Origin of the sequence: Segatella cerevisiae, from assembly GCF_024054555.1 — a bacterium.
Classification (GTDB): Bacteria; Bacteroidota; Bacteroidia; order Bacteroidales; family Bacteroidaceae; genus Prevotella; species Prevotella cerevisiae.
Genome location: NZ_JAMXLY010000018.1, coordinates 1 through 55554, shown reverse-complemented (window position 1 = coordinate 55554; position 55554 = coordinate 1). Strand labels below are relative to the sequence as shown.

Genomic DNA, 55554 nt, shown 5'->3' with positions numbered 1-55554 from the left:
CTCTTCTTGTAGATGGAATGAATGCTTTCGCCGTTGATACGGAACAGGCACAGTGACAAGATCAGCTGAACCGCCGATATGCCACCTTGTTTCTCCAAAGACAGGCGATGCAGAAGATGCCCCAGACCAAAATGGACAAAATATGTCATGATATCCTCTTCTACGTTATTTTTAACACTCAGAAGTTTGCTCAACTCATGGAAATTGGTTATTTTTGTATGCATAAAAGTTTCTTAATAAAAAGTGTTATTTGTTTGATTGATACTACAAATTTACAACTTTTTTGCGAGAAACTTTTATTTTTACAGTACTGTTTTTAGCCTATTTTATGAGGTGGGAAACTTCAGTAACCAATTATCAATCATCAAGGGAGATGTAAAATCTAATAACACTCCGATCAGTTACGCAAAAGTCTATTTAAAAGACAACACTTCTATATCCACACAAACCGATGACCATGGAAATTTTTCATTGTCCGTAGCTGCGGGTAGTTATACTTTGTGTGTGTCATACGTAGGCCATGCTATTCAAGAAACAAAAATCAAGAACCTAAAAGCCAACGAGACGAGGACCGTCCATGTCAAGTTGAATGATGACGCTTTGAAACTGAAGGATGTCGTCGTTGTCGCCAAATCACCTATCCAGCAAATCAAAGAATCTGCTTACAATGTCATCGCCATTGATACCAAAGCACTTCAGAACTCCACCAAGAACCTCAGCGACGCACTCGCTCAGGCTCCAGGCATCAAACTCCGTGAATCCGGGGGTGTAGGTTCCGACATGCAGTTGATGATGGACGGCTTTGACGGGAAACAGGTCAAGGTCTTCATTGACGGTGTTCCCCAGGAAGGCGTGGGCAGTTCTTTCGGGTTGAACAACATCCCGGTAAACTATGCAGACCGCATAGAAGTTTACAAAGGTGTCGTGCCTGTAGGATTCGGAACGGATGCCCTTGGCGGCGTGATCAATATCATCACCAAGAAGCATCCCGAAAACAACTGGTTTGTCGATGCATCCTATTCCTATGGGTCATTCAACACACATAAGTCCTATATCAACTTCGGGCAGACCTTCAAGAACGGTTTCACCTATGAGATCAATGCCTTCCAGAATTATTCCGACAATGACTACCATGTCGATACCCCCGTCAAGGATTTCTCGACAGGAGCCATCAACAACACTGTCATAGAGCATGTGAAGCGCTTCCATGATACTTACCACAATGAAGCAGTCATCGGGAAGATCGGCTTTGTCAATAAAAGTTGGGCAGACCGATTGATGCTCGGTTTAGCCTATTCGCACATGCATAAAGACATACAGACCGGTGTCAGACAGGAAATTGTGTTCGGCGGGAAATTCCGCAAAGGGTACTCGCTCATGCCGTCCCTGGAATACCAGAAGCACAACCTGTTTACTAAAGGCCTCAACGTCACGCTCACGGCCAACTACAACAAGAATATCACAGAAAATGTCGATACGTCTTCCTATGAATACAACTGGCGGGGAGAGAAACGGCAGATGAGGATGCCCGGAGAACAAGTTTACCAGGATGTACGCTCCAAGAACAACAACTGGAATGGAACGTTCACGGCAAATTACTATCTCGGAAAGGCCAATCTCTTCACATTGAATTATGTGATGGACCATTTCAAGCGGACCAACAAATCTCTCTTGAACGAGACCAATACGGAAGATGCCATCGCCAAAGAGACCCGCAAAGGCATAGGTGGACTCTCCTATCGCCTGATGCCTTCAGATCACTGGAACCTCTCCGTATTCGGCAAATATTACCACCAATATGTTGCCGGTCCTATAGCCACGTCAGCAGCACAAGACAAATATACCCGTACCAGCAAGACGACAAATACCTTCGGGTACGGTGTTGCAGGCACTTACTTCATATTGAAGTCACTGCAGGCTAAGTTGTCCTATGAGAAAGCATACCGTCTCCCGACCAACGAAGAGATGTTCGGAGATGAAGACATGGAGAGCGGGGATGTGAAGATAAAACCAGAGAACAGCAACAACATCAACTTTAATGTTGGCTACAACGGCGTATACGGAAAACACACCTTATACGTAGAAGGCGGATTGATCTTCAGATATACAAAAGATTATATCCAGCGCAAACTGGTTGACCTCAGTGGCGGGAAGTCCGGTGCGACTTACGAAAACCACGGACGGGTGAAGACCAGAGGATACAATGTTTCCGCCCGATATGGATTTGCCAACTGGGTGAGTGTCGGGGGCAATTTCACACAGATGAATGTGTACGACAATGTCAAGACCGTTGCTGAAGGCAGCGGACAGAAGAACCTTACTTACGGCACCCGCATGCCGAATATACCATATAGGTTTGCTAATGCCGACGTCACTTTCTATTGGCGGGATCTATGGAAGAAGAACAATCTGCTGACTGTCACTTACGACAATTTCTATGTACACAACTTCCCACTTTATTCAGAGGCATTGGGCAGCAGTTCAAAATTTGTCGTACCTTCCCAGTTCTCTCACAACATCACAGTTTCCTACAGTATGCACCGTGGCCGCTATAATATTTCATTTGAATGCAGAAACTTCACGAATGAAAAGTTATACGACAATTTCAGTCTTCAGAAAGCCGGCAGAGCATTCTATGGAAAGTTCAGAGTTTATTTCGGTAATTGATAATCATTTATATAACAGTAACCAATAACAATAAGATGAAACAGTATTTCACAAAGAGTTTTTTAACAATGATAACAGCGGGGTGCATGCTCGCATCCTGCAGCAGTGACAACGATAGTTCAGAGCCGGTCAACCCTGTGGGTCCTGGATCAAATGCCAGTTATGTGGTCGTCGCAACTTCATCAGATGCCAATTACCTGTTGAAGGCAGAAGCACTTGACACAGGTTCGGTAACGACCTTGCACAACGGGTTGGTGACAGAAGACGGAACATATTGGATATTCCAACAGAACAAGTATCTGTACCGTCTGGTATACAACCAGGGAAATGCTGGCGTAAGTTCCTCTTACATTCTAAATTCCAAAGGCGATTTGCAGGAGCGTGACATGACCTATGAGATCAAGAGATTCACTTCATACGGTACCTTCAACGACTATATCATCACCACCTCCACAGGAGATCTCGACAAGCAGTATGCCGACGAAAACGGTTACTTGCCTAAGGGATTCCTGGTCTCTTACCTGAACGTGAAGGACCAAACTTACACCGACAATCAGGATGTCATGAAGGCCGAGAATTATCTGGGCAATGGTGAGTTCGTCACCTTGGCAGGCATTCTGCAAGTGAACGACAAGATCTTCTCCGCCCCTATCCCTATGGGCTTAAGCCAGTATGGCGTAAAGGCTGAAGGCGGCAAGTATGTCAAATATCCAGATCTCGTAAAGACAGAATCAGGCGGTGTCGGCAGCAGCACTTATGTCAAAGGGGAATTGCAATGGACACAGTATCCCAACGAAGCATGGATAGCCATTTACAAAGACCAGACTTTGAGCAACCCGAAACTGATCAAGACCGACAAGATCAGTTATGCTTGTGGCCGAAGTCGTTCTCAGTATTATCAGATGATATGGGCTGCCGACAATGGGGACGTGTATGTCTTCTCACCCAGTTATGCCAAGACCATGACCTCTGACGAACAGAAGACTACTCTGCCTGCAGGTGTCGTACGCATCAAATCAGGTACGGAGGAGTTTGACCCGAACTACTACTGCAATATCGAAGCCCTCTCCAACGGCAAATCATTTGTCCGCAGCTGGCACCTCACAAAAGATAATTTCCTTCTGTTGATGTATGACAGACCATTGACAGAGAAAGGATTTACAGCCAATCAACTGGCGGTTTACAATGGTGAAAACAAGACCCTCACTTTTGTAAAGGGCTTGCCTGATGCCAGCGTTATCTCGGGCTTTGGTGATGAACCATATGTCGAGAACGGAATCGCTTATATGCCTATCACTACGACTGACGGCACCCAACCTACAATTTACTGCATTAACCCTGAGACAGGCGAAGCGACCAAAGGACTTACTGTAGGTGCTGAACAGATCAGTGGCGTTGGCAAACTCATTCCGGTAGAATAATATGAAAAAGGAAACATACTTTCTTCTTGAATAGATAGAATGAACAGAAACCTCATTATTCTCTTATTCCTCTTGACTCCTTTATGCTTATGGAGTCAGGAGGATATTTGTATTGGCAAACAGTACACCTTGGATTCAAAAGTCTTGCATGAAAAAAGAAGCTATTGGGTTCATCTGCCTGATAACTATGACAAAAACAGTAAAGAGACCTATCCAGTGATCTATCTGCTTGACGGCGACTCTTTCTTCAAGGCAATGGTGGGCATGACCCATGTCCTCTGTTCGGGAAGAGGGAAAAGAATGCCTGAGCATATCATCGTAGGCGTCCTGAACACGGACCGGACACGTGACCTGACACCCACAGCATCCGCTGCAGGGAGGGACGGGAAGATTTCTCCCGGTGCTGCCGTAGAAGGTGGAGGAAGCAAGAATTTCTCCAAATTCCTTACCGGAGAGCTCCGTCATGCGGTGGACAGTGCTTTCAGAACGAACGGTCACAATGTCCTGATCGGCCATTCCTATGGAGGACTTTTTACGATGTACACCTTCCTCAATCATCCGGAGTTGTTTGACACCTACATCGCCATCGACCCTAGCCTCTGGTGGGATCAGGCCAAGTTAGCCAAGTCTGCAGGAAGCCTGATTGCCGGAAAGGATTTCACCGGGAAGAATCTCTTTGTCGGAACGGCCACAAAGAAGCGGACAGACCGTGTGATCACGCATTTCTATGACGCTGATCATCTGCTGTCTACTACTTTGCCGCAGATCAAGGGACTCCACTATTTTCTGAAAGATTTCCCTGATGATACCCATGGTACAGTAGCCATCCCCGGATTTTACTACGGTCTCATGCAACTCTTCAAATGAGTCAGAATGCACCTGCCTCAGGATTAGAGAAGCGTTCCTGCAAATGAAATCTTCCGCCTTCCGGACAGGCCGTTTTCTCTTTTGACAGGCATCTCTCCAGTCATACTTTCAGAAGGTTGAACTCAGCGAAACCTCTTTTGTCAAGTTTCCCCATCAGTTTCATACCTTCTGAAAGTATTTATTTCAAACACTCTCACCAATAACCTCTATTGTAATAAGCAATCCGATTGTTGCCTATAACTGTAATGAAATTACGGAATTCACCATTGATCCATCATCACTATAAGACGACTTTGGCAATAGGCTTGCTAATGGCAATACAGGTAATGTCTAATAACATACCCCTCCACAAACACACGGAGAATCTTAGTCTCAGTCAGAGACGCGCAATATCTAGACTTGAATTTGTCTTTCATGAATAGGACTTACCAAAATGGTGGATAATGGTACACCATTATCCACCATTTTGGTGCACCATTATCGTGCATATTGGTGGGTGGGAATAGGTATTGATAAGATGGATGTCTCCCTCTATCCCGTAAGTATAGGATGCATATCAATTAACTCACTCAAGCAGATGCAACGCAATAAGTGATAAAAACATCTTTGGACTGAATCTTATCCGTAACCCCAAAAAATAGGGAGATAGGAAGGTCTATAGTATCTGAAGAAGGTCTTATAAATCACCCTCATGATGGGTCGGAACGCAATATAAAAAATTGAAAATCAATAATATATAGGAGAGTTAATCGGAAGACAATAACTAATAAATTATGTATAAACAAGCGAAATAAACGCGATATATAGTTAAATATATTTAAACTACAGCGCATTTTTACAGTTATTACAAACCCATATCAAATAATATATTTAATTTTGCACAACTTTTAAAGAGGAGCTCACAGAGCTATTGAAAATGACCGACTTATGAATTTTTGAAATTAGAAATGAACCTAGGCCCAATACCAAAGTTTTGAACAGGATACCAGATAACAAAATCTTTAGTGAATACGTTTTTTACAAGAGAATGAAAAATTTGCTTTTCAGCTTGACTGCTGCAATTGTCATGAGTTTGTTGTTCAGTGCATGCTCAAGTGATGATGCCAACGGTCTGCTTGACGATACTGCCAGATCAGGGAATACTTCCGGTATTACTACCGTAAGCCTGGATATTACCTCGGGAATTGAGATAAAAGAAGATAGCAGTTCATTCTCCACGAATTCTACCAATAAATTGACGAGAGCTATTACAACCAGTTCCGCCAATTTCGCCCCGGTTATCCCTACCCAGTTCACGGCTTATTTTGTGGCAGCTGAAGGCACCAGCGAATATGCCAAAGGTTCTATTGTGAGAAAAGTCACAGTCAATCAAGGCAGCAACCGTATTTCCGTACCCGCCATCAAGTATCATATTTATGTGACCAATTATGAGCCGACCAACAGTCTGGAGGCTGACCGGACTACTGACAGCGAAAGTGCCGTAGAAGCCTTGGAAGACAATCTGCCGGTGAGCAGTACAACTCTCTATCTGTTTGGCACGGACAGCACCGCAGATTTCAGTTCTACCACGGCTGCAGCCAATGCGACAGTGAATATGGTCAACCATTATGCTGCCGTATGCGTGGCTAACAACGGTCATGTCAAAGGAGTCGTCAATGACAACGACCAGACAGATTATGCGCTTGACGACAATAAAGGATGGTATTACATATATGTCAAGGCACCCACAGACGGCACAACAACTACCAATTTCACAGTCATAGTGGAAAACCTTGAGGGAATACCCGACGGGAAAGCCTACGACTTCCCTAAAAGCATCACAGCTGACAACATCTACCAGTACACCGTGAACGCAAGCGGCGGAATTATCATCACTGTGGACGCATTCCAAGGTTCGACACCGACAACTGTACATTACCATGTAGACTGGAACTCTGATAAACTTATAAAGGATAGCTGATAAAGAATAAGCTATCTATCCCCTCATCAGACGATTTTACGATAATGCGTCATATCTACTCAATGATTTTGGGCAGAAAGACGATCAATATATAGAAGTGAATGTTTAAACAGAAAACACATGAAACGAACGCTCTTAGTGTCTGCTATCCTGACAAATATAGTAGTCATGAGCTCTTGCTCGCATCACTCGGGAGGAGATGATGAGTTGGCAGACGCAAAAGTCCCGAATACATTGGTAACGTTAGGAGCCTTTACCAACATCAAGACAGTTGAAAAAGAACAACCGCTCCAAAGTATAACAACTCGCGCAACGGTAGAGGGCATAGATAGCAATACGGTGGCTGTACCCTCGGAAATCACATCCATGCCGGATTCCCTGACAGCCTATATCGTCGCAGACGAGACACGAGGTCAGTATATCTATGGTGAAATCGTGGATACAACAGTATTGAAGGGCAAGACACAAACGAATGCAGACGGCACCGCCACGACAACTTATACGGCTACGGATTCTGTCCCTGCCATGAAGTGCAGGGTCTACGTGTCCAACTACCACGGCATAAAGGAGACTCTCAACGAGCCGTTTCAGACCTCTATCGCCGATCTTCCAGACGCCTCTCAGACGCTTTACCTCTACGGCGCAAGTGATGACGACATCGATTTCTCGATGACAAAGACCACCAGCATCGACATCAACAATTCCTATTCGGCTGTCTGTATCAGGAACGCTGCCCCCGTGAGCAGCACGGAAGCTCCGGAATATGACGATCTGGATAAAGGGAAACAAAAGGAAACACTCTTCTATTACAAGACGGATGCCACGGGCACCTGGTACTATCTCTATATCCGATGCCCTCAAGACAACGTTTCCTCTATTTCTGCCAAGACGCTGGTCAATCTAGAAGGTGTCGCAAAATTCGCTGGTCAACCCTATGCACTCGAGCAGCCGATCATCGGTAACAATGTATATACGTTCACCTTCCATACAGGGACTGACACAACTGATGCAGGAATCAATATCATTGCTGATCCTTTCCAAAAGACGATCAATGAGGTCATCAATATCTTTTCGGAATAGTCGTGTTATGAGGCAAGACGGGTTCACCGAAATTCAGTATCTGTCGACTAAGGTTGATCACCAGTAATAGGTATCATACTTTTTCCCCAAAAAGGTATATTTCATAGTGAAAAAGAAAACTTTCAGAGACAAACCTCTATATATATAAGGTGTAAGGAGTAATCTGATTAATCGAAAGTTAAATTTAAGGTAATAACAGTTATAGACTATTAAAATAACATTTTTTCAGGCAAGACCGAAATCGTTATCTCACGAAAAATAGATAACTTTATAGGTACGAAATAACCCGTATCCAATGAAGATAACCCCAAAAGGGATAACGATAACATTTTAAAATAGGAGGTCTTATGAGAAAATTCATGTTAACCTTTGTTATACTTCCGATTTTTATCAGTTTTTCCTGCTCCGGCGGAGATGCCGTTCCTGATCAAATAATCAATAACTCAGAAAAAGATGTAACGATACAACTCCGTACAAGTTTGGACATTACGGAACAAACCAGTTCTTTAGCCCGGGTACAAACCTATAAAGGACTCACCCGTGCAGGCAGCGCTTCTTCCGACAGTTCCTTCACCCCAGACCTTCCGGCCGCATTCAAAGCCTATTTTGTTGCAGCAGAAAACAAGGGGCAGTACAAGAGCGGCAAATTGGTCAAAACCGTATCAGTCAACGATGGCACAAATACCATTACAGTACCGGCAATGAAATATAAAGTTTTTGTAAGCAACTATGACAGCAACAAGGTTTGGAGCACTACTGACCCAGCCTCAACTCTTCCCGAAAGTACCACAACCCTCTACTATTATGGTACGCAAGAGAAAGACCTGCTCAGTGACGGTAACACCGTGGACATAACACTATCTACACCCTACGCCGCAGTAGCCATCTACAAGAATAGCTATGTGTCAGGAAAACCGGTTTACAAAGACGGCAATGCTTATGATGAAAAAGGCAACTGGTATTATCTCTATATCCGAAATTCGGAAACAGACACAGAGATTCCAATCAACCTTGACGGAATGGGAAACCAGACCTACACTCTGCAAAAGGATATTGCCGCCAATCAGATTTATCAGTATACTTTAACAGCAACGGAGGCTTCTTTCATCGTAAAAGTGAATGGATTCTCACATACTTACAGTTCTGATATTAATATTTAAGAACGTTGCTTATCAGCAGATGTTAAACAGATATAAAAATGCAATTTGTTTATAACCATTACAAATAAAATACCTACCTTTCCTCTTTCGGATGACTGAAAGAGGAAAGTCAGACATTGAATAGAAAAGAGGTTTTATGACCATAGAATAACGATGAGAACTGAAAATACTAAGAAAACCGGAAGGATGAAAAAAGCTTCATTCTTTCTTGCCATATTGTTTGCAACTTTCTTGTTTGCGGGTTGCTCTGACAATGATAATTCAACAGGACCTGCCTTGGAATATGTGAAAGTCAATCTACAGATTGGAACAGACTCCACTCTTGACCTGTCCGGTAATAGCACACCTTTCATATACAATGCCGGAACCAAGTCACTCGTTAAAGGTAATCCGCTTGCAATAACAAGAAGTTCGGACATTGTAGATTTTGTACCGGTCATACCTACAACATTCACCGCTTATCTGGTGGCTTCCCAAGATCTTTACACGTCAGAAGGTCAAGCCATTATCACGAAAGGGACGGTGCTAAACAGTATAACAGTACATACCGGAAGCAACTATATCTCCGTTCCTAAATATGGCTGTAATATCTACGTCACCAACTATTCCGATGGTACAGAGACGCAGCAGTATTCCTGGATTACATGGAAAGATCCATTGGATCATCTCCCGGCAGGAACTACAAAATTGTATCTCTATGGCAAGAACGAGGCACTGACTGAGGAAGAAAATGACACCTATGGGGAGATCCTTACCGGCGAGGTAAAGATGAGCAATCCCTATGCAGCTGTATGTGTGTATAAGAATGCACAAGTTACAGGATATCCTACAGACTGGAGTGGGACGGTCGGATTAAGTGGAGCATGGTTTTACATCTACAAGAACTGCTCCAAAGGACTGACAAATTTAGGTCTGATCATTCCCCTACAGAACAATCAGCAAACTTATCTATCTGACGAAATCTCTGCCAATCATATTTATCAGTACGTCATTGATGAATAGACTGATCCGGCAGCGGACTATAAACTTGAGGTTATTTAGCAATAATAAAGGATGAATCGACTCGAAAGTTGGATTCATCCTTTCTTCGTACAGAAAGACTTTGAGAGCGCCTTCAATGAGAAACTTATAGAAGTTTTTCCCCTCCCTTTTATACTCCAAATGTCTTGTTCATCATCATTTTGTAACCTTCCTGTTATCCAATCGTAATATTTCTGTTCCACTAATGAAATTTCAGAGCCCTACATTTGCGGTCGAAATCAAACATAGTAAAGGAACAAAATGAAGGGTAACAAGAGCAAACTGATTGGTTCATTATTTATTTTTTTCGTTATTCTATCGGATTTTTGCTGGGGATGTCCTGAGGCTCATGCCCAGTCTGTCTCCGTTTCCGGGAAAGTAGTAGATGCCGAAGAGAATACACCTTTGATCGGGGCAACCATTAGACAGAAAGGTACAAAGTTCATGACCGTCACAGATACTGACGGTAATTTCTCCTTCAAGGTCAATGACATCAAAACGCCTCTTACCGCATCCTATATGGGATACAAGAAGGCGGAATTGCCCATCGATCATATGACTGACCCGACGGCTCTTGTCATCAAGATGCGCCCTGATGGGGTTACCCTGAAAGGTACGGTCATTACTGCCCTTGGCATCAAGCGGGAGACCAAGTCTCTGGGCTATTCCGTCGCACATATCGGTTCTGATGAAATCAATGAGAATCTCTCCGGCAACTGGCTCAACGCGCTCAACGGGAAAGTGGCAGGACTGAGTATGTTGCAGACCGGCAGTGGACCGACATCTTCTGTCCGCGTGACCTTGCGTGGCGACCGCTCCCTGAATTATGGCAACAATGAGGCTCTGTTTGTCGTAGACGGTGTCCCTATCAATTCAGGCGGAACGACAACGGGCAGCGGTTCTTCTTATTCGAACAGTGATGCGCCTGTAGATTTCGGAAATGACATCAGTCAACTGAATCCTGAAGACATCGCCTCTGTAACTGTCTTGAAGGGTGCTTCCGCTGCAGCCCTCTACGGATCACGCGCAGCTAACGGTGTCATTCTTATCACGACAAAAGAGGGGCGGCTCAATAAAGGCCTTGGCATAACACTCAATTCTTCCGTACAATTCGACAAGGCCATCCGCTTCCCTGATTTCCAGACTGAATATGGACCTGGATCTGACAACGGTGCTTCTCCATACAGTTTCTGGACTCTTACCTCCTCGGAAGCACCTGATGGAGTGGCTATCAATGCCCACACTTCTTCTTATGCTTTCGGTGAGAAATATGACGATTCCAAACTGCGCTATCTTTACGCTTCAAAGGACTGGACTACCGGAAAATATACGGCCTTACCTTTTGTCTATCAGAAGGACTGGTATACCGGACTTTTCAAAACTGGTGTAACGTATAATAATACGGTGACTATCGATGGCAACAATGGCAAGGGCACAACTGGACGACTTTCGTTTACAGATTCCAAAAACAACTGGATCATGCCTAATACCGGATACCGGCGGGATGCAGTGGCATGGGCATTGAACAGCAAACTGAATCCTCATATCAGTATCAGTTCACGTATCAACTACATCAGACAGACGACTGACAATACCCCTGCAGGAGGATACGGACAGAACAACCCTTTATATCAGTTGGTCTGGGGAAACCCTACCAGTAGCATCAAGGACTGGAAAAACGAATATGACAACGGCCGCTTCAACTATACGAACTGGTCATCTACGGATAACTCGGGAGGTGCGGCTCTGGTCTCTGGTTACAATCCCTATCGCACATTAAACGAGGAACTGAACGGTTCTGTCGTCAACAGGGTGTATGGCACGGCACAGGTTACAGCCAACCTCTACAAAGGACTGACGCTCAGTATGCGCACGGGAGTAGACTGGAGTGACCAATTCAGAACGATCCAAAAACCGTTCTATACTTCCTACACTCAGGGATTTTATCGTGAACAGAGTATCCGCGAACTGGAGTTCAACTCCGATTTTCTGTTGAGTTATAAGAATGACTCCTGGTTTGACAACAAACTGATGTTCAACGCATCATTCGGAGGCAATGCCCGCTCCAACTATTATTACAACAACAAAATAAGTTTGGAGAAACTCGAGGTTGAAGGGGTATACAACCTGAACAACTACCCCTCAGACGTGGTACCTGATATCTATACCTATCGTTCCAAGAAACTCGTCAACAGTTTTTATGGCCTGGCAGACTTGGGATGGGACAACACCTACTTCCTCGACATCACTGCACGTAACGACTGGTCCAGTACACTCTCCAGCGACAACTGGTCATTCTTCTATCCTTCCGTCAGTGCCAGTGTCTTAGTAGACAAGATGCTGGGTATCAAGACCTCTTGGATCGACATGCTGAAGTTGCGTGCTTCATGGGCCAATGTGGGTAATGACACGAGTCCTTATTCCCTTCAACAATATTACGGCTCTACCAATTTTGCAGGAGGATATGATATGCCGGGCACAGTCTACAGCAAAAACATCAAACCTGAGCGTACCGAGAGTTGGGAAGGCGGAATAGACGCTCTACTGTTCCGGGGACGTGTCAATCTGGACTTCACCCTGTATCGTGAAAACGGATATAACCAGATATTGAGCGTCGACCTTGACCAAGTGACCGGAGCTACCGGAGAGATGATCAATGCCGGAGAAATCCGTAATGAAGGCATCGAAATATCCGCTGGTTTTGTCCCAATCAAGACGAAAGACTGGGGATGGTCTTTCAACCTCAACTGGTCAGCTAACCACAAAAAACTGATCAAACTTCAAGACGGTTGGGATCCTTCCGAACCTCTCCAGGCCAGTATGGGCACAACGATAGGAAGTCGTACTTACGTCTATTCTTATGTCGGACAAGAGATGTACTATATTTACGGTCGAGGCTATCAGCGGGCACCTGAAGGTTCCTACTATCTCGATGACAAAGGGAACAAAGTAGACTGCTCAGGGATGAAACTCGTAGATGCCAAAACCGGAATGCCCAAACTTGACGATTCTCCTACCCGACGCATCGCAAAAGTGAACCCGAACTGGCGGGCAGGCATGTCCCAGAGTCTCCGATACAAGAACTTGACCCTCTCTGCCAGTTTCTCCGCTCAGATGGGCGGGCACTGCTTTTCGGTCACCAATTTCAGTCTCTCTTATCAGGGAAAACTGAAGAACTCTCTTGCCGGACGTGACGACGGTCTGACGGTCAGTGGCGTCAATGCCGTAACAAATTCTGACGGGACAGTGTCATACCAGAAGAACAGCACCGCTGTAAGCAGCATTGTCACCTATTATAATAAGTATGTTTGGGTGCGTGACAATACGGAAGAGAATACTTTCAGCACAGATTTCTTCAAGTGCAAGGAAATCCGTCTTGACTATACGGTCCCAAGGAGCGCACTGAGCAAACTGAAATTCCTGAAGAATGCTCACATCGGAGCATGGGTAACCAACGTATTCTGCATCACCAAGTTCCCTCAGTATGACCCGGAAACGGGAATGCTCAACGGTACGGATATCTACAACGGCATCGAGAGTATGTCTTATCCTATGACCCGCTCTTACGGCATGGATCTGGTCCTCGCCTTTTAATCAACGGAATATTCAAGAATCTTATATCACAAGAAAGATGAAATTGAAAAAACAGTATATTTCCTTATTCGTCATGGCGCTTGTCTCCACCATCACCATTTCCTGTACTTCTGGTTTTGAGGATGCCAACGAGAACCCTAATTCTATCAGTACTGACGTCAATCTCCATGCCTACAACTTCTTTGAACCTATCCTGTATCGTACAGCCAGCCAATGGCTCAACTATACTTGGTACTGGAACGATGAACTCATCCAGTTTACTGCTTTCACAGGCGGTACCACTCGTGAGGAACACCGCTACAAGATTTCTGACCAGGACTGGAAAGGCGTCTGGAATTTTTATTCCGGATATGCCAACGATGACATGCAGATGATCAAACAGGCAGAGAACGACGGAGATGCTTCCCTGCATGCCATCGGCCTCACGCTGAAAGTTCTCCTCATGTCCAATCTGACGGATATGTATGGTGACATTCCCTACTCTCAGGCCTTCAAGATTTCCGAGGGTGTCTCAAAACCAGTATTTGATTCTCAGGAAGAGGTCTACAAGGAAATGTTCGCTGACCTGGACTCTGCCAATACCATCTACAATGCACATCCTATATTCCAGAAAGCCAGCCTTGACGGCATGTACAACGGGGATATGTCCAAATGGCAGAAATTCAACAATTCTCTCTATCTGAGATTGATCTGCCGTATCAGCGGACGCAGTGGGATGGAACCTGCAAAACTCTTTGCCCATATTCTGGACAATCCCGCACAATACCCGATATTCACGTCCAATGACGATAACGCTACCGTCCATTTCAAGAGCACGGACCCCTACAGGAGTTTCTTCGCTGACTACAGTGAAAACGATTTCACTTCAGCAGGACGTAAACTCACTCAGCAGTTGATCAAGATGACGGTAGAATACAATGCCAAAAACACCGAGATCTATGAAGATCCGCGCCTGGCTATCTGGGGAAAGAAAGCCAAGAAATACACCACATGGAAAGGTACCGTCTCCGGTTGTACGTCTGAAGAGCAAAACAAAGTTGATATAGGGACTTCGTGGCTGAACACTGAGGTATTCTGCCGCGATGAGATGCCGGCTGACTATATGGATTATGCTGAGGTGAACTTCATTCTCTGCGAAGCAGCCTATAAAGGGCTCATCTCCGGGGGTGAAGCCAAAGCCAAAACTTACTATGAGGCAGGTATCACCGCTTCCATGCAGAAATGGGGTGCTTTAGGTCAATTCAGTGCGACACCGGTGACGATCACTCAAAGTGATATAGACACCTATCTCGCCTCACCGCTCGGCTCTTGGGACAGCAATCCGAACAAGGAAGAATTGATTGCCAACCAGAAATATCTCGCATTGTTCTTCGTCGGGATGGAAGCTTACCACGAATACCGCCGTACAGGTTATCCGATACTGACCATCGGCGCCGGCACACTCAATGACCATGTCCTTCCTACACGTTTCGCCTACCCTACCGTTACGATGGCAACCAACAGTGACAATGCCAATGCTGCTCTCAAACGAATGGGAGGTGCCAATGACATGAAGACACCTGTCTGGTGGAGCAAACAGGCGATCGAAGCTGACGGAAAATAATCTTTGCAGCGAATGGCAGCGTGGAATGTCGAGTCAAAGACAAACTTCTCCAAACGATTGTCGATAGTTTTGATTAATTTTGTAAGTTCTATTACTATTCATCATGAACAAGAAATTATTGCATATTTTTCTGGGATTAATGGTCGTTCCGTTCTTCTTCGCCTCCGTAGAAGGCATGGAGAAGAATTCCACATCAAGAGACGAGAGTATCCATGTCTCTTCAACGGTCGAGAATGTGAATGTGAAGGGCACAGTTGCCTGTGACGGAAAAGGTGTCCCCGACGTGGAAGTTTCTGACGGCTATGAGGTGACCCTCACTGACACAGAAGGCCGATACGAGTTGCATTCCAAAAAGCAAAACGGATACGTCTTCATCTCCATCCCTTCAGGCTATGAGGTTGCTTCAGAGGGGAGTCGTCCTATCTTCTTCCAGTATTTGACCAAAGGGACTAATGTCGTAGAGACGAAAGACTTCAATCTAAAAAGGGTGGACAACACTCATTACTACATATTGTGTTTCTCTGATGTCCACCTGGCAGCCCGAAATAACGACACGGAAGTTTTTGACCGGTCATTCATTCCTGATATCAATGCGACCATCAAACGCTTGAGAGCCGGTGGGGCTAAGGTTTACGGCATCGCCTTGGGGGACCTGACATGGGATCTATATTGGTATAAGAACCATTTCGGTTTGAAAGAATACCTGCCGTATATCAACAAAGTAGATTGTCCGGTGTTCAATGTCATGGGAAATCATGACAATGATCCCTATTCTACAAACAATCCGGCAGATGGAACTGACGTTGACTGGAATGCCGCACGTCCTTTCAAGAAGATTATCGGTCCTTCTTACTATTCCTTTAACTTGGGTAAGGCGCATTACGTCGTCTTGGACGATATCCAGTATCTGAACGATGGCGGTTCTGACGGAACTGTAGGCGCCCGCAATTACAGGAACCGGATCGTAGATGCACAGATGGATTGGCTGAAGAAAGACTTGGCGACAGTCAAGGACAAGAAAGCGCCTTTGGTCATTGCCATGCATATCCCCTTGTATAACAATCCCAAACTGAATGGGCAAACGCAAAAAGACAGTTATCAATTGGAAACGGACAATGCCGAAGCCTTGAAACAACTGTTGTCCGGTTTCAGCAATGTCCATCTCTTCACCGGTCACACGCATCTGGACTACAATGTGACCAGAGACTCTAATCTCTATGAGCACAACACGCCTGCGGTCTGTGCAACGTGGTGGTGGACCAGTAAGAACGGATACGCTGGCAACATGATCTGCAAGGACGGTACCTCTGCAGGATACGGCATCTATGATTTCGATGGCGACAGTCTCACCTGGCAATATAAGGCAGTCGGGTATGAACCGGACTATCAATTCAGAACTTATGACCTGAACAGATGCCAGATCACAGCGGACAAGTATGCTCCGTCCATAGATGAAACTGACGTCGCTCCATACGCAAGTGTCTATACCAAGAAGAATCTTCAGAATCAGGTTCTGATCAATGTCTGGAACTATGATCCTTCATGGAAGATAGAAGTGACGGAAAATGGTGTCGAATTGCCTGTCAAACGGGTTTTCAGAAAGGATCCCCTTCACATTATTTCCTATGAGATGATTCGTTTGAGGAATGGCGACAGACCTACGAAAGACTTTGTTACGACCAAGACGGCACACCTGTTTCTGACTCAGGCCTCCAGTCCGATATCCACTCTGACCGTCAAAGTTACAGACCGTTTCGGCAATGTCTATACGCAAGAGATGAAACGCCCTAAAGAACTCTCATGTGATATGAAGTAAGATACTTATTCTATCTCTTTTGTATCTGTGGGAATGCCTTAAAAAACATGACCACAGATACCGAAGATAAAATAAAAATCACTGCAAAAGTCAAGTTGGTATTGAACTTGCTGGAATTTCATTGCAAAAGAAAAACATTAAAAAATTCCACAATGAATTTCAATAACCGCTCATTCAATATCAAAATGACTTCCCGAACACAATCAACAAACTTTCTTAACCCCTTTTAAAATTGCCGTTAAGATTCCGTAACTACTTTAATTTCTTCAAACTCGCTTCCAACTTTTTCTGACTGATTCCTATATATCCTTGGGAAAGGTTTTCTTTCTGTCCTTCAGTCAGTACATACTTGAGAAAAGCAATGACAACTGGGTTGGTCGGTACATCTTTAGATACCAAGTACAAATCACGTGCCGGAGGGGAAGGATACTTACCGTCAGCAATTGCCTTTACCAATTTGCTTTTAGTATCATAAAAGCGTTCATCCGGATCAATCTTCCCATTTCCGTTAATGTCAATCGGGAGTATGGACAAACCCGGATTCAATTTCCCTGATTTGCCATCATAAGCATAACTGAGATTATTCAAGCCTATCCCATTCTTGTTCTTTTGGACAGCCTGAGCAACACCAGGGTCTCCGAACACACCTACACCTTTCAAATCCTCCTGCTTTTTGCCCAGATATTTCGCCCAAGTACCCGCTGCTCCACAAGCATCACTACGGGTATAGACAGCTATAGGTGTAGAATTGGCGTCCTTCGCCACCTGGCCCCATGTCTTCAACTTCCCCGTGATCCAAATCCCGGCAAATACTTGACGTGTCGCGCCTTTTGTCAACAGGTCTTTCAGTACAGGGTTCTTGACATTAATCGTAGGGACAACAGCATCTTTGGCTACGGTAAACCCAACAGCACCATGTGAGATTTCCGACGGATCAAGTTCACGGCTCACCATCCCGAGGTCAACGGCATTCGACAAAGCATCAGTGATACCCTTACCTGCTCCACCTGCCGAGATGTCTATCTTCACATCCGGATGAAGTTTTCTAAAATCATCTGCCCACTTGACGACAAGTGGATACAAAGCGAATGCCCCTGAAATAGAAATTTCACCTGAGAGATTTCCCCCTCTTAAGTTCGCCTTCTTACTCTTGCTTCCACAAGCACTTAAACTTACTGTCACCAAAGCAACCAAGATGACAGTTAAAAGACTCCATAATTTTTTCTTCATTCCATTTCCATTTAAAACTGTACAAAAATCTGAGTTTCCACTTGATTCTTATCCTTTGCTACTTTGTTAGCTTCGTACGTGTATGCAGCCTGAATACGGATATTTTTCAATGGGAAGACATTTATGCCGACCTGATAATTAGTCTGTCTTTCCTCAGCATCACGATCCGGTTTGAAAGTATCATAGCTGAGTACAGGTTCTATGATCGGTAAGACTTTCCAAGCTGCAAAAGCATACACACCATCACTTTTCTGTCCAGCAGTGTTACCGGAAATATATTCACTGCGCACAGTCCATCGACTATCCTTCCATTCAGCTCCGGCACTTGTACGAATTCTGACATGTTCTGCTCCTTTTGCGCCATAACTTCCCTGGTAATGACCTACTGTCAAGGATAAAGCCGAAACAGGTAAAAAATACAAGAGTCCGGCAAAATCCTTTTTATTGTTATCATCTTTTGCATTAATGCCGTTGCCATTGAAAAGTCCGGCATTGTACTTGACGAAATAATGTCCATCACGAGCCTTGAATAAATCCCCATACAAGAGGAGACCGATATCCCTACCATTGGCTTTGATTCCACTGATGTCATTATAGCCATTGAGTTGATCAACGACTGCCGGGTTCTCAATGGTCTGCCAAGTGGTTGGCCCATAAAGATTCTCCTGAGAATAAGGCAATTTACACTCTCCAAATTCAAGATTGAACTCAGGGCGGATTTTCCACCTTAAATAAGCATCCAACACTTTAGCACTAGTTTCATACTCAGCCTGAAACTTGTAATCGACCTTATCACTTAAATTCCCTGTAGCTGATATACGTACACGACGTATGTCGAAACCTTGCACATCATCATCTGCGTCATCCCAGGAATAACGTGCATTGATAAAACCTGAGAATTTCGGTATCTCTATCTTCTGTGCCTGTACTGGCAAGATCTCAGATACGATGAACAAGATCAAAATCTTTGTTTTCAAATGCCTTTTCTCCATATATATCACTTTTATGCAGTTCCTTATCCAGAACTACTATCAAATTATTTTTGAGCATTATTTTATTCAATCAGGTTCTGCAAATTTACTGCGGATTTTTAGTCTGTACAATCGCTATGAAGGGGTATTTCCAATCACTAAAAAGGGTGAAGCTGATTCAGATAAACTAATGAGAAAGATAACAAAGGTTTGGCATCCGACTGATCTTCTTAAGTTCAATCAATATCTGAGGAATTCCTTCTTGGATGGACCAATTGGCCGACTGAAATTATTATCTGTATACAAACAACCTATTTATTTAGATATACTCCTTGGCGGAATTAAATGACTAAAAGATTGATGTTCAAAAGTTACACATATCGTTGATAGTTAGTCACCTCACCGTGATATTACATCTCAGCCCAGTCGAACGTATTCACAACTTATATTCAAGTTTCGTGAAGACTTTCGGCAGCCTAAAGGATTTATCGAAAGATTTAGTCAATAAACGTGGTAATACCCCCCTTCTGAATGCCATGCAGCATCTTGCTGACCTGTAAGCCAAAAACGAATCCGTTCCCCGCCAATTTCCTCTCTGTTCCCTGCCGTCCCTCTCCGTTCCTTATTGCGTTTTTTAGATCAAACCGGTTGAGTCAATCTGTTGACAGGATGAGCAGGGTGTAAAGACGTACGTCATTAGGGGTTCATGTCGTACGTTATTAGGTTGTAAGGACGTACGTTATTAAGGTATAAGGACGTACGTTATTAGAGTGTAAGGACGTACGTGAACAGAAACCCCAAAAACACGTGGACAGAACCTTAAAGAATTCGTCTACGACATTCATGGAGTGGTAAACAGAACGTATAGTCGTGTGTCAACAAAATTCATGGATAAGTTGTCAATGAAATAATAGACGTGCATCTTCAGATGCGGAGATGTGTACCGACAGAAATTCAAAGTATCGGAATTCGTAGGATATGATATAACAAGATGGAAATCAATCCAAGATTTCAGAGAGTTACCTGGCAAGAGATATTAACACGGTGTCTTGGCAGAAACAAGAGTTACTTGAGAAACAAATAACTACAAAAAGAGAGGAATCAAAATTAAAACACAGACTGAAGGCTTCGGATATTTTCAAGTATTAGACCCTATATTCTCTAAATAAAAAATCTGGAACGGAAAGTCATCCCGGTCCAGATTATGATTGTTTGCTAAATGAACTTATCGCTTGATTCGACCTCCCGAAGCCGTGATATTATCAAGGATTTCATCTTCACTTACCAGATTCTGATCACCTGATATCGTATTCTTCAATGCGCTGGCAGAAAGGGCGAAGTCCAGATTACGTTGATTGTCCTCAGCGCATTTGATAAGTGCATGAATGTAGGCTGCGACAAAGGCATCCCCTACCCCCATAGGATCTACAATAGGTTGGATATCGTACAGACGGGAAGTATAAAGGGTATCCTTCTCTGCATCATAGAGCAACCCGGTCAGGATGTGATGCCGGCTGCTTAACTGGTTGCGCAAGGCCATCACCATCTTCTTGCACCGCGGGAACAATTTGTGCATTTCATGAAAGTAGGCTATATAGGCATCTCGGTCAATCTCAAAATGACTGTCCTTTGCCGTAAATGGAATATGACTTACCCCACTGGCCACTTCCCATTCATTCTGATCGCCAAAAATCATGTCACTATACTGCAACATCTGGAAAAGAACATCTCGAGGATTCAACCCATAGTTCCACAGATTACCTCTGTAATTGATGTCCGCTGTGATATGTACACCAAGATGATCAGCTTGAGCCAAGGCATCAAAAGTCGTGTCCATCGCATCCCGGCTGATCGCACAAGTGATACCCGAACAATGGAAGTAGGCAGCATCCTTCAAAATCTCTTTCCAGGGGATCATTCCCCGTTCCAAGGTATAAAACGAAGACCATTTGCGATCGTATACAACTTTGGAATTACGCATAGCTGCTCCACGTTCGAAATAATAGGTTCCAAGACGATCTCCACCTCTGACGACATGACCCACATCCAGCCCGAACTGGCGAAGGTGCATCAAGGCTGCATCCCCCATCGGATTCTGGGGAACCCGAGTGACGAACTCCGCATCATCACCTAAATTGGCGAGTGATACCGCTACATTCGCTTCACTCCCTCCAAAATGACCTTCAAAAAGACTGCCCTCTGTCAGTCTGAGATAGCCCGGTTTGGAAAACCTCAGCATAATCTCCCCAAATGTAACGATCTTTGTCCGTTTCATATTTTCAATTTTAATCTCATTTCCGGATATGCCTGCCTCATCACACAGACAAGGCGTTGCCCTCTAAAGGGGAGCATGACTAAATGCATGCATACTCATTCTTAAATAAAACAAAGGCTCAGTCTCTTCCAAGAAACCGAGCCTCAGAGTATCGTTCTTGACTACTTTCGATTCTCTTGCCGGCCCTCCCGAAGAATACTCCAGGAAAGGAGGCTGAGCAATCAGAAAGCATCAATTCTTCGTATTCTTGACGAGTTCCATTGTGTCCCTTGCGATGACAATTTCCTCATCGGTAGGGATCACCATAACCTTTACCTTAGAATCAGGTGTGGAAATAGGACCTTCTTTTCCAAGGACCATCTCCTCGTTCTTCTTCTCATCAAACTTGACACCGAGGAATTCCAATCCCTGGCAGGCTGACTGACGCATATCGGTCTGATTCTCTCCGACACCTGCCGTAAAGATGATGATATCTACACCACCCATAGCAGCTGCATAAGAACCAATATATTTCTTGATGCGATAAGCATACATCTTCAGAGCCAGTTGTGCACGTTTATTTCCACTAAGTGCAGCGGCATCTACGTCACGCATGTCAGAAGACACTCCGGAAATACCCAGTACACCACATTCCTTGTTGAGGTAGTCAGCCATTTCCTGAGGTTGCTTATGCAGTTTTTCCATCAAATAGGTTACTGCAGAAGGATCTATGTCCCCAGAACGGCTACCCATCATCAGACCGGCAAGAGGAGTCAATCCCATAGAGGTATCAATGACTTTTCCGCCTTTGATGGCTGCTACGGAAGCACCGTTGCCGATATGGCAAGAGATGATCTTCTGGTCCTTGATGTTCACTCCCAGGACCTCGCAGGCACGATGGGAGACATAACGATGGCTCGTTCCATGAAAGCCGTAACGACGCACATGATATTTCGTATAGAGTTCATAAGGTACGGCGTACAGATAGGCATAGTCAGGCATTGTACTATGGAATGCGTTGTCAAAGACCGTCACCTGAGGTGTATGAGGCATCAACGCATCTACGGCACGAATACCTTTCAAGTGACCTGCATTATGGACAGGTGCGAGATCACAGAGACTTTCTATGCCAGCTTCAACCTTCTTGTCAACGATACAACTTTTCTCGAATATATCTCCGCCCTGCACGATACGATGACCGACAGCATCGATTTCACTCAAGTCTTTGATAGCGCCGATCTTCGGATCGAGCAACATCTTGAATACGAAATTGACACCTTCCTTATGGTCGGGCATATCATGCATGATCTTCTGGCTCTTTCCGTCAGGCAACTTCACTTTGATGAAGGCATTATCGAGGCCGATACGCTCTACACCGCCTTGGGCTAGAACAGACTCATCGTCCATGTTGTACAGTTTATACTTGATGGACGAACTACCGCAGTTTAACACTAATATTTTCATCGCTTATCTTTCCTTTAATTTGTCATCCAAATATTTCGATTCAGGCATTCTTCTTGGCAAACTGTGCCTGGCAGGAAGTAACAGCGATCATATAGTAGATATCACTCACTGAGCAACCACGAGAAAGGTCGTTGACCGGGCGAGCGATACCCTGCAGGATCGGACCTATGGAAATGGCTCCACCCAGACGCTCTACAAGTTTGCAACCGATATTGCCGACGTCAAGATTAGGAACGACGAGCACATTGGCCTTGCCGGCGATCTTACTACCCGGAGCTTTGCGTGCTCCAACAACAGGATCAAGAGCAGCATCCACCTGCATCTCACCGTCTACCTTCAAGTCAGGGAACTTCTCCTTGGCAATCTTCGTAGCATCTTTGACCTTATCGATGATATAGACACTCTTGCCGGTCTTCTTATCTATGGCATCCTTAGCACTTCCCTTGGTGGAGAAACTCAACATGGCGACGCGGGGTTCCTTGAAACCAGCTACACGAGTAGCAGTCAGTGCGGTAGTATAAGCAATCTGAGCGAGTTGGTCTGCATTCGGATTAGGTGTCACTGCGACATCACCCATCAACACGACACCATTCTCACCATATTGTTTCTGATGAGTGACCAAGAGCATCGCACCTGATACACAGGTAATGCCCGGTGCGCATTTGATGATCTGCAATGCAGGGCGAAGGGTATCGCCTGTCGTACTCAAAGCACCCGAAATCTGACCGTCAGCACCTTCTGTCTTGATGATCATACAACCCAGATAGAGGTTGTTATGCAGGACCAGGTCACGGGCCTTTTCTATCGTCATGCCCTTCTTCTGACGCAACTCCGTCAGCAAAGCTGCATATTCTTCAGCCTTGGGGTTATTCAAAGGATCCACGATCTGAGCTTTGGAAATATTCTTCAAGCCCCATTTCTCAGCCAACTCTTTGATACGTACAGGATTGCCGATCAGAACTAAGTTTGCAAGGTCATCTCCCAATGCCTTGTCAGCTGCCTTTAAAGTACGCTCCTCTTCTGCTTCAGGGAGCACAATGCGCTGCTTATCCGCTTTGGCGCGTGCAACGATCTGATTTAATAAGTCCATAGTTTGTATTTTATAATTCTTAGAAATTCACAAATCTTTCTACTATTAACAAGAAGTATCGTACCTCCATAAAACAAAAGGCACGTCACTTTCCAAATTGTCATTTCAATATTGCAAATATAGTAAAATTTATCGATAAAAAAAGCGTTGGTTGGATAAATTTTACTAAATACTTATGACATTTCACGCGTGAGTATACTCTCCAACTCCTCAGCTGAAAGCCTCAACCGGAAAGTACCTTTAATGGCTACGGAAATCTTGCCTGTCTCCTCTGAGACGACCACGGCAATGGCATCACTATTCTGAGAGATACCCATGGCTGCACGGTGGCGGAGACCCAATTCCTTCGGTATATCCAGGTTGTGTGAAACCGGCAGGATACAACCTGCAGCCTTGATGCGTTTTTTGGAAATGACCATTGCACCGTCATGCAAAGGTGAATTCTTGAAAAAGATGTTTTCGATCAACCGCTGGTTGATACGGGCATCTATGATATCCCCCGTATCTACGATGTCATTCAGAGGTACGGAACGCTCAATGACGATGAGAGCACCGACAAACTTCTTGCTCATGCTCATGCACGCAAGGACGATCGGCATGATGGCCTCTTTGTCTTCTTTCCTATCATTGCCGTTTCTGGAAGAACGCCTGAACAACTTCACGAATTTCCGGATACCTTTCTGAGAGCCGAGTTCGTAAAGGAATTTCCGGACATCTTCCTGGAAGATGACGATAAGGGCGATCACTCCCACACTGACCAGTTTATCCAGTATCGCCCCCAAGAGTTTCATCTCCAGAACCCGACTGACAAACAGCCACATCAGGATAAAAACCATAATGCCGACGAAGATGTTAAGCGAGCGACTCGCCTTCATCAGTTTGTAAACATAGTACAACATCAGAGCGACTAGGAAAATGTCGATAATGTCTTTAAGTCCGAATTCGAATGGCATGGTTTTTATCTTAAATCATCGGTCATATTATTAATTGCCGGTATCCTCTTTTTTATGGTACTACAGAAACCTGCGTTTGTGCCACATCATCAGAAGAGATCAACTCTGCTTCATTTCCTCCACGATTTTCACAGCCTCTACGGCAGGTTTCACATCATGTACACGAAGGATGGAGGCACCTTTCATCAGCGCTATCGTATTGAGAACGGTCGTGCCGTTCAATGCAGTCGTCGGATCACCGCCGACCAACTTGTATATCATGCTCTTGCGTGAAACACCTACCAAGACCGGAAGATGCAGGACTTCCAGTTTCTCAGCTTCTCCAGAGAGGCGGTAATTGTCTTCCAGAGTCTTCCCGAACCCATATCCAGGATCCAGAATAATATCACGGGCACCTACATCACGCAATTCCTGCACCTCAGCGGCAAAAGCGACCAGCATATCATGCAGATTGGATTTGACGGACATGAGGATATAAGGCACTTTCAAGTCACCCACGACATCAAACATCCGTTCTTCCTCATGTATCGGCGTATTGACAATACCTGTCAAACCGCCTTCGGAAACATCATTGATGATGTCTGCCCCCCAGTCTTCGATACAACGGCGGGCAACAATGGGACGATAAGTGTCTACAGAGACAATTGCATCAGGCAACTCACGGCGAATGACAGCCATGGCTTCCTTCAGGCGGCGGGACTCTTCCTCTTCACTGACAACGGTAGCCCCGGGGCGTGTAGAAAACGCACCCACATCAATCATCGAGCCTCCTTCATCTATGATTTGCAAAGATCTCTGAGCTATCTCCTTTTCAGTCTGTTTCCTGCTCCCTACATAAAAACTGTCAGGAGTAACGTTGATGATCCCCATGACTTGAGGAGTGGACAAATCCACTAACCGGCCACGAACATTCAACGTAAAATTTGTTTTTTTCATCTATAAACTCTCATTTCTACGCAACGATCAAGACTGATTGCCGAAAAGCTCCGGAAATACTCACGCCGCTTTGCAAAAATAATCATATTAACTGAGATAATCACCACTTTTCGAGAAAATTGCCACCACTTTTTAAGAAAATTGCAGTAACTTTGCAAGAGTTTAATGATATTATGATGAAAATCTCTGATTTATACAAGATCTATCAGCAGCACCCTGTCATTACGACAGACAGCCGCAACTGTCCCAAAGGGAGCATATTCATAGCCCTCAAGGGTGCGTCTTTTGACGGCAACAAGTTTGCTGCCACTGCTTTGGAAAAAGGTTGCAGCTATGTTATCGTTGATGAACCTGACTGTTGTAAGGCAGATGATGACAGGTATATTCTGACAGACAACTGCCTCAGAACTTACAAAGAACTGGCACGCGAGCATCGCCGGCAATATCAGATTCCTATCATCGGCATCACAGGAACTAACGGCAAGACGACGACCAAGGAATTGGTCTCCGCCGTTCTCCAAAAGAAGTACCGGGTCATGCACACGGAAGGCAACTACAACAATGACGTCGGCGTGCCTAAGACTTTGCTCCGCTTGTCTGACCATGATCAGATAGCAGTGGTAGAAATGGGCGCCAGTCACCTCGGGGATATTAAGAAACTCATCGAATACGTCGAACCTACATGTGGAATGATCACCAACGTAGGAAGAGCTCACCTGCAAGGCTTCGGGAGTTTTGAAGGTGTGATGAAGACAAAGGGCGAACTTTATGATTTCATCAATGCACATAGCGGTCTGATCTTTATCAACCATGACAATCCTCACCTGATGCAGATGGCTCAGGAGCGCAAACTCCACCGGACCATTTACTATGGACAGAAAACCGATGACGCTCTGGCAGTCTGCGGGACGGTCGTGAGTTGCGCACCCTTCCTGAAATTCACTTGGACTACAGGAAAAGCTTATGAGGGACAACCTGCAGAACGTGTACATACCGTACAGACAAAGTTGATAGGTGCCTATAATCTCGACAACATGTTGGCTGCCATCACAATAGGAAGACACTTCGGAGTCAGTGACGAAGACATCGACAATGCGCTGGCTATGTATGTTCCTACGAACAACCGCTCACAACTGACGATTACCCCCCACAATCACCTGGTCGTGGATGCCTATAATGCCAATCCTTCCAGCATGAAAGCTGCGATAGAAGCATTCAAACTGATGGAAGTCCCCGACAAGATGGCCATACTTGGAGACATGCGGGAATTAGGAACTGTCTCAGGCGAGGAGCATCAGAAAGTGATCGGGGAATTAAAGGATGCAGGAATCACCAATGTATGGCTTGTAGGACCCGAATTTGGAAAGACCGATTGTGGATTCCGAAAATTCAAAGACGTCGATGAAGTTAAAACTGAGATTGCACGTCGGCAACCGCAGAACCACTATATCTTGATCAAAGGCAGTAACGGCATCAAATTGTTTGAACTACCATCCCTCTTGTAGAGAGTGGTTCAGACCGATCCTTTCAGGGAAGTTACGGTATTCTGAAATCTTTGATTTTCTCAGAGAATTACCATTTTTCTCAAGGAAAATGCACGTATTTCAGAATTTTGCAGTACCTTTGCACGTGCTTAGCGGGATTTAGCGCAGTTGGTAGCGCACTACGTTCGGGACGTAGGGGTCGGGCGTTCGAGTCGCCTAATCCCGACTCAAGTTTTATAGTCGGCCATCAATCCGTAAACCGGCAACAAAGAAACCACGGGAGTTTTCCCGTGGTTTCTTTGTCTTTATACGATACGCAATCCATCATAGTCATTGTTTTGCACAGGGATAGGGATGCCGTGATTGGATTTTACCACCCCAATCACAAAGTTGCTATGTAACCTGCCAATGCTCTCTATGACACCCAAGGTATTGAGGACAAAATCCTGATAATGCTTCATATCCCTCACATATATTTTCATCAGGAAATCATAATTACCCGAAGTATTCCAGCATTCCACTATTTCATCTATATCCTTTATGGCAGCCATAAACTCGTCACCCCATCGCTTGCCATGCTGTTTCAATTCTATACCGCACAAGATTGTCAGTCCATTCCCAACCTTCTCTGGATTGACAACAGCCATATACCTTTCTATATATCCCTCCCGTTCCAAACGTTTCTGACGCTCGAAAACAGGCGTTGGTGAAAGATGGACTCTCGCTGCCAATTCTTTAGTCGATAATTTGGAGTTTTTCTGCAATTCTTTCAATATCTGCACATCAATATCATCCAATTTTTCCATTTTTGCATTCTATATATACTACTAAATAAAAAATAATATTCTACATATCATCCATATGTTATGCAAATATAGATATATTTCCTGAATTATACGGATAATTTGTCTGTTTTATAATTTATGCTTAATTTTGTCCCCAGATAGAATTCTTACACAATTCGAATCGACGACAAGATAGAAACCGGTCATAGACACAGATTATATACCAGTATGACCGGAATACTAAAATAAGAAAACAATGAAAAAAGCAATCACACCTTCGAAATTAAAGACACAAGTATTAGGGTACCCTCGGATAGGTGCCCACCGGGAACTCAAAAAGGCTTGTGAGGCGTTCTGGAAAGGAAAGATATCTGAAGAAGAACTCCTTGACGCCGGACGTCAGATCAGAAAGGCCAACTGGTTGACACAAAAAGACAAAGGAATTGACCTGATTCCAAGTAATGACTTCTCTTTCTATGACCAGGTACTGGATATGTGTCTGATGCTGGATGCCATCCCTTCGAGATACCGGGACTTGAAAGACAACAAGTCAGCTCTCTATTTTGCGATGGCCAGGGGAATGCAGAAGGATGGAGAAGATGTCATTGCCATGGAGATGACGAAATGGTGGGATACCAATTATCATTACATTGTACCTGAATTCACCAAGCAGCAGCAGTTCAAACTTTTCGACGACAAGGCTGTACGGGAGTTTAAGGAAGCCAAGAGTTTGGGCATACAGACTGTCCCTGTCCTGATCGGCCCGATAACGTTTCTCTTGCTGGGTAAAGAAAAGGAATCTCATTTTAACCGGTTGGAGCTCCTCAACCAACTGCTGCCTACCTATATCCAACTGCTCGAACAACTTGAAAAGGCGGGCAGTGAGTGGGTCCAGATCGAAGAGCCGGCTCTGGTAACAGACCTCCCGGAAGATGCGGCAGAAGCCTATCGCCTTGCCTTTGAGAAGATACACGAGGCTACTCATTTGAAAATTATTTTGAACACTTATTTCGGTGATTTGAAAGACAATGCTGACCTGGCGTTATCACTGCCTGTCGCCGCAATCCATCTGGATTTAGTCAGAGGACCGAAACAGATCCAACTCATATCCCACTTTCCGGAAGACAAGATACTCTCCTTGGGCGTCATCGACGGACGGAACATCTGGAAGGACGACCTTGAACAAGCCCTATCCCTTATCAGAGAGGCCGCAAGCAGATTAGGCTATGACCGGATCTTCATCTCTCCGTCATGCTCATTCCTCCATATCCCCTATGATCTGCAACTGGAACAGAACGAAAATGTCCTGCATCCTGAAATCAAGAGATGGCTGGCTTTCACGTTGCAGAAAACCGAAGAACTGACCACGCTGAAAGGCTACATCAACAATGATACGGAAGCCATCAAACACGTGGTGAGTCAGACCAGAGACCTGAAAGAACGCGCCCAATCGCAAAAGGTCCACGACAAAAAGATCGGTGAACGCCTCAAGAAAATTACTGCTGATGCCTATCACCGTAAGAATGCCTACCCTGTACGCAGAAAACTCCAACATGAGAGACTGAACCTGCCACTGTTCCCCACTACGACAATCGGCTCATTTCCCCAGACAAAGGAAGTCAGAACCTGGCGATCCAAGTTTCGCAAGGGCGAAGTTTCGATAGAAGACTACCGGAAATTTCTGAAAGAGGAAATCGCCAGATGCATCAGTTGGGAGGAAGAAACAGGACTGGATGTCCTCGTACATGGAGAATTCGAGAGAAACGATATGGTCGAATATTTCGGAGAGCAACTCTCCGGGTTTGCATTCACACAAAACGCGTGGGTTCAGAGTTATGGTTCGCGCTGCGTGAAACCCCCAATCATTTATGGAGATGTCTTTCGGCCTCAACCCATGACAGTCGACTGGATCACCTATGCCCAGTCACTGACGAGCAAACCGGTCAAGGGTATGCTCACCGGTCCTGTCACGATTCTGGAATGGTCCTTTGTCCGCAATGACCAACCCCGTTCGGAAACGTGTAAGCAGATTGCCCTGGCGATCAGAGATGAGGTCCAGGATCTAGAGAAAGCCGGTATCAAAATCATTCAGATCGATGAACCGGCCATACGTGAAGGTTTGCCTTTAAGAAAAGAAGAGTGGCCCGACCACCTGAAATGGGCTGTCGACTGTTTCCGCCTTGCTTCAAGTGGCGTGAGGGACGAGACACAGATTCACACCCATATCTGCTATTCAGAATTCAACGACATCATCGCGGATATTGCCCGTATGGATGCAGATGTCATTACGATAGAGTGCTCCCGGTCACAAATGGATCTCCTCGACGTCTTCCACCATTTCCGTTATCCCAACGAAATAGGACCAGGCATCTACGATATTCACTCCATCAGAATACCATCAGTGCAAGAAATCGTCAACCTGCTCAAAAAGGCTGCCGCACTGATCAATCCTGAATATCTGTGGGTCAATCCTGACTGCGGACTCAAGACACGGGGATGGGAGGAGACAAAGCCATCCATCCATAACTTGGTCGAAGCAGCCAAAATACTCAGAAACGACTATAAGAAATAAGAAGATACTCCACTTTCTCTAAGACTTGTCCATCTTCATTGAGCGCAAGTCAAATGATAGCCGCAGCCCTTCGCTCTTAGTACCCCTCTTACAAGCCATAGTCAATATAAGGAGCGAGTCTGGCTATCTCTGCAGGTGGAAAATCCCGGTCATTCGCCAGTTGATTCAAATTCTTGATCGGTCCGTGCAGGCGACGGTAATCATAGATCGTACGTGCTTGATAAAAATTGATATAAGGATGACGGCGGAGTTGATTAACAGTCAACTGATTGATTTTAAGCCGATGAATACCTGAGGGTGAAACCTTCAGGTATTTTTCGGCTTCAGGAGGAACCCCGCCTATCTCCTCAATCTGTTTGACACTGTAAAAGCCGCCTAAACGATTGCGGTAATTGATGATAGCCCGAGCATAAGCACTGCCGATACCCGGAATCTTCTGGAGGGAGGAGGTGTCGGAAGCATTCAGGGATATCTGTTGTCCCAGTTTCAATTTCACCGGATAACTGTAATGGATCGTATCCTCATGCTTTAGGTCTTCAGGGGAACGGTTACCGGTCTGCGAATACAGGCCTGCGGCAGGTGCATAGTCATCAGAGATGCGGATGTAAGGCGCTAAAGTCCTAAACTGCTTCTTCGTCAATCCGTACAAGCGGGCGAAATCAGAAGGTTTCCTGAACATTCCACCCTTCGCACGATAATGATAGAGGCTCCTCACCTGCCAGGGAGCAAGCCCGAGATGAAGCAGTTGTGTACTGTCAGCCGTGTTCGGATCAAAAGGAGCCAATTGCAGTCCCTGTTGTGAGAAGCTACCGCCATATCCTTTGGAATAAGGATAACCCTGTCGCCATCTTCCCTGTTGTCTCAACGGTTGATCCAAAGAATCGGTCAAAGACAAAGAGCGACGGTTCCTTCCGCCAATGAAAAATACCGCTGCCAAGGCGACCACTACCACGACCAGAATCACCAGAATAGCACGACGGTCATTCCGTTGAAGATAAAAAAACTGATTCAGGAACAAGACAACTACGATTTAAAATCCGACCAACAGAAATAAAAAAGCTGCATAGAAAGAAGCAACATAAGTGACGCCGGAAGACCGTTTGTCTGCAAACTTTCGGAAAAGTTTCAAGATTAATAATTCGTGTTTCATCGTATTAGACTTTAGTATTCATGATTTCAGGATACCCTATTCTGAAAAGCGGGAGTCAAAGCTCGTTCAAGTTGATAACGCAACCTAACCACTTATATTGCCCCGAATTGATGTAAAAAGATAGCGAGAATGCACAATGGGCACAAGATGCGGACAGCGAAAAGATATAGGCCGAAAGTCCGTCCCTTCAATGTTCCCCAGTTAGTGTACTCATCCTGAACCATCTTCTTGGGTATCAACCACCCCACCAACAAGCAAGTCAGCAGAGAGCCCAAAGGCAGGAGGATATCAGAGGTCAGATTATTGCAGAAATCGAGAAAAGACATGCCTAAGACCTTGAGACCCGACACAGCCCCACAAGACAAGGCACAAGGTACTCCGATGACACAACAACAGGCCGTCTCTATCCATGCCCCCTTCTTCCGTGTCAGATGAAATTCCTCATAGAAGAAAGACGTGCCGATCTCATGCATCGAAATCGTAGACGTCAGTGCAGCCAACGCGAGCAAAGTATAGAAAAGCACGGCTACAAGATAGCCGATGACCGGAACTGATGCGAAAGCCTGCTGGAACACGCCGGGCAATGTCAGGAAGATCAACGCAGGACCACTATCAGGATTGACGCCTACTGAAAAAGCGGCAGGGAAAATCATGAGACCGGCTAAGATGGCAACACCGGTATCAATCAGAGCAATCTGGGTAGCAGAAGTACCCAGTTTTGTCTGCCGACTGAAGTAAGAAGCATAGGTGCAAAGGCATGCCGACCCAAGACTCAAGGAAAAGAAGGCCTGGCCTAAGGCGTCAAAGATGACATGAGGTGTCACCTTAGAGAAATCCGGTTTGAAGAGGAAGATTATCCCCTTTGAGGCATTCGGCAGAAGACAGGATGCAACAACGATCAGGATCAGGATGAGGAACAGTGCAGGCATCATAATACCGGAAGCTCTTTCCAGTCCCTTCCTCACCCCTTTGACGACAATGAAATGCGTCAGCATGATAAAGACAATGGTCCAGAGGACAGGTTTGAAAGGATCTGCAGAAAAATCTTGGAAATAGTTTTTTACTTCCTGTGCATTGCCGTGGATCTGTCCTATCATGGAACCGAAAAGATATTGCAGGCACCACCCCGCAATAACGGCATAGAAACCTAAGACGATCATTGACGTGAAAACACCCAGATAACCGATTATACCCCCGGGACCACCTTTAGAAACTTTGCGATAGGCCCTTGCGGCATTCGCAGCAGAATGACGGCCGATGATAAACTCACTGACCATGCCGGGAATGCCGAGAGCCAGCACACAACCGATATACGCCAACAGGAAGGCGGCTCCGCCATCATGCCCTGTCATATACGGAAAGCGCCAGATATTCCCTAATCCCACAGCAGAACCTGCCGTAGCCAAAATCGCGCCTATCTTTGTACCGAAGTTTTCTCTTTCTTTTCCTGGCATTACATTACTAACTATTAATGTTGATATACAGCAAAATTACAAAAATAATATCTATTTGACAATAATTAGGAAGTAAATATAGGAAAGCAACTGAAATAAAAGTTGTTTTTCAATACAAATGACCTATCCCAGGCAAAAGGGCATAAAAAAAGGCAGGTATAAAATCCCCACCTTTAACCGAACCCAATTACAAACAAGGAACACCCATCACTTCAGAGGTACATAGCCGCATTTCATGACGATCTGCTGCCCACGCTGAGAAAGAAGGAAGTGAATAAAAGGCAATACCCTGGACGACTTATCCGCTGTATAATAATAGAAAAGCGGGCGGATAATCGGATAGATACGTTTGTGACCGGTCATCATATTCGGATAAACGAACCTCCTGTTGTCATAAGAGACGTGCAGTGCCTTGACATACTTGTTGACATAAGCGAGTCCGACATATCCTATCGCTCCCCTCGTCTGCCTCACAGACTGGATGACGGCACCTGTCGCAGGCATAGACAAGACACCAGCCATATAGTTCTTTTCTTTCAACACACTCGTCTTGAAAAATTCGTATGTCCCTGAAGAAGTTTCACGGGAATAGACAATGATCTTCAAGTTAGGTCCCCGTCTGTGAGTAACCGGGTCCACCAGTTGTTTCCAATTCGTCAATTTGCCTCTGAAGATCAGTTCCAGTTGAGCCCTCGTCAGATGAGAGATAGGATTTGAAGGGTTGACAACCACGGCCAAAGCATCGTAAGCGACGATGACCTGCCGGAGTTCTTTATGGTTCTTCTTCAGGTTCATCCTTTCCCCGAACTTGATGGAGCGGGAAGCCATAGCGATGTCTGTAGTCCCGTCAAGAAGAGACGAGATTCCTACGCCCGAGCCGCCGCCCGTTACCATCAAATGCGCATTCGGATGAGATTTCATATAGGTTTCAGATGCTTCCTGAGAAACAGGCAATACGGTATCACTACCCTTGATTTTCTGTGCATCGGCAACTCCTGAAAAGACCAGGAGCAAAGCAATCAGTACAAAATTGATTATTTTCATATCCTATTTATTTTCTGCAAAATAAGTCTTTCCGTATTACAAGCATTTTGCGAACAGATTACATTCGGGTTACAAAACCTATAAAAACAAGAAATGTAACAAGATCGTAACGTTTTCTTTACACAGAATTCACATCCCATACCTACTTTTGCACTCAAAGTAACAAGTAAATGTATGAAAGCATTCTTTGAAAAAGTAATCAGTGGTATTATTACATGCAGCGGTTTTCTGACCAGTATAGTCATCGTATTGATTATCGTATTTCTTTTTTCTGAGGGTTTCGGATTGTTTTCCCAGAAGTCAATAGAAGACGGTTATACATTGGTCGTCAACAAGTCCAATCCGGTCAATGAGTTGAATGCCGACCAAATCAACAAGGTATTTGACCAAGACATCAGCAATTGGAAGCAATTAGGCGGAAAAGACCGCCCCATCAAAGTTTTCAGGTTTGACGATATGCTCTCCTATTTCAGTGAGAAGCAACTGGGGAAGAATTATGAAAACGCAGGGAAATGCATCAACCAGTTAGTGGAGACCTATCCCGGTCTCATCGGTTTCGTGCCCAAGGAATTCGTCCAAAAGGATTTCAAAGGCAAGCAATTGAAGGACCATCACATCTCGTTTTCCGAAACGCTTTTTGGGAAGCAATGGTTTCCGACAGCGACACCTGCAGCCCAGTTCGGGTTCTTACCTCTTATATTAGGGACGATATGGGTGACCTTCTTCGCGATCTTGTTCTCCCTGCCTTTCGGTCTATCTGTCTCCATCTATCTTTCGGAAGTCGCCAGTCCGAAGATCCGGGCATTCCTCAAGCCGATCATCGAACTCCTGAATGGCATCCCTTCAGTGGTCTACGGTTTCTTCGGACTCATTGTCATCGTGCCCCTTCTGCAGGACATCTTCCACTTACCGGTAGGGGAAAGCGGACTGGCAGGGAGTATCGTACTGGCAATTATGGCATTGCCTACCATCATATCGGTGAGTGAGGATGCCATGCAGAACTGTCCCCGGGAAATGCGGGAAGCCAGTCTTGCCTTAGGCGCCACGCAATGGCAGACTATATATAAGGTGGTGATCCCTTACTCCATATCAGGCATCACATCCGCCATCGTACTGGGTATCGGCCGTGCATTCGGAGAGACGATGGCCGTGCTGATGGTCACAGGCAATGCAGCCGTCATCCCGACATCTCTCACGGATCCCCTCCGGACCATACCTGCTACCATCGCAGCTGAATTAGGTGAGGCACCTGCAGGCGGCCCTCACTATCAATCCCTCTTCCTGCTCGGCATCATCCTGTTTATCATGACGATGATCGTCAACTGGAGTGTAGAGTATATTTCTTCAAAAAACAAATAAACGCGATATGAATCAGTTTGTATTTCCACAAAATGCACATCAGCATAAAAAACTGGCACAGAATGTAGCCTTCGGAATATTCAGGCTACTCAGTATCATCATCGTACTGATACTCGTCGTCATCTTAGCCTTTATCATCAAGAAAGGTATTGGCGTCCTGAACTGGGATTTCATCACGACCTTCCCTTCTGACGGGATGAAAGGTGGTGGAATCCTCCCCGCCATCGTCGGCACCCTCTGTCTGATGGTAGGAGGAGCGATCTTCGCTTTTCCCCTAGGCATCATGAGCGGGATCTATATGAACGAATATGCCACAAACGGAAAAGTCATCCGGTTCATCCGAATGATGACCAACAATCTTGCAGGCGTACCTTCCATTGTCTTCGGTCTGTTCGGAATGGCGCTTTTCGTCAATTTCTTCGGATTCGGAGACAGCATCCTTTCCGGGTCACTGACACTCGGACTACTGGCACTGCCACTGGTCATCCGCACAACTGAAGAAGCACTCAAAGCCATCCCCGACAGTTTCAGGGAGGGCAGTCGGGCACTCGGTGCCACCAAACTCCAAACGATATGGCACGTCGTCCTGCCTATGGCTATGCCGAATATCATGACCGGTCTGATCCTGTCGTTAGGACGAATCTCAGGGGAGACGGCCCCGATTCTGTTCACCTGCGCCGCCTACTTCCTGCCCCAACTCCCCCACAGCATCTTCGACCAATGTATGGCACTCCCCTATCACTTGTATGTCCTCGCTACCAGCGGAACAGATATGGACAAACAGATGCCTATTGCTTACGGTACAGCACTGGTACTTATCCTGATGATCCTCATCATCAACTTGATTGCCAACTTCCTCCGCATTTATTTTCAGAGAAAATTAAAAAAGAACTAAGATGTATAAAATTGAAGCAAAACATGTCAATTTCTATTATGGTACTTTCCAGGCATTGAAAGATATCAGCCTGAAAGTCAATGAGCATGAAGTCGTTGCCTTCATCGGGCCTTCAGGGTGTGGCAAGTCCACATTTCTCAGACTGTTCAACCGAATGAACGACCTCATCCCCGGAACCAGACTGGAAGGTGAGATTGACATTGATGAACATAACATTTATGATAAATCCGTCAATATCGACTTATTGAGGAAGAATGTAGGCATGGTTTTCCAGCGCCCTAATCCTTTTCCGAAAAGCATCTACGAGAATGTAGCCTATGGCCTTCGCGTGAACGGCGTAAAGGATGAAAAATTTATCCGGGAGAGGGTCGAGCAGACGTTGAAAGGCGCAGCGCTGTGGGACGAGGTCAAAGACAAACTGAAACAATCTGCCTACGCCTTGTCAGGCGGGCAGCAGCAGCGTCTCTGCATCGCACGGTCAATGGCTGTCAATCCGGACATCCTGCTCATGGATGAACCGGCCTCAGCCCTAGACCCGATATCCACGACGAAGATCGAAGAACTGATCTATGAGATCAAGAAACAGTACACGATCATCATCGTCACCCACAACATGCAGCAGGCTGCACGTGTCAGCGACAAGACCGCATTCTTCTATCTCGGCCAACTCATCGAGTTTGACGACACCAAGAAAATCTTCACGAATCCTTCTAAGGAAGCGACACAAAATTATATCACCGGTCGATTCGGTTGATACAGACTAAGAAAATAAACTGATTTTTTCCATATTAATCATTTGTAAATTCAATAATTATGGTAAAATTTATCGAAGAGGAGTTGATGACCATCCGCAAGGAAATCCTGGACATGTGGGCATTGGTCTACGACCAGATGAAAACGGCGTGCGATGCTATCCCCACCGCAGACAAGAAGAAAGCATGGAAAGTCATCATCCGTGAAAAGAGAGTTAATGCTTCAGAGTTGAAAATAGATTGTGATGTAGAGGACTTCCTCGTCCTGTACACCCCCGTAGCCATTGATCTGCGGTTTGCCTTGGCAATGCTGAAGATGAACGCAGACTTGGAGCGCATCGGAGATTTCGCCGAAGGCATCGCGCGCTTCATCATCAAAGATGAAGGAGACGAGACACCGGATCCGGAATTGCTCAAAAAACTCCGGTTGACTGAAATGGTCGAACAGGTCCTGTCCATGATGGACACAGCCCGGCAGGCGCTGGTACGCGAAGATATGGACTTGGCCAACAGTCTCTTTGCAAAAGACAATATCGTAGACGAGATCAACGGGAACGTCTCAAAGATACTGGCAGACTACGTACATAACAAACCCGAAAAGGCTCAGTTCTGTTTCGATTTCAAGAGTGTATTCCTCAAACTGGAACGTGCCGGAGACCATACCACGAACCTGGATGAAGAGATCATCTTCTACATTGACGCAAAAGTCATGAAACACAGCTATGACAATTCCAAAAGTGACGAGGCTCTCCACCACATCATGAACGAAGGCAAGAATTAGATCCAAAGAGGACAAGCCCACACGACCTGCCCTAATGAAGAGCATTTTGCAGGCAAATGCCAATACTGTCCTGACAGACACACTGAATTATAGCGGATTTCAAACCCGTGTGTTGAAAAATAATTGTAACTTTGCATAGAGATAAAAAATAAGTATTTTGATGGATGAAAATAAAGCAAGAATACTCGTTGTAGATGATGAAGAAGACTTGTGCGAAATACTCAAGTTTAATTTGGAAACAGAGGGTTATGAGGTAGAAACCGCCAATTCCGCCGAAGAAGCCTTGGAAAAGAACATCGCTTCTTTCCAACTCCTGCTGCTGGATGTCATGATGGGAGGAATGTCGGGATTCTCCATGGCAAAAAAGTTGAAGGAGAACCCTGAGACCGCTCACGTCCCCATTATCTTCCTGACCGCAAAGGACGCTGAGAATGATACAGTTACAGGTTTCAATCTGGGTGCTGACGACTATATCTCCAAACCTTTCTCTATTCGGGAAGTACTGGTCAGGATCAGGGCCGTTCTTCGACGCACACATGAAAAGGAAGAATCCTCGGAATCACAGATCCTCAGTTATCAGGGATTGATCATGAACCTGGACAAGAAGACCGTATCCATAGAAGGCCAGAATGTCCCGTTTACCAAAACAGAGTTTGAGTTGTTGCACCTCTTGCTGAATGAAAAAGGCAAGGTTTTCTCCCGTCAGGAACTGATCAACCGCATCTGGCCTAGAGACGTCATGGTCCTCGACAGGACAGTGGATGTCAACATCACCCGACTGAGGAAGAAGGTCGGACCTTATGCCAAATATATTGTCACGCGCTTAGGTTTCGGCTATTACTTCGACGCCTGAGACCCTCAGGCCGTTTCTCTCATGACTGACCTTCTTTCGGATTCTGACACGTGCTGTCAGCATCCCGGTCACACTCTTCCCGCGCACAGCAAACGCTCTGTCGCCTTTTCCGTTCAACGCTTAATTCGAAAACTCCTGTCTTATGCTCAAATTGTCAATCGGAAAAAAGTTATTCTATAGCGTTCTAACTATTTTCCTCACTTTTGTAGCGACCTTTATTACCTTTCAGCAGATACGTGAAAAACAATATAAAATAGCCTATCTGAACCAAAGATTGCAGGATTACAATGCCCGCATGAATGATGCCCTGCAATATATCGGCAATCTCTCTGAAAAGGATCTGTCAGCCTACGTCCGTTCCCACTCTATCAAAGACCTCAGGGTCACTCTGATTACGGACAAAGGAAAGGTCTTGTTCGACAATGTGCATAAGAACTACAGGAATATGAGCAACCATTCCAATAGACCTGAAGTCCGTCAGGCATTGGCAACCGGTTCCAGTTCAACTGTAGAAAGGGAAAGCAAGACCCTCAATCACGAGTATTTCTATTCCGCCACCTATTTTCCAAGTGAGCATCTGATTATCCGCAGTGCTCTTCCTCACAATAACGACCTGGCCAAAACACTCCGTACCAACCGACTCTATCTCTGGTTTGCACTGGTCATCCTCATCATCCTGACGACTTTCCTCTATCGCTTCATGAGCCGACTGAATGCAAATGTGGACAAACTGAGGACCTTCGCTTATCGGGCTGAACATAATGAGAGCCTGGACGTGGAAGACTTGGCGGCCTTCCCTGACGACGAACTGGGTGAAATAGCGGAACGAATCATCAAGATGTACAAGAACCTGAGAAGCACGCGTCGGGAACAAGATATCTTGAAGCGCCAATTGACGCAAAATGTCGCCCATGAGCTGAAAACACCGGTAGCAAGCATCCAAGGTTATCTGGAGACGATCCTGGACAACCCGAAGATCGATGAACCCACGAAGGAACAGTTTTTGACCCGTTGCTATGCCCAGAGCCAGCGCCTGACTAGTTTGCTGCATGACATCTCGACCTTGAACCGCCTGGACGACGCTTCATCCGAGATGTTCGATTTTGAATCCGTGGACATCTCTCAGATGGTCAAGGATATTCAGAAAGAAACAGCCTTGTCTCTGGAGAAGCACAAGATGACCTTTGACGACAAACTCCCGGACCATATTACGGTAAAAGGCAACCGCTCCCTGCTCTATAGTATCTTCCGTAACCTCACAGACAATGCCATATCTTATGCCGGTGAGAACACGACGATCATCGTCAAAGGGGAACAGCAAGAGAACAAGTGGCATTTCATATTCAAGGACAATGGTGTCGGCGTGCCTGTAGAGCATCTTGCCAGATTATTTGAACGCTTCTACAGAGTAGACAAAGGCCGCAGCAGGAAGATGGGAGGAACAGGATTGGGACTGGCCATTGTCAAGAACGCCGTCCTCCTCCATGGAGGCTCCATCCGGGTCAAGAACAATCCGGAAGGCGGCCTTCGGTTTGATTTCACGATCAAAGCATAACAGAAAACCGGTCAACCGCTGGTTCAGTTTTCCATGAACTTCTTCGCTGCGCGCAGTTGATGCCGCATCACACTCAGGAATTCCTGACTTTCTTGCAAGAGATTGAGGTAGAGCAGGTTGATCTGCATCTGACTGTTATCCCCTTCTTGTATACGGTTGAGATGCTTCTTGCGAAGGATAGACAACTCATCCTTACATTCATCAGCCTCGGCCAGAATCTCCCGGTAATTTTCATAGTGGTCGCCGGAAATTTCCGCTTCCGTATTTTTCATCAAGTCATTGATACGCTTCTGCATCGGTTGGAACTCCTGGACATAGGCTTCAGGCAAAGGACTGAAACTGTTGTCCACATGCTCTTTGATCGGGTCCAGCATACGACGCAGACTATAGAGAAACTGCTGATTGGCATTGGCTCCCAAGTGGAACCAGGTGTTTCGCTCAATAGCTATATTCAAAGGACTTTTCTTCAGACCCAGCATTTCCTGGCGCCTGTACTTCTTCAGGTTATGCTGCTCGTTCTTCAACTCCTTATCGGCATGCCGGAGGGCTTTCACATCCTGATGTGCAAGTCCGCTGAGGATCTGGTTATACTCTTTCAGGGCAAAACGGTTCTCATAACTCTGAGTCCTGCCGACATACTTCCTCAGGATGTCCCAGACCAGTTCAGGGTCACGGGTGCGCATCATCAACTGGAATGTATCTTCTTCCTCTTCTTCTTTCTTTTCCTTCTTGGCAAACCTACGATTGGAATGAATCAACAAGACAACAACGAGCACCATGAAAAGCAGTTTGACGGGGAATCCTCCGAAATGCATCAGCAGGCAGACGAGACCGGCGACGATGAAAGCCACGCCGGCAGTAATGAACCAGCCTCCAATGACACTCAGCACACCAGTCACACGGAAGACCGCACTCTCACGGCTCCATGCCCGATCAGCAAGAGAAGTACCCATGGCAACCATAAAAGTGACATAGGTTGTAGACAGTGGCAGTTTATGATTCGTACTGATGGTGATCAGCATCGCACTCAGGACCAGGTTGATGGAAGCGCGCACCAAGTCGAAGGCTGCCTTGTCATCAGCAAGGATGACATCATTCTTATCGAATCGGGTATCTATCCAGTGAAGGAACTTCTCCGGAAGTACTCTCCGGAAAAAGGCATCAGTATTCTGAGCAAAGCGGACGAGTGCACGTGCTGCCCGCGAACTCCCGAACATCTCGTCACCTTCATCCTGACGGGACAAGTCTACGGAAGTCTTGATCACGTGCTGTGCCTTCTTGGAAGTGGCCAACGCAACGATCATGATCAGACCGGCAATCAAAAGGTAAACGGGAGGCGTATCGGCACTCGACATCAGTGAGCGCATCGTAAAGGCAGTAGGTGCTACCCCATGCGCATTGGCCATGAAGTCCTGATAGGAACTGAGACCTGCAAGAGGGACACCTATCAAACTGACAAGGTCATTCTTGGCATAGGCCATTGCCAGTGCAAAAGTCCCCATCAACACGATAAACTTGAAGATATTCACATGCAGGATATGGAGGATTTCCATGACAACCGTCGAGACGATAAAGGTATAGACCAAGAGCAAACTGATATTCTTGTCAATATAATCCCGTGTGGCCTCAGAGATATAAGAACTCGTCCCCACCCCTTTCATAAAGATAAAGTAGGTCAGGACCGTAAAAGCGACACCGCCGAAAATAGCAATCAAGTATTTCAGGTTCTTCTTGTAACTGAACGTAAAGAAGACTCGCGTGATCCACATCACGACAGCACCGAAGACAAAAGCGATGGCGACAGACAGGAAAATGGCGATGATCATACTCAAAGCCTTACTGGAATTGAGCAAGACACCATAGGACAGAAAACTGTTATCCGCCATTTTCACAGTTGCCAACGCAAAAGTTCCTCCCAAGAGTTCGAATACCATCGACACTGTCGTAGAGGTAGGAAAGCCCAAGGTGTTGAAAACCGTCAGGACCATGACATCGGTAACCATCATGGCAAGAAAGATCGTCATGACCTCGTCAAAAGAGTAGTGATCCGGCATCATTACCCCATGTCTGGCAACATCCATCATTCCAGAAGACATAAAGGCTCCGAGAATGACGCCTATGGAAGCGGTGAAAAGAATGGTGCGGTACTTTGCGACTCGTGCTCCCACGGCCGGTTGAAGGAAATTCACAGCATCATTGCTCACACCTGCGAGAAGATCAAATACTGCCAGACAGAGCAGAAAGATCAGGATGCACAAATAAATCATATTCATAAAACCATTGCTCTTTTTTGCGTGACAAAAGTATGACAATCATATTACAAGAAGTTTAAGTACACGTTACAATCATGTTACAATCTTCTTTCAGGTGATCATAAAATCCCGGAGACAAAAGTTAAAAACAACGGTTATGCGTCCTATCGGATCGGTATCCGACAGGATAAAGGGCGGTAAAAACGAGCATAGTAAGTCCTTGTCCGGCAAGAACAAGAAGCCGGACAAGCTAATGAAGAAATTCAGCAGGGATCGTGTCTTTCCATTCGCTAAAAGGGTGCTCCAACATGTGGGAGTTGTAAAAACGGCCGTCACCGGTCACCTCTTTACCGATAAAATCCAACTTGGTATAAGGTTCATCTTCAGAGGACAGTTCAACCTCTGCCATGACGAGTCCCTGATTAGCGCCATAGAACTCATCCACTTCAAAGGTATGGTTTCCGCTCGGGACCAGGAAACGCCGCTTGTCAATGATTCCACCTTTGCAAAAAGCCATCAGGTGCTCAGCCTCATCAAGGGTGATTTCCTTCTCAAACTCATACCGCGTCATGCCGTGGTCTACAGACTTGCCCTTAATGGTCAGGTAAGCTTTCTCATCCCGTATACGCACACGCACAGTAGCTCCCTCACAAGGAATATATCCCTGTCTGATATGGGTACTGGACCGGGCTTCGCGCTTGAAGGCATCACCCTTTTTGACCAGAAATTTCCGTTCTATCTCAAGTCCACTCATCAGTTGTTTACAAAAATGAGAATCATAAAAATAATCGCTAAAATGATCAAAGCACCGAAGATAATGTACACGATCATCTTACCTTTACCTTCTTCTTTCTTCTCATAAGCTTCATGCTTGGCTTTCCGTAATGCTTTGTTTGTACTCATAGTCTTATCTTATTTAGGTGAATAATCATTCTCATTGATCTTCGTCCGTCGTATGGAATTCCATCAGGTAAGCCTTGATAAAACCGTCAATGTGCCCGTCCATGACCGCATCGACATCAGAGGTCTGAAAACCTGTACGGTGGTCTTTTACCCGGCGGTCGTCAAAGACGTAACTGCGGATCTGACTCCCCCATTCGATTTTCTTTTTCCCGGCTTCGATCTTTGCCTTGGCAGCCATCCGCTTCTTCATGGCACGGTCGTACAACTGGCTTTTCAAGAGCAGCATAGCCTTGGCACGGTTCTTGGGTTGGTCTCGTGTCTCCGTATTTTCTATCAGAATCTCTTCCTTTTCGCCTGTATCAGGGTCTTCATACTGGTATCTCAACCGGACACCCGATTCCACCTTGTTGACATTCTGACCGCCTGCACCACTGGAACGGAAAGTATCCCACGAAACACGGGCCGGATCGACAAAGACTTCGATGGTATCATCCACCAAAGGAGAGACGAAAACTGACGCAAAACTCGTCATCCGCTTGCCCTGGGCATTATATGGCGAGACACGGACCAGACGGTGCACGCCGTTCTCGCTCTTCAGATAGCCATAAGCATATTCGCCCTCGATCGTCATCTCTACACTCTTGATGCCGGCTTCATCACCATCGAGAATATTGGCGACTTTCACCTTATAGCCATGAGCTTCACTCCAACGCATATACATCCGCATCAGCATGGAAGCCCAATCCTGACTTTCGGTCCCGCCTGCACCGGAATTGATCTTCATGACAGCGCTCATCGGATCCTCTTTCTGGCGCAGCATGTTTTTCAGTTCCAAAGCTTCTATCGCCTTGATGGCCTTGGCATAATCTGCGTCTACCTCTTCCTCTGTCACCATCTCCTCCTTATAGAAGTCATAGGCGAGTTTCAATTCCTCAGCATCCTGGCAAACTTCCTTATAGTCTTTCAACCATTTTTCTATGGTCTTGACTTTAATCATCTGAGCCTGGGCACGCTTGGGATCTTCCCAGAAATCCGGAGCCTGTGTCCTCAACTGCTCCTCTTCGTACTGTACTTTCTTTTGGTCTATATTCAGATAGCGATGAAGCGCTTCCGTGCGCTCCTGCACATCTTTCAGTTGATCAGCTGTTATCATTTAGTTTTCCTCAAATCCTTTTCCTAATATATTTTCCCGGCACACTTCCTGAAACGTCCGCGTGCGGAGAATTCATTCTTCGTACATCTTGTCTATCAGAGCCTTGTGATTCCTGACAATCACCGACCGCTTCATCTTCAGCGTACTGGTCAGTTCTCCTGACTCTTCTGAGAAATGGTGCGGCAGAAGCGTAAAACGCTTGATCTGCTGATAAGGTGCCAGCGTCTGCTGAAGCGTCGATATCCGGTCCATCATCATTTCATTAAAGCGCTTATTGGCACACAGGTCTTCCCTGGAGCCAAACTGTATCTTATGGTTGCGCGCCCATTCTTCGGCTATCCGGAATTCAGGCACGATCAGGGCAGTGACAAACTTCTCCTGATCGGCTATAACGGCAGCCTGATCAATGAACTTATCCACCATCAACAATGCTTCTATCTGTTGTGGCGCAATGTATTTGCCATTACTGGTCTTGAACAGATCCTTGATACGCTCCTGAAGATAGAGTTCACCGTCTTTCAGATACCCGGCATCTCCTGTATGGAAGAAACCGTCTTTATCGAATGCTACGGCATTGATGTTGTCGCGCCGATAATAGCCCCGGGTGATCGTCGGTCCTTTGAGCAGGATCTCGTTATTTGCGCCAATCTTGATCTGGATGCCCTGGATAGGACGCCCTACAGACCCGATGGTGAAAGGTTGGTCTTTATAATCGCAGGAAACGGTAGCCAGACTCTCTGTCAAGCCATAGCCTACTATCATATCAATGCCGACGGAATGAACGAAACTCTCCACTTCCGGAGACACATAGGCTCCTGCCGTAGGAAAGATATTCGGATGAACCAAACCGATCTGCTTACGGACCAGACTCAGGACGGTACGGTCAAAAAACTGGTATTGCAATTCCAGGGCGATAGGCACATGCTTCCCTCTTCCCTTACAGGAGACATTCCGCTTATGCCCTACTGCCAAGGCATGACGGAAGAGTTTTCTCTGGAGAGCAGAGGAACGGTCGATCTTGTCCTTTACAGCGATATAGACCTTTTCCCAAAAGCGAGGCACGGAGCACATACATGTAGGATGCGTCTCTTTCATCGATTCCTGAACCTCTTTCGGGTAAGTATTGACTATCATACAGGCACCTTCCGTCAGACACAGATAGGCCCATCCGCGTTCGAAGATATGCGTAAAGGGCAGGAAATCGATCACCCTGTCTTTCTCCCTGACCGGTACACAGATATTGTTAGCCTTGAAGGCTGCATCATACTGACTGTAGGTAAGGATCACGCCTTTGCTGTCACCCGTCGTCCCACTCGTATAGAGAATGTCGCAGACATCATCCATACTGGCCTGAGTCCAAAGCGCCTCCACTTCCGACTGGCGAGGGAGATTCGCTCCGAGTTTGATAAAATCATCAAAATAGAGAGCATTGGGGTCATGCGTGGAAATTCTCACGCTGCGGTCATAGATGATGATACGCTCCAAAGACGGGCAGAGGGCGAAGATGCGATGTGCCTTATTGTACTGCTCCTGTTCTCCGACAAAGATGAAGCGGACCTGAGCATCATTGATCATATACTGGATCTGCTGCTCACTGCTCGTAGCGTAGAAAGGTATCGTAATCAGACGAACACCATAGGCGCCGAAATTGGTATAGAGATACTGGACGCAGTTCTGGGAGAACACGGCAATGTTCTCCTGAGGTTTCGCACCTATATTCAACAATGCATTGCTGACCTGCTTTACTCTAAGGGAAAACTGATTCCAAGAAACAGATTTCCATTTCAGACTTCCAAAATTACGGAAAACCAAAGCTGGTTTGTTCCCGTACTTCTTGGCTTGTTCATGAATCAGCACCGAAAGATGACATCTTGTTTGCATATACAACTATTCTTAATGTATGCAAAGATAAAGGAAATCGTCAAGAACACAAAATAAAACAGTTCTTTTTTCCGAATTCTTCACAATTGGCAAGGTCTGTATCATTCTTTTTCTTAACTTTGCAGAATGAAGGGTCTGGTGCAAGATACCCCTGTAGACAAGAATCCTCCGGAAACGGTAAATCTGGGGACAGAAGCCGTCACCGGACAAAGTCCATACAGACTCCAATAAAAGAAAAACATAGACAAATTCTACGGAGGTCTATCATTTGAAAATGATCAACAAAATTATGGATACTAATAAGGATTATACGACCGAAGCCATCGGACTTCTGAAAAAACTTATCGCCACACCTTCTGTCAGCGGAAAAGAGGACAAAGCTGCCGACATCATCGAAAATGCGCTGAAAGAATACGGCTATTCTCCCCATCGGGAAGCAAATGACATTTGGGTGTGCGGACAGAATTGGGATGATCAACTCCCCACGCTCCTTCTCAATGCCCATATAGACACGGTCAAGCCCGTCGACTCATGGACCAAATCGCCTTTTACACCTACTCTCGAAGGGAACAAACTCTATGGTCTCGGGGCTAATGACTGTGGAGGCGGACTGATGTCCTTATTGCAGGTATTCCGCTTTCTGAATGCCAAACCTCAAAAATACAATCTGATCTATCTCGCTTCTGCTGAAGAAGAAATCTCCGGCAAAAACGGTATCAGCCGCGTACTCCCGCTACTCCCGAAAATAGACTTGGCCGTCGTAGGCGAACCTACCGGCATGCAACCTGCCATTGCAGAGAAAGGCCTGATGGTCCTCGACGTCATCGCACATGGGAAGAGCGGACATGCAGCCCGAAATGAAGGTATCAATGCCATTTATAAAATTCTGGATGACCTGGTATGGCTGCGCGACTACCGGTTTCAGAAAGTCAGCCCTTTCCTCGGTCCTACCAAGATGACCGTCACGGTGCTCCATGCCGGTACGCAGCACAACATTATCCCCGACCTCTGCACTGCGCTTGTGGATGTCAGGACGAATGAATTTTATGACAACGAGGAGGTCTTTCATTTCATCCAACAGCATCTCAAAAGTGAATGCAAAGCCCATTCCTTCCGTCTGAAATCTTCCAGGATAGATCCCAGCCACCCGATAATCAAAAGATGTATTGCGTTGGGAATGAAACCTTTTGGATCGCCTACCCTCAGTGACCAAGCTCTGATGAACTTCCCGTCTTTCAAACTCGGGCCGGGGGAATCTTCAAGAAGTCATTCTGCTGATGAGTTCATCACGCTCGATGAAATCTCCGCAGCCATCACCACCTATATCAAATTGTTGGATCAAACTGAATTCTGACGTAACAAAGCTATTGGAAGGGGGATTGGCTGTTTCGAGAAACTTGACGCCAACTTTCTCGAAACAGCGGTCTCTCTTTCTCGAAACTATGCCCGCTTGTTTCTCGAGACAGCCAAGAGCTGTTTTTGATCGGATCAAATCAGCGATAGACAGAGGTCAGGACAACTGCCCCGACATTGACAGGAGTAATGACAATACCGGCAGTCCAATAGAAAAAAGGAGATAAATACTCACTTGGGAAATAAGACTTTATTTCGAAAGCCTTACAAAAACACGCGTTAACATTTTTACGCCTTTACAGTCATTCATTTAGAAAGCCATCTGCAAAAGCATCGACATCAAGAACTATTCTAGAAATATATAGCGGCATATTCTGTCCGATTGATTCATCCATCAAAACAGAAATGCCGCTATCATCTGATTCATGCCGTTTTATTTCAGTTCCAAGCGAGGTTCTGTCGCTGATCCAGCATTACCTTCCCAGCCAAACCTCAGGATTAAGTTTCGCCGTTTCCTTACGCAACTGGAACTGGAGGATATGATCTGTGCCGACAACTCCCAATGCTTGGCGCGTCTGCACTCTCTGTCCCTTATGAACAGAAACGGACTTCAAATTACAATATACGGAGATATAAGCTCCGTGACGAACCATCACAACCATTGAACCACTATAACCGAAGACATAACTCACCACGCCGTCATAGATCGAACGGGCCATGGCCCCTGCACCACCTAAGATATTTATACCTTTATTGTCCAAGGTGACGCCCTTCAATCCGGCGACATTATACTGTCCGAAATGGCTGACGATACGGTAATTTCCAGTTATCGGCATCGGCAGTCTGCCTCTGTTCGCCTCAAACCCATTGCTCATCATCCGGTCCACAGTTGTCAGATTGTCTGCATCCCTATTCTGCTGCTGAGCCACGGCAATCTCTTTCCGGCTTCTGGCAGCATCGGTCTGCTCCTTTCTCTCGGCGGCCTCACGGGCAGCCTCAGCTTCACGGGCAGCCTGATCAGCGGCAGCTTGACGGGCGTTAGCGGCAGCCTGAGCTTGCTTGGCCTCATTGGCAGCACGGGCAGACGCAGCCTGTTCGGCCTCTTGTTCTGCTTTCTTCCTCGCGGCGGCGGCAGCACGGGCAGCTTCAGCGGCTTGAGCCCTCAACTGTGCCTCACGGGCCCTTGCTTCTGCCACTCTCTTCGCATTCTCACGTGCGGCAGCAGCGGCAGCGGCTCTCTTCTTGGCCAACAGTTGTGCTCTCTTCTTGGCAGCCGCAGCAGCGGCAGCTTTCTTCCGCGCTTCAGCAGCGGCAGCAGCTCGCTCACGGGCCACTTCCTGTGCGACGAGACGGTCGATCTGTGCATTCAAGACCGCATCTTTCTTATGCTGTTGAGCAATGATAACCTGAATGGTTTTCTGTTGACTTTGTAAACTCTGGACGACCTTTTGCTGTTGTCCGTGTTTGACCTGCAGATTCATTTTCTCAGCCTGTCCTTTGCCCAACAAGACATTCTTGTGGCCTTTCACCTTCAACAGTTGATGGTGCTTTTGATTGACCTCAAGTTGTTTGGCCTCCACAATCTTGCCTTGAGCCTTCTGATAGGCAGAATATTGGCGGATAAACTGCAGGCGCCGATACATCTGGGCAAAATTCTTGGCGCTGAAGATGAACATCAGTTTGTCTTCTACGCTATGGTGCCTTGACATATAGCGCATACTCTTGATATATTTAGCCTTACGATCCTGAAGTTGCTGTTCGAGCGTCCTCAGTTGTCCTTTCAGGATGCCTATATTTCCGTTGATATGAGTGATATCTTTTTGGATACCAGTGATTTTCTGTTGACTTTGATCGATCTCACTATTGATGACCAGCAGATCCTGCAGCCGTTTATGCACCGCATTCTGGTTAGCCTGAAGCGCTGCTTCCTGTTGGCGGAGTTTCTTTTGGATGGCAGCCCGTTGCCCCTGGAGATTACGTATGGAGGCATTCGAGACAACTGCCTTGCGCCTCCAAGTACTTTTCCGCTTTGTATTAGGCCTTGCCACATTCCGACGAGACGAACTTTTCTTTGTGGTAACTGTTGTTTTTGCCTTTGTCTTCTGATGCCTGTTTTGGGCAAAAGGATACAAAGGTAGAGATAAGGCGAATAATATCAACAGTAATCTTCTCATTACAACACGATCATTTATTCAAATTCAGATTTATCATTGGATTGAAGGCTGATGCGCTAAAAACTCATAATCTTACCCAAGACCATTTCCGGAGTGACCTGCTTGTACTTGTCTGACACCTGGGTTTTGACATCCCAATTGCTATCCGTGGTCACCTGATCCATTACGATGTTCATCTTGATGTTCTGAGCCTTCTGTGTGGCATTCGTATTGATGGTATAGTTCTGTGTTGCCGGGAAAGTTTTCACGCCGACACTTTGGAAATTGCTGTATTTGACGGCCAGACTGGTCTTGGCGTCTTTGCCGCCGGCATAGTCGATGTCCAGTTCGTTGATTCTCCCTGTTGTCCGGTCAGCCTGCCATTGGTAGAGCATCTTCCCGTTCTTATAGGTTACCGGGAGATTCTGCGAAGTTCCGTCAAGATTGACATCAAACTTCTTCAGATCGGATTCAGACACGCTTTTGTTTCCCGGCAGCAGGAGTTGATTCCAGAACAGTGCCTGAAGAGAATAGAAGGTAATGCCTTGTTTCTCCAGGAAAGGTACCTGACTGTAGCCTGCCTTTACATATTCCTTATGATAACGGTCTATCATCAAGACAGAACCCGGATAGAAATCTATTCGGACTATCTCCGTCCCCACAAGAGGAACGCACAGTTGGAGTCTGATCACCTGGTCTTTACGCATGCGCAGGTATCCCGGTACGGTGATATTCTTATCATCAGACTGGATGGTAAAGGAAATATGCCCCACGATATTGGTGGCATAAACCCGATTATCAGAAACCTTCTGTACAAACGTCAATTTCTTGATGGCTAAAGTCGGATCAGAATTCTGATCCACCCGAAGCGCTGCCTTTTCAGTATTCCCCGTTCCATTTTCAGAACCGGCAACCCGTGTCCGACCACTCACGAAAGAAGGGACGGACATCAGCACCGTGATGGCGAGAACATTAATGAATATTGCTTTTTTCATCTGTAGATTTTATATATTTTCTTAACCTTATCTTTTTCAAAAGGGCCTTGCTCTTGTTCCCCATCTTCAGCGACTGTTTCCAGAGAACTACCGCCTTTTCTGTATCTCCCGACAAAGCATAAATATCTCCCGCATGCTCAGGGATCACCTCACTGGAAGACGTGGAATCCATATTTGCCATGGCCTGATCGATATATATTTTAGCCTCTGCATAGCGTTTCTCAAGGAACAGAATATAGGCATAAGTATCCAGGTAAGTCGAATTTTTAGGCTCTGCCTTGACGGTCTTATAACTCATTTCCTCTGCTTTCTTCAAATTCGTATTCTGAAGACTCAGATAATAGGCATAATTATTCAGGCAGACAATATTGTCAGGTTTCCATTGCAGACAACTGTCATAAGCTGTATAGGCCTCTTTGTAAAGGCCTTTATCATTGAGGATGTCTCCCATGATGGCATAGAAATCGGAAACCATAGCCGGGTTGCTTTGGGAATTGATCTGTGAAACGCCATGGCGGAAATCATCCAGTGCAGCATCATTCTCTTTCTTCTGGTAATGCGCCATACCGCCGTAATAATAAAAGGCCATCTCATCAGGATTGTATTCCCTTGCAGCTTTGCAAAGTTTAATGACACCGTCAAAGTCTTGCTTGTCCCAAAGATACTGGATCACCTGCAGACGTGCAGATGCATCATCAGGGGACAACTCCAAAACTTTCATAAAGGCTTTGGCAACTTGGTCTTCGGGCATTTTCTTAATACTCATATAAGCAGCTTTCAACTGCGCTATGGTCGCATCCTCCTGGGGAGTGGCAAGAATACTGTCCATCAAAGCCAAGACCTTAGTGGAATCTCCTCCGCTCTGCTCATTCTTCTGGATAAAAGCCCGCATCAGCAGACTCTTCGTATCCGAGGGGGTGTCCTTGCTCAGAAGCAGTCGGTTGAGGTAGACTTGTGCCTGTGCTTCCTGGTGGGTCGCATTATAGTAGTCATACAGGGAAGTCTGGGCGACATTGTTATTGGGCTCATCCTTCAAAACTTCCGTAAAGAGATCATAAGCCTCTTTATTGCGGTTGTTCTGCATGAGCCAGTTGCCCAGCATATTCTTGTAGTTCACGTCATTGGGATGATGGGTCACGAGTGATTTCAACTCCCGGTAAGCCTGTGTCTTGTCATCCATCTGCTCATACACACTCATCTTGGTCAGAGTCAGCCGCTCGGAAGTCCCTTCCTCTAGTTCGAGACGATTGAGGACATCCAGCATTTTCTTATAGTTCTTCTGCTGCTGATAGAGTTTGAACAGAACATCCAGGGCGTCCGTATTGTCATGGTTAGACGCCCAAAGATTTTCATAGGTCAGAATGGCCTTGTCATAATTCTGCAAGTTGATGTAATATTCGCCCAGCCGTTCCTGATAAATCGAATTTTTAGGATTCAGAGTTGCCGCCCTTTGCAGACAGACCAATCCCAACGAATCGTTTTTCATGGCTGAATAGTAAGAAGACAATCCGAAATAAACTTCCGGTGCATGAGGGTGAACCGTCAAAGCATGCTGCAAAAGGTCAAAGGCGGCATCATAATGTCCCGCTGACTGTTGTCGGGATGCTTCTATATAGAAATACTCAAATCGGAGTTGGTTGTCCCGCGAAAGGACTGATACGGAATCAGGGCGTTTCTCCGGTTGTCTGCTCTGACGAGGAGAAGCCTGTAATGTACCTCCCGCCACGAACGAGGCAACGACAACTATTATGAAAAAAAAATGTTTCATGTTCAAACTACCCTGTTGATTAAATTCTCATCGTATACCGGTATGACCATAGCCGCCTGCTCCTCTTTCCGTCTGATCCAGATCCTGCACCTCAGTGAGACGGGCTTGCTCATGACGGGCAATGACCATCTGCGCGATGCGCTCTCCTCCATGTATGACAAAATCTTCCTGAGAGAAATTGACCAGCAAAACTTTCAACTCGCCTCGATAATCAGCATCTACAGTTCCGGGACTGTTCAACACAGTGACTCCATACTTCAAGGCGAGTCCTGACCTCGGACGAATCTGAGCTTCGAAACCTGCAGGAAGGGCTATGAAAAGGCCGGTGGGAATCAGTCTGCGGTCTAGGGGGTGCAGGACCACAGGTTCTTCGATATCCGCACGCAAGTCCATACCTGCACTTTGCAGGGTGGCATATTGAGGCAACTGCTGATGCCCTTTGTTGACGACTTTAATATCTATCATACCTTTTTAAAGTCCATTTTAATTGCAAAAATACAGAATTCCATTCACATAACTGCATCTTTCAGATGAAAAAGCCAACTTTTATCGATTTTTTGCATTACTTTTGCAGTATGGAGTGGACACAATTGATTTCCAATAAGCGACTTGGACAGGAGCACAAACACGCTGAGCGGCATGACGACCGGTCTGAATTCAAACGGGACTATGACCGTCTCATCTATTCGGCTCCTTTCAGGAGACTGCAGAACAAGACACAGGTTTTTCCTCTGCCTGGCTCTGTATTCGTGCACAACCGATTGACACACAGTCTGGAAGTATCCAGCCTCGGACAATCGCTGGGCAATGACGTGTGCCACCAATTGAAAATCCGACACCCCGAACTGGCTGGCACTCTTTTCGAGGAAATAGGGACTATCATTTCAGCAGCGTGCCTCTCACATGACATGGGGAACCCTCCGTTCGGGCACTCCGGAGAGAAAGCCATCCAAACTTTCTTCACGGAAAATGAAGGAAAAGAACTGCAATCTGAGCTCTCTCCTGCTTTTTGGTCGGACATCACTCATTTCGAAGGGAATGCCAATGCTTTCAGACTCCTCACTCATCAATTTATAGGACGGCGTGCAGGCGGCTTTGACATGACTTATTCCATGCTTGCCAGTATGGTCAAATACCCTTACGAGAGTTCTCTCGCAGGTGAACACGGCAAATTCGGATTTTTCACTTTTGAAAAGGAGACCTATCAGAAGGTTGCGGAAGAACTGGGTATCAGTTGTCTGTCATCTCCCGGAAAGCCTCTCCGCTATGCGCGGCATCCGCTCGTCTACCTCGTCGAGGCTGCCGATGATATCTGCTATGAGATCATGGACATCGAAGATTCTCACAAACTCAAGATCCTTTCCTATGAAGAGACACGCGACTTGCTGCTGAACTTCTTTAAAGAGGAACGTCGGGAGTCCATCCTCCGCAGAATTCAAGACGAAGGAATAACGGATGAAAATGAACAGGTGGTCTATATGCGGGCTTGTGTCATAGGTGTTTTGGAAAAAGCCTGCGTGGATATCTTCGTCAAACATGAGGAGGAGTTGCTCGCCGGCACCTTCCAAGGCAGTTTGATCGGACATATTCCTGAGCAACAGAAAGCGGCGTATCAGCATTGCCAGAAGATTTCATACGAGAAGATTTACAACAGTAAACCGGTACTGGATATCGAACTTTCGGGATATAAGATCATGGAGACGCTCATGCGCATCTTCATCGGAGCAGCTGTCCATCCGGACAAGTTCTATTCCCGACAACTGATCCGAAGGGTAAGCAGTCAATATGACATCAACAGCCCGGAAAAGGAGAAACGCATCATGGCCGTTCTGGATTTTATCAGCGGAATGACTGATGTCTATGCTCTGGACCTCTATCAGAAAGTCAACGGCATCAGTCTGCCTATCGTCTGAAACTCTGAAGTAAGGACTGTTTCTCCATTCTTTCCCCTTGTCTCATGAGACCTTTGGCCGCTAAAAATCAAAGGTGCATAGATGGAATGTGTCTCTTTCTTTCATATGAGGAAAGGGGGACCACCACAGACAAACTATAAAGACAACTTATGAGAATGAAAAAGCCATTAAGCCAATTACAAATTATCTAAAAAATTCATGGAATAACTTGCAAGAACAAAACTAAATCCATAAATTTGCCAATGTGTTTTTATAGTATTAGATTAAAATTTTGGTGGCTCTCCTCGGGTCAGTCCATAATCTTGGGGATTTAACATAAGAGTCTATTGATAATTTTTTATCTTTGTAGCATGGAAAGCAAAAAGACAACAGACTATAAATCCATTCTATCCATGTTCCTACCGAAGGGCATG

At 45.8% G+C, this 55554-nt stretch carries 41 protein-coding genes, 1 tRNA gene and 1 pseudogene; 22 read left to right on the top strand and 21 right to left on the bottom strand.

Annotation, left to right across the window (positions count from 1 at the left end; all coding sequences use genetic code 11):
• Positions 1-224, bottom strand: a pseudogene (locus NG821_RS06295) (IS4 family transposase); the annotation flags it as partial.
• A gap of 109 nt (positions 225-333) precedes the next feature.
• On the opposite strand from NG821_RS06295, the gene NG821_RS06290 reads away from it, so the two are divergent.
• The 11 genes from NG821_RS06290 to NG821_RS06240 all read left to right on the top strand — a co-directional run bounded on the left by NG821_RS06290 (position 334) and on the right by NG821_RS06240 (position 17188).
• Positions 334-2667, top strand: coding sequence for a TonB-dependent receptor (locus NG821_RS06290; protein ID WP_317233080.1), 2334 nt, complete (start codon positions 334-336; stop codon positions 2665-2667).
• A gap of 35 nt (positions 2668-2702) precedes the next feature.
• Positions 2703-4088, top strand: a complete 1386-nt coding sequence (locus NG821_RS06285) for a DUF4374 domain-containing protein (protein ID WP_394802063.1) — start codon at positions 2703-2705, stop codon at positions 4086-4088.
• A 144-nt stretch (positions 4089-4232) separates the two neighbouring features.
• Positions 4233-4955: an alpha/beta hydrolase gene (locus NG821_RS06280; RefSeq protein WP_252760808.1), complete on the top strand. Its 723-nt coding sequence runs from the start codon at positions 4233-4235 to the stop codon at positions 4953-4955.
• A gap of 433 nt (positions 4956-5388) precedes the next feature.
• Positions 5389-5550, top strand: a complete 162-nt coding sequence (locus NG821_RS06275; RefSeq protein WP_252760807.1) for a hypothetical protein — start codon at positions 5389-5391, stop codon at positions 5548-5550.
• 432 nt (positions 5551-5982) lie between these two features.
• Positions 5983-6915, top strand: coding sequence for a hypothetical protein (locus NG821_RS06270; protein ID WP_252760806.1), 933 nt, complete (start codon positions 5983-5985; stop codon positions 6913-6915).
• A 120-nt stretch (positions 6916-7035) separates the two neighbouring features.
• Positions 7036-7995 carry a hypothetical protein gene (locus NG821_RS06265; protein WP_252760805.1) on the top strand — a complete coding sequence of 320 codons (960 nt, stop codon included), beginning with the start codon at positions 7036-7038 and terminating at the stop codon, positions 7993-7995.
• A 347-nt stretch (positions 7996-8342) separates the two neighbouring features.
• Positions 8343-9155: a hypothetical protein gene (locus NG821_RS06260; protein WP_252760804.1), complete on the top strand. Its 813-nt coding sequence runs from the start codon at positions 8343-8345 to the stop codon at positions 9153-9155.
• Between the two features lie 186 nt (positions 9156-9341).
• The gene (locus NG821_RS06255; protein ID WP_252760803.1) at positions 9342-10157 is read left to right on the top strand and encodes a hypothetical protein; all 816 of its coding nucleotides are present in this window, start codon (positions 9342-9344) and stop codon (positions 10155-10157) included.
• A gap of 279 nt (positions 10158-10436) precedes the next feature.
• Entirely contained in the window at positions 10437-13769 is a 3333-nt protein-coding gene (locus NG821_RS06250; RefSeq protein WP_252760802.1) for a SusC/RagA family TonB-linked outer membrane protein, read from the top strand.
• A gap of 37 nt (positions 13770-13806) precedes the next feature.
• The gene (locus NG821_RS06245) at positions 13807-15372 is read left to right on the top strand and encodes a SusD/RagB family nutrient-binding outer membrane lipoprotein (protein WP_252760801.1); all 1566 of its coding nucleotides are present in this window, start codon (positions 13807-13809) and stop codon (positions 15370-15372) included.
• A gap of 103 nt (positions 15373-15475) precedes the next feature.
• Positions 15476-17188 (top strand): calcineurin-like phosphoesterase C-terminal domain-containing protein, encoded by a 1713-nt coding sequence (locus tag NG821_RS06240; protein WP_252760800.1) that lies wholly within the window; start codon positions 15476-15478, stop codon positions 17186-17188.
• 252 nt (positions 17189-17440) lie between these two features.
• On the opposite strand, the gene NG821_RS06235 is transcribed toward NG821_RS06240, so the two are convergent.
• From NG821_RS06235 to folP, 7 genes are all read right to left on the bottom strand, one after another.
• Positions 17441-18418 carry a PstS family phosphate ABC transporter substrate-binding protein gene (locus NG821_RS06235; RefSeq protein ID WP_252760799.1) on the bottom strand — a complete coding sequence of 326 codons (978 nt, stop codon included), beginning with the start codon at positions 18416-18418 and terminating at the stop codon, positions 17441-17443.
• Between the two features lie 11 nt (positions 18419-18429).
• Positions 18430-19410, bottom strand: a complete 981-nt coding sequence (locus NG821_RS06230; RefSeq protein ID WP_252760798.1) for a porin — start codon at positions 19408-19410, stop codon at positions 18430-18432.
• 1204 nt (positions 19411-20614) lie between these two features.
• Positions 20615-21664 carry a sugar kinase gene (locus NG821_RS06225; RefSeq protein WP_252760797.1) on the bottom strand — a complete coding sequence of 350 codons (1050 nt, stop codon included), beginning with the start codon at positions 21662-21664 and terminating at the stop codon, positions 20615-20617.
• A 231-nt stretch (positions 21665-21895) separates the two neighbouring features.
• Positions 21896-23107, bottom strand: coding sequence for an acetate kinase (locus NG821_RS06220; RefSeq protein WP_252760796.1), 1212 nt, complete (start codon positions 23105-23107; stop codon positions 21896-21898).
• Positions 23108-23147: 40 nt separating this feature from the next.
• Positions 23148-24197: a phosphate acetyltransferase gene (gene pta / locus NG821_RS06215; RefSeq protein WP_252760795.1), complete on the bottom strand. Its 1050-nt coding sequence runs from the start codon at positions 24195-24197 to the stop codon at positions 23148-23150.
• Between the two features lie 173 nt (positions 24198-24370).
• Entirely contained in the window at positions 24371-25150 is a 780-nt protein-coding gene (gene cdaA, locus NG821_RS06210) for a diadenylate cyclase CdaA (RefSeq protein WP_252760794.1), read from the bottom strand.
• Between the two features lie 99 nt (positions 25151-25249).
• Entirely contained in the window at positions 25250-26086 is an 837-nt protein-coding gene (folP, locus tag NG821_RS06205) for a dihydropteroate synthase (RefSeq protein WP_252760793.1), read from the bottom strand.
• 176 nt (positions 26087-26262) lie between these two features.
• Here folP and NG821_RS06200 point away from each other — a divergent pair, with 176 nt between their 5' ends.
• On the top strand, positions 26263-27591 hold the full coding sequence (locus NG821_RS06200; RefSeq protein WP_252760811.1) for a UDP-N-acetylmuramoyl-tripeptide--D-alanyl-D-alanine ligase: 1329 nt from the start codon (positions 26263-26265) through the stop codon (positions 27589-27591).
• A 132-nt stretch (positions 27592-27723) separates the two neighbouring features.
• Positions 27724-27796 (top strand) — tRNA-Pro (locus NG821_RS06195).
• A gap of 79 nt (positions 27797-27875) precedes the next feature.
• On the opposite strand, the gene NG821_RS06190 is transcribed toward NG821_RS06195, so the two are convergent.
• Entirely contained in the window at positions 27876-28376 is a 501-nt protein-coding gene (locus NG821_RS06190) for an Lrp/AsnC family transcriptional regulator (protein WP_252760792.1), read from the bottom strand.
• 235 nt (positions 28377-28611) lie between these two features.
• Between NG821_RS06190 and metE the strand changes: the two genes are divergently transcribed.
• Positions 28612-30927 (top strand): 5-methyltetrahydropteroyltriglutamate--homocysteine S-methyltransferase, encoded by a 2316-nt coding sequence (gene metE, locus NG821_RS06185; protein ID WP_252760791.1) that lies wholly within the window; start codon positions 28612-28614, stop codon positions 30925-30927.
• Between the two features lie 88 nt (positions 30928-31015).
• Here metE and NG821_RS06180 read toward each other — a convergent pair whose 3' ends face one another.
• The 3 genes from NG821_RS06180 to NG821_RS06170 form a co-directional block, all read right to left on the bottom strand.
• A complete protein-coding gene (locus tag NG821_RS06180; RefSeq protein ID WP_252760790.1) occupies positions 31016-31945 on the bottom strand; it encodes a helix-hairpin-helix domain-containing protein in 930 nt (309 codons plus the stop codon).
• A gap of 224 nt (positions 31946-32169) precedes the next feature.
• Positions 32170-33531 (bottom strand): sodium-dependent transporter, encoded by a 1362-nt coding sequence (locus tag NG821_RS06175; protein WP_252760789.1) that lies wholly within the window; start codon positions 33529-33531, stop codon positions 32170-32172.
• A 207-nt stretch (positions 33532-33738) separates the two neighbouring features.
• Positions 33739-34575, bottom strand: coding sequence for a PstS family phosphate ABC transporter substrate-binding protein (locus NG821_RS06170; protein WP_252760788.1), 837 nt, complete (start codon positions 34573-34575; stop codon positions 33739-33741).
• A gap of 174 nt (positions 34576-34749) precedes the next feature.
• On the opposite strand from NG821_RS06170, the gene pstC reads away from it, so the two are divergent.
• The 6 genes from pstC to NG821_RS06140 all read left to right on the top strand — a co-directional run bounded on the left by pstC (position 34750) and on the right by NG821_RS06140 (position 40770).
• Positions 34750-35934 (top strand): phosphate ABC transporter permease subunit PstC, encoded by a 1185-nt coding sequence (gene pstC / locus NG821_RS06165; RefSeq protein WP_252760787.1) that lies wholly within the window; start codon positions 34750-34752, stop codon positions 35932-35934.
• Positions 35935-35941: 7 nt separating this feature from the next.
• Positions 35942-36829, top strand: coding sequence for a phosphate ABC transporter permease PstA (pstA, locus tag NG821_RS06160; protein ID WP_252760786.1), 888 nt, complete (start codon positions 35942-35944; stop codon positions 36827-36829).
• A 1-nt stretch (position 36830) separates the two neighbouring features.
• A complete protein-coding gene (gene pstB / locus NG821_RS06155; RefSeq protein ID WP_252760785.1) occupies positions 36831-37583 on the top strand; it encodes a phosphate ABC transporter ATP-binding protein PstB in 753 nt (250 codons plus the stop codon).
• Positions 37584-37642: 59 nt separating this feature from the next.
• Complete coding sequence (gene phoU / locus NG821_RS06150; RefSeq protein ID WP_252760784.1) at positions 37643-38362, top strand: phosphate signaling complex protein PhoU; 720 nt, start codon at positions 37643-37645, stop codon at positions 38360-38362.
• 160 nt (positions 38363-38522) lie between these two features.
• Positions 38523-39215, top strand: a complete 693-nt coding sequence (locus NG821_RS06145; RefSeq protein WP_252760783.1) for a response regulator — start codon at positions 38523-38525, stop codon at positions 39213-39215.
• A gap of 142 nt (positions 39216-39357) precedes the next feature.
• Entirely contained in the window at positions 39358-40770 is a 1413-nt protein-coding gene (locus NG821_RS06140) for a sensor histidine kinase (protein ID WP_252760782.1), read from the top strand.
• Between the two features lie 23 nt (positions 40771-40793).
• Here NG821_RS06140 and NG821_RS06135 read toward each other — a convergent pair whose 3' ends face one another.
• The 5 genes from NG821_RS06135 to NG821_RS06115 all read right to left on the bottom strand — a co-directional run bounded on the left by NG821_RS06135 (position 40794) and on the right by NG821_RS06115 (position 46959).
• On the bottom strand, positions 40794-43043 hold the full coding sequence (locus NG821_RS06135) for an inorganic phosphate transporter (RefSeq protein WP_252760781.1): 2250 nt from the start codon (positions 43041-43043) through the stop codon (positions 40794-40796).
• A gap of 229 nt (positions 43044-43272) precedes the next feature.
• Positions 43273-43776 carry a CYTH domain-containing protein gene (locus tag NG821_RS06130; RefSeq protein WP_252760780.1) on the bottom strand — a complete coding sequence of 168 codons (504 nt, stop codon included), beginning with the start codon at positions 43774-43776 and terminating at the stop codon, positions 43273-43275.
• On the bottom strand, positions 43776-43925 hold the full coding sequence (locus tag NG821_RS06125; protein ID WP_252760779.1) for a hypothetical protein: 150 nt from the start codon (positions 43923-43925) through the stop codon (positions 43776-43778). The genes NG821_RS06130 and NG821_RS06125 overlap by 1 nt, the downstream gene beginning before the upstream one ends.
• 31 nt (positions 43926-43956) lie before the next feature.
• Positions 43957-45078, bottom strand: a complete 1122-nt coding sequence (gene prfB, locus NG821_RS06120; protein WP_252760778.1) for a peptide chain release factor 2 — start codon at positions 45076-45078, stop codon at positions 43957-43959.
• Between the two features lie 72 nt (positions 45079-45150).
• Entirely contained in the window at positions 45151-46959 is a 1809-nt protein-coding gene (locus NG821_RS06115; RefSeq protein ID WP_252760777.1) for an AMP-dependent synthetase/ligase, read from the bottom strand.
• Positions 46960-47248: 289 nt separating this feature from the next.
• Here NG821_RS06115 and NG821_RS06110 point away from each other — a divergent pair, with 289 nt between their 5' ends.
• Complete coding sequence (locus tag NG821_RS06110; RefSeq protein ID WP_252760776.1) at positions 47249-48313, top strand: M20 family metallo-hydrolase; 1065 nt, start codon at positions 47249-47251, stop codon at positions 48311-48313.
• 472 nt (positions 48314-48785) lie between these two features.
• Here NG821_RS06110 and NG821_RS06105 read toward each other — a convergent pair whose 3' ends face one another.
• From NG821_RS06105 to dut, 4 genes are read right to left on the bottom strand one after another with little or no spacing between them, the layout of a single operon-like run.
• Complete coding sequence (locus NG821_RS06105) at positions 48786-50486, bottom strand: murein hydrolase activator EnvC family protein (RefSeq protein ID WP_252760775.1); 1701 nt, start codon at positions 50484-50486, stop codon at positions 48786-48788.
• Between the two features lie 56 nt (positions 50487-50542).
• Positions 50543-51460: a DUF4292 domain-containing protein gene (locus tag NG821_RS06100; RefSeq protein ID WP_252760774.1), complete on the bottom strand. Its 918-nt coding sequence runs from the start codon at positions 51458-51460 to the stop codon at positions 50543-50545.
• Positions 51438-53228: a tetratricopeptide repeat protein gene (locus tag NG821_RS06095; protein WP_252760773.1), complete on the bottom strand. Its 1791-nt coding sequence runs from the start codon at positions 53226-53228 to the stop codon at positions 51438-51440. Before NG821_RS06095 ends, NG821_RS06100 begins: the two co-directional genes overlap by 23 nt.
• Positions 53229-53255: 27 nt before the next feature.
• Positions 53256-53693 (bottom strand): dUTP diphosphatase, encoded by a 438-nt coding sequence (gene dut, locus NG821_RS06090; RefSeq protein WP_252760772.1) that lies wholly within the window; start codon positions 53691-53693, stop codon positions 53256-53258.
• A gap of 110 nt (positions 53694-53803) precedes the next feature.
• Between dut and dgt the strand changes: the two genes are divergently transcribed.
• Positions 53804-55141, top strand: coding sequence for a dGTP triphosphohydrolase (dgt, locus tag NG821_RS06085; protein ID WP_252760810.1), 1338 nt, complete (start codon positions 53804-53806; stop codon positions 55139-55141).
• The last annotated feature ends 413 nt before the right edge of the window (positions 55142-55554 follow it).

Coding starts and splice junctions, on each gene's coding strand:
- NG821_RS06235 (WP_252760799.1), bottom strand. CDS start 18,418: ATGAAGAAAAAATTATGGAGTCTTTTAACTGTCATCTTGGTTGCTTTG.
- dgt (WP_252760810.1), top strand. CDS start 53,804: ATGGAGTGGACACAATTGATTTCCAATAAGCGACTTGGACAGGAGCAC.
- NG821_RS06245 (WP_252760801.1), top strand. CDS start 13,807: ATGAAATTGAAAAAACAGTATATTTCCTTATTCGTCATGGCGCTTGTC.
- NG821_RS06145 (WP_252760783.1), top strand. CDS start 38,523: ATGGATGAAAATAAAGCAAGAATACTCGTTGTAGATGATGAAGAAGAC.
- NG821_RS06265 (WP_252760805.1), top strand. CDS start 7,036: ATGAAACGAACGCTCTTAGTGTCTGCTATCCTGACAAATATAGTAGTC.
- NG821_RS06275 (WP_252760807.1), top strand. CDS start 5,389: ATGGTGGATAATGGTACACCATTATCCACCATTTTGGTGCACCATTAT.
- NG821_RS06095 (WP_252760773.1), bottom strand. CDS start 53,228: ATGAAACATTTTTTTTTCATAATAGTTGTCGTTGCCTCGTTCGTGGCG.
- NG821_RS06125 (WP_252760779.1), bottom strand. CDS start 43,925: ATGAGTACAAACAAAGCATTACGGAAAGCCAAGCATGAAGCTTATGAG.
- cdaA (WP_252760794.1), bottom strand. CDS start 25,150: ATGCCATTCGAATTCGGACTTAAAGACATTATCGACATTTTCCTAGTC.
- NG821_RS06135 (WP_252760781.1), bottom strand. CDS start 43,043: ATGAATATGATTTATTTGTGCATCCTGATCTTTCTGCTCTGTCTGGCA.
- NG821_RS06100 (WP_252760774.1), bottom strand. CDS start 51,460: ATGAAAAAAGCAATATTCATTAATGTTCTCGCCATCACGGTGCTGATG.
- NG821_RS06175 (WP_252760789.1), bottom strand. CDS start 33,531: ATGCCAGGAAAAGAAAGAGAAAACTTCGGTACAAAGATAGGCGCGATT.
- pstB (WP_252760785.1), top strand. CDS start 36,831: ATGTATAAAATTGAAGCAAAACATGTCAATTTCTATTATGGTACTTTC.
- NG821_RS06220 (WP_252760796.1), bottom strand. CDS start 23,107: ATGAAAATATTAGTGTTAAACTGCGGTAGTTCGTCCATCAAGTATAAA.
- NG821_RS06230 (WP_252760798.1), bottom strand. CDS start 19,410: ATGGAGAAAAGGCATTTGAAAACAAAGATTTTGATCTTGTTCATCGTA.
- pstA (WP_252760786.1), top strand. CDS start 35,942: ATGAATCAGTTTGTATTTCCACAAAATGCACATCAGCATAAAAAACTG.
- NG821_RS06270 (WP_252760806.1), top strand. CDS start 5,983: ATGAAAAATTTGCTTTTCAGCTTGACTGCTGCAATTGTCATGAGTTTG.
- NG821_RS06130 (WP_252760780.1), bottom strand. CDS start 43,776: ATGAGTGGACTTGAGATAGAACGGAAATTTCTGGTCAAAAAGGGTGAT.
- NG821_RS06285 (WP_394802063.1), top strand. CDS start 2,703: ATGAAACAGTATTTCACAAAGAGTTTTTTAACAATGATAACAGCGGGG.
- NG821_RS06200 (WP_252760811.1), top strand. CDS start 26,263: ATGAAAATCTCTGATTTATACAAGATCTATCAGCAGCACCCTGTCATT.
- pta (WP_252760795.1), bottom strand. CDS start 24,197: ATGGACTTATTAAATCAGATCGTTGCACGCGCCAAAGCGGATAAGCAG.
- NG821_RS06110 (WP_252760776.1), top strand. CDS start 47,249: ATGGATACTAATAAGGATTATACGACCGAAGCCATCGGACTTCTGAAA.
- NG821_RS06260 (WP_252760804.1), top strand. CDS start 8,343: ATGAGAAAATTCATGTTAACCTTTGTTATACTTCCGATTTTTATCAGT.
- dut (WP_252760772.1), bottom strand. CDS start 53,693: ATGATAGATATTAAAGTCGTCAACAAAGGGCATCAGCAGTTGCCTCAA.
- metE (WP_252760791.1), top strand. CDS start 28,612: ATGAAAAAAGCAATCACACCTTCGAAATTAAAGACACAAGTATTAGGG.
- NG821_RS06190 (WP_252760792.1), bottom strand. CDS start 28,376: ATGGAAAAATTGGATGATATTGATGTGCAGATATTGAAAGAATTGCAG.
- NG821_RS06255 (WP_252760803.1), top strand. CDS start 9,342: ATGAAAAAAGCTTCATTCTTTCTTGCCATATTGTTTGCAACTTTCTTG.
- prfB (WP_252760778.1), bottom strand. CDS start 45,078: ATGATAACAGCTGATCAACTGAAAGATGTGCAGGAGCGCACGGAAGCG.
- phoU (WP_252760784.1), top strand. CDS start 37,643: ATGGTAAAATTTATCGAAGAGGAGTTGATGACCATCCGCAAGGAAATC.
- pstC (WP_252760787.1), top strand. CDS start 34,750: ATGAAAGCATTCTTTGAAAAAGTAATCAGTGGTATTATTACATGCAGC.
- NG821_RS06170 (WP_252760788.1), bottom strand. CDS start 34,575: ATGAAAATAATCAATTTTGTACTGATTGCTTTGCTCCTGGTCTTTTCA.
- NG821_RS06140 (WP_252760782.1), top strand. CDS start 39,358: ATGCTCAAATTGTCAATCGGAAAAAAGTTATTCTATAGCGTTCTAACT.
- NG821_RS06225 (WP_252760797.1), bottom strand. CDS start 21,664: ATGAAACGGACAAAGATCGTTACATTTGGGGAGATTATGCTGAGGTTT.
- NG821_RS06115 (WP_252760777.1), bottom strand. CDS start 46,959: ATGCAAACAAGATGTCATCTTTCGGTGCTGATTCATGAACAAGCCAAG.
- NG821_RS06240 (WP_252760800.1), top strand. CDS start 15,476: ATGAACAAGAAATTATTGCATATTTTTCTGGGATTAATGGTCGTTCCG.
- NG821_RS06105 (WP_252760775.1), bottom strand. CDS start 50,486: ATGAGAAGATTACTGTTGATATTATTCGCCTTATCTCTACCTTTGTAT.
- NG821_RS06250 (WP_252760802.1), top strand. CDS start 10,437: ATGAAGGGTAACAAGAGCAAACTGATTGGTTCATTATTTATTTTTTTC.
- folP (WP_252760793.1), bottom strand. CDS start 26,086: ATGAAAAAAACAAATTTTACGTTGAATGTTCGTGGCCGGTTAGTGGAT.